Origin of the sequence: Brucepastera parasyntrophica, from assembly GCF_022376835.1 — a bacterium.
In the GTDB taxonomy this organism is placed as follows: Bacteria; Spirochaetota; Spirochaetia; order Treponematales; family Treponemataceae; genus Brucepastera; species Brucepastera parasyntrophica.
The window spans coordinates 2,397,988-2,455,658 of record NZ_CP084606.1 but is presented as its reverse complement, the minus strand read 5'-3'; the positions used below and the strand labels follow the sequence as shown (position 1 = coordinate 2,455,658).

The following is a 57,671-nucleotide window of genomic DNA, read 5'->3' as shown; positions in this document are numbered from 1 at the left end:
GACAGGGCCTATTTCAGCGCAATCTTCACGGAAAAGCTGGACAGGTTTGTAGGAAACCCTATTATTTCACGCAATACGGGAGAACCCGCGATAATTCTTGCCCAGGCGGTATATTATCCTGACGGAAGGATCAGAGCCATTCTCGGTTTTGAAATGTCGCTCGAACAGATATCAAAATCCATTGATGAAATCAATGTAGGAGACCAGACCTACGGCTGGGTAATAGACAGTTCCGGGCTGGTAATTGCAGCACAGGACCCGGATATACGCATGAAACTCAATATTAATACGGCTGACGAGGATTTCGGATATACGGGATTGTCCGAACTCTCTAAAACAGCCCTGACAGAACTCATGTCTGAAGGTTCGTTTATACGTCCGGACGGAAAAAAATATTCGCTTTTTACAACGGAAGTTTCGGAAGTATATAACTGGCACCTCAGTATTGCAGTTTCTGATGCCGAAGTAAATAAACCCGTCAATGATCTTAACAAGATGCTGTTTTTTATAATGGCAGGCGCTCTGGTAGTCTTCCTGATAATCGCGATGGTAATCGGAAACTGGATTGCCGAACCCATAAAAAAGGTCGGCGCCCATTTCCGCGAACTGGCGGAAGGCGAAGCCGATCTCACAAAACGGCTTGATATAAAACGCAATGATGAAATCGGAAAACTTGTGACTGACTTTAACGAGTTCCTCGCGAAACTGGCCGGCATAATAGCTGAAATGAAGGGAGCCCAGGACCAGATTATGGCAAGTTCCCAGCAGCTGACTACAGAGGCCCAGGGCGCGACCGGTGAAATTACGCGGATTTCGGATCTTGTTGATATAATCCAGGAACGGCTGCAGCGCCAGAACGCTGATATTGAAAATTCATCAGCCGCGGTAAAACAGACCTCAAATGGCATAACAAGGCTTGATGAACTCATAACCGACCAGTCCGCAAGCGTCACGGAGGCTTCCGCATCTATTGAAGAAATGGTAGGAAACATCGGTTCCGTTTCAGCGTCAACCGACCGTATCGCGACCGAATTCAAACTTCTTCTTGCCTCATCGGACCAGGGCCTTGCCGTGCAGAACGCGGCCGGCGTATCCATTGCCCAGATCGCGGAGCAATCGGAAAGCCTGCTCGAGGCCAATGAAATCATAGGATCAATAGCCTCGCAGACAAATCTCCTTGCAATGAACGCGGCGATAGAAGCGGCCCACGCGGGCGACGCAGGAAAAGGATTTTCCGTTGTCGCGGATGAAATCCGGCGGCTTGCTGAAACATCGGCGGAACAGACCAGGACCATCGGTACGAAACTGCAGTCAATCCGTGAAACAATTGAAACGATAGTCAAAGCTTCCACTGAATCGGAAAAGGCCTTTGAAGACCTTTCAGGAAAAATCGGAACAACCGATATGCTGGTTACCGAAGTAAAGGCCGCGATGATTGAACAGCGCGAAGGTTCGGAACAGATCCTCGAAGCAATAAAAAGCATGAATGATATTACGTCAAAGGTCCGCGCCAGTTCGGGAGAAATGAGTTCAGGAAACGAGGTAATTGTGTCGGCAATGGAAAAACTGTCGGACGCGGCCAGGGGAATCTTCGAAAGTTCAAAAGACATCGGAACCGCCATTACCAGCGTTGAAGGTATGGCCCAGGAAATTACGACAATTACTTCCCAGAATGAACAGCTTGTTGAACGGATGGAAGGAACAATAGGCAGATTCAAGGTATAAGATATGCAAGGAGGAGGCAGAATGGATATGTATAGGCGGAACGGTTTACGGAGGTATATTTTTCTTCCCGGTTGTTTCCTGATATTTTTCTGCGTGCTTTCAACAGCGGCATACGCGGGAGGCAAAACCGACTCCCGCAACTTTATTGCCGATGTGGAAGCCGAAGCTGGCGGGACCCTTTCAGAAGATGAAAAAAATATAGCCCGCTTTGTCCTTAATTTTTACAGCTCAACATACGGCTACGGCAGCGAGGAAAAGGATGCCGTGAACCGCATGACTGCCGACGAATATGCGAACACAGTATCCCAGGCCGCGAAAGTCGCAAAAAACCCTGTCGCGAAGGGCCTTCTCTCCGCGGGCAAAACAGGCGAAAAGGTCCTTAAGGCGCTGATTGTGACTGTTGAGGACGCGGCAAAGTCAACCGGCGAATGGATTAACAGGCAGTCGGATGAATACGACCGGAGACGGGAATAGGATATTCCGGTTCAAATTCAAAAGGTTTCCTTTGTCCCTTCCGGTATTCAGGTATCAGGAAATTTTATACTCTAATGATAGAGTACTATAACATTATAGTATAACTGTCATTAGAGTATTGTGATACGATGGAGCATCGTATAAGCATACTGAAATTAAACGCCGTTCCTGACTGGAATAACGACACTCCGGTTTTTATTTAAAAAGACAGCTTTCTTCCCACCGTGAATCCTTTAACAATTATGTAAAAGCGGCCTGCAAAATCCGCATTATTATTGATTATAATTTACCAATCCTCCCCGCGCGGAATAATACCATTATTTACATTATTTCTTCACAAGAGAATAATTATAGACGAAATATCATTATCTTTTGTCCTTTCATTCCAATAAGGAATTTCCTGAACCGGTATCATCAGAAAGTAAAACTATTTTCAAAAAAAACGATATATTTCCATAAAGTATTGACAATATAATATTCCGGGTATATTATCTGTAACATGTTACACTTTAAAAGAAGGCGGTAAGCAATCACGTATGAACCAGCGGGATATCGGAGCGCTATTAAAACTGATTACGGATAAAATGAGAGCCGGCGGCGACGCCGAGTTAAAGGAAAAGGATCTGACCTTTTCCCAGTCGACCGTATTGAATTATCTGTATGACCGCAGCGAAGAAGTGACACAAAAGGAAATCGAAGTTTTTCTGGGGGTATCCCATCCGGCGGTCGCCGGGATTGTGAGCCGTTTGGAGACGAAAGACTTTGTATATTCCTATCCTGACCCAAATGACAAAAGGAACAAAATGGTAGGCTTGACGGCAAAGGCAAAAAAAATAACCGGCGAAATACAAAAGGGCATACGTTTTGGAGAAAGCGCTTTGACTTACTGCCTGTCCGCCGAAGAAACGGAAGAGCTGCGCAGAATGCTGGTTACGGTTTACGAAAACTTTGATAAATATACCGGATGAATTCCGGGATAAATTAAGCACAAATATGTAACGTGTTACAGATTGGAGGTCACTATGATCAGAACTCTGGCAAAGAGTATCAGGGAGCACAAAAAGACGACCTTGCTTACAGTTGTCTTGTCGGTATGTGAAGCGTTTTTTGATATTATCATTCCCCTGTGTATGTCCAACCTGATTGATTTCGGGATTGAAGACGGTTCAATGGCGGCGGTATTCAGATATGGAACAGCGCTCGTTATTTTTGCGGCATTCCAGCTGCTGTCCGGGATGTTTGCCGCGCGGTTCGGTGCAAAGGCCTCGGCGGGCTTTTCGGCCAATCTCCGCGAGGACATCTATAACAATGTGCAGACCTTCTCGTTTTCAAATATGGACAAGTTTTCTACTTCATCAATCATAACCCGATTGACCACAGACATCACCAATATCCAGAACGCCTATCAGATGATTATCCGTATAGCCGTACGGGCGCCCCTGCTGATAATCTTTTGCCTGGTTGTCTCATTTCAAATCAGCCGCGAGATCTCACTGGTATTTCTCGTAATGGTTCCCATTCTGGCTTTGGGTCTGTACCTTATTCTCCGCTATGCCAAACCTGTCATTGACAGAGCGTTAAGAGCATATGACAAATTGAACAATATCGTGCAGGAAAACCTGCACGGGGTCCGCGTCGTGAAATCATTCAACAGGCAGGACCATGAAATCGGAAAATTCAGCAGGACATCGGAAGCCATCTATCAGGATTATGCCAAAGCGGAACGGATGATAGCCTTTAACTCTCCGCTGATGCAGTTTTGCATGTATGCGTGTATGATCCTGATTTCCTGGTTCGGCGCTAAAGCAATTGTCGCAAGCGGGAACAATGCGGCTCTGGGTTTGACTGCCGGAGGGCTGACCGCGCTGTTTTCATATGCGACCCAGATACTATACAGCCTGATGGCGCTGTCAATGATTTTTGCCATGGTGACCATCGCGGCGTCCTCTGCGGAACGCATTGGCGAAATTCTGAATGAAGAAACAGACATCAAAAATCCCGATCATCCGGTCACGCGCGTCGAAAACGGGGATATAAGCTATGAGAATGTTGATTTCGTTTACGCGGCCAAAGCCGGAAAAAAGGTGATTGACAGCGCGTCCATCAGCATAAAGTCCGGGGAGACGGTCGGTATCATTGGCGCGACCGGTTCTTCAAAAACATCTTTTGTCCAGCTCATTCCGCGCCTGTACGATGTCAGCGGCGGTTCCGTCAGAGTGGGCGGCGTTGACGTGAGACAGTATGACCTCGACACCCTGCGCAGTGAAGTGGCAATGGTTTTACAGAAAAACACGCTCTTTTCAGGAACCATCAAGGAAAACCTGCGCTGGGGAAATGAGACCGCCACGGATGAAGAACTTGAGGAAGCCTGCCGGCTGGCCTGCGCTGACGAATTCATCAGCGCCATGCCGGAGGGCTATGATACCCATATTGAACAGGGCGGAACCAATGTATCCGGCGGACAGAAGCAGCGGCTTTGCATCGCGCGGGCTCTTCTGAAAAAGCCGAAAATACTGATTCTGGACGATTCGACAAGCGCCGTGGACACAAAAACCGACAAGCGGATTCAGGCGGCTTTCAGGCAATACATTCCCGAAACAACAAAAATCATTATTGCGCAGCGCGTCGCGTCCGTGCAGGAGGCCGACAAAATCATCGTTCTTGATGACGGAAAGATAGAGGCGGTCGGCACATCGGACGAACTCATGAGAACAAGCGAAATATACCGACAGGTTTTTGAATCGCAGAAAAAAGGAAGTACGGCAAATGAATAATACCCAGTTTAGTTTTAAAACCGTGAAGAGACTTCTTTCCTATCTGAACAGATATAAAGCTGCCCTGATCACCGTGGGCGTCTGTATTATATTAAGTTCGCTGGCAAGCGTAGCTTCATCCCTGTTTCTTCAAACCCTGATCGATGATTATATTCTTCCGCTGCTGGGCGCAAGCAATCCCGTTTTTACGGGTCTGATTAAGGCGCTCGCTGTCATAGGCGTTATTTACCTGATCGGTACGCTGGCTACCCTGATTTACAACAGGGTCATGGTGACCATCGCGCAGGGGACGCTCCGGCAAATCCGTGATGAGATGTTTGAGAAAATGCAGGGACTGCCGGTCAGATATTTTGACACCCACACGCACGGTGATATTATGAGCCGCTACACAAATGACACCGATACCCTGCGGCAAATGATTGCCCAATCTCTGGCCCAGCTGGTCACTTCCATTTGTACCATAATAGCCGTATTCTGCGCCATGCTGTATCAGAGCATTTATCTGACGCTCGTCGTATTGGCCGCGGTGGCCGGGCAGTTATTCATTACAAGAATACTGACAGGCAAGAGCGGGTTCTTTTTCGTAAAGCAGCAGGATACTCTGGGCGATCTTGACGGATATGTTGAAGAAATGATCCACGGGCAGAAGATCATTAAAGTGTTCTGCCATGAGGAGCAGACAAAAAAGGAGTTCCGCCGGAGGAACAGGGAATGGGAACACGCGTCTTCCAGCGCGAACGGATACGCGAACGCGCTCATGCCGGTTTCCAATTCAATCGGATATTTGCAGTATGTGATAGTCGCAGTTATCGGAGCCTGGATGGCAATCAATCAGGCGGGCAACCTCACCATTTCAGGAATGAATACAATCACACTCGGGACAATAGCGTCGTTCCTGACCCTTTCCCGCAACTTTACCAATCCGATCTCGCAGGTAGCGAACCAGTTTAATTCCATTATTACGGCCCTTGCCGGAGCTGCCCGCATATTCAGTCTGATGGATGAAAAACCGGAAACCGACGAAGGTTACGTTACGCTGGTAAATACAATAGAAACTGAAAGCGGGGAAATGAGGGAAATTTCCGAACATACGGGAACATGGGCATGGAAGCACCCCCACCGCGACGGAACAACCACATTATCAAAACTGTCCGGTGAAGTGGTTTTTGAACACGTTGATTTCAGTTACTCGCCGGAAAAACAGATACTGTATGACATAAGCCTGGCCGCAAAGCAGGGACAAAAGATTGCGCTTGTCGGCGCTACCGGAGCGGGAAAAACAACCATAACGAATCTGATTAACCGATTTTACGACATCGGCGGCGGTAAGATCCGTTATGACAGTATCAATATTGAAAAAATAAAAAAGCCTGATTTACGGCGTTCTCTGGGTATTGTGTTACAGGACGTCAATCTGTTTACCGGAACCGTTATGGAAAACCTTCACTACGGAAACCCCAGCGCGACGGATGAAGAATGCATCGAAGCGGCAAAACTGGCGAACGCGCACAACTTTATCATGATGCTGCCCGGAGGATATGACACGCTCCTTGAGGGCGACGGAAGCGGCCTTTCCCAGGGACAGCGCCAGCTGATTTCCATAGCAAGGGCCGTTGTAGCGGACCCTCCCGTCATGATTCTGGACGAGGCGACCTCTTCCATTGATACCCGCACGGAAGCTCTTGTGCAGCAGGGCATGGACCGGTTAATGGAAGGCAGGACCGTATTCGTAATCGCGCACCGCCTTTCCACCGTTATGAACTCCGACATAATCATGGTTATGGACAAGGGCAGGATTATCGAGCGCGGTTCCCATGATGAACTTATCGAAAAAAAAGGAACCTATTACCAGCTTTATACAGGAACCTTTGAACTGGAGTAAGAATATTGCAGAGTATTGTATTTTGATTTTATGGGAGTTGGGGTTCATCATCAAAAGGAGTCACGAAACGGGACTGCTGAAAAGGCGGCGCTCATATTTCTATAGTCCATCCATATTTCACATACAGGCCGTTCCGTGTTCAGAGGGGGAGGCTGTTTGAGTCATACGAAAGGATACGTGCAATTTTATTGATTTGATTTCTTTTAAAGGGGGAGCATTTGGCAGGGAGAAAAAGTCTGCTGTACCGGTCCGGCAGACTGCACCGCAGACGCGGCTCCCCCTCGCTCCAGCCTCCTCGTGGTGAATGGCATAAGCCGTTCACCACTGCGGGGTCTTCCGCTACCCCCTCGTCCGGGGTTCGGGGGACTTCCAAGATACTCTATACTCTAATGATATAGTATAATAATAGAGTATGCATATCTTTTTATCGTATCGTGATACGATAAAGCATCGTATAATTATGAACTACCTGCCCTTGTAATATACACTTTATCTTGCGGCTCAATATATAAGCCTTTCAGCACATTATCGCAGGTTTCTAGTCTTTAAAACAAAACAGCTGTATCGGAAGATTTCTTCTCAGATACAGCTGTTCACTAAAGTATATTATCTTTTGTTAGTTCTCAGTCATATACAATCTTTCGTGTATATCGCTGGAATATAGCAGGGTTATCAAAAACCGATATGGTTAATGTCTGCCAATTCCCGGCCTCATCATAATCAGAAAAGAAAAATTTCTGCATTCCCTGTCGTTTTGTATCATCTGTACGGTCGTAATTATACGTTGACATTTCAGTGACATTATCATGCTCATCATGGGAAGTCATTTCGTATGCAAAAGTTTTTCTTTCTTTCCCGTTTACGATATTTTTTCTTAGAATAGATGTCAACTTATTATTATCATACGTTAAATCAAAGGATATTATCCCCGTAACTTTATATTTTGTTATAACATGTAGCACACGTCCCCGGCCAGACTTACTTCAAAAACTTCATCAGCATAGGTTTTTACAAGATAATTCCTGACCAGTTGATATCCATGTTTGGTTTTTGTTTCCGTCCATGTTTCAACAGGTATCTCATTCTGAAGTACCGTCTGGACAAAGGCTTTTGCTGTTTTATCATATTCATAACTATAATCATAGGAATACTCAGGCAGCACCGTGCCATCCCAGTTAAGATACTCTTTCCTAGTCACACGTCCCTGCTCATCATAATAATACCGCTCCCCTGATTCATCAGCAGCTACTGGGTATCACTTATTTCGCGCAACAGACCATTCTCATACCGTGCTGTATAGATTACCAAGTTTCTTGTATCTGAATGACTTTCATACAATACTTCCATCTCCCGAACAGTATCAGCGCCCTTTAAATTCCTGTAATCGCCCGGTATAAAACTCCTACGCGCTTTATATTCATCCCAGTCCTTAAACCGGAATACCGTTATATCTTTTTCCGCACAGCCTAAAAGGCTAATCAGAAAGAAAACAAAAAACACCTTATAATATTGCATTCACTTATATATTGAAATTTCATAACTTACTTTGGCTTTTCCTAGAACGCTCCATATTAGTTCTTTATGAGTGTATAGGGGAAAAATATAGCAGAAATGACAATATCATCATACTTTGTTCCTCCATACCAATCAAGTATTTCAAGTTTTACTTTATTTTTTTCATTAGGGATAAAAGCCCTCGGAAGCGACACAACCTGAAAGTTTGGTGTATCTTCCAATATATGAATGTATTCTGTATCACCATATGATATTTTTATAGTTTTTGCACGGCAGTTTTGTTCATACAGATATGATTTGTCGGGAACAATAAATCCATTTGCGATAATTAGATTCTTTACTGGTAACAATAAATCCTTTTTATGCCAATCCCTTGGAGAACAATAGAAATCCATTATTTTTTCTTTTGCACTTGAAGAGATAGCCCAAGGGACATTATACAGTTCAAAAAAGTCTGGTAAATAATTTATTTCCGTATTACTTATAATTTCCTTAATGGAATCACTTGCACACAATACCTTCACACCACGCAAAGATGGAGAAGTTTGTATATCATTTCTTGAAGTGCTTGCATAAGGTATTTGAAGCGATTCATAAAAGAGCCCTTTTTTGTTTCCATCTGATAATAAAGTTAAAAAGTCTATATCGTCGCAACTACAGTAAAAAGCAAATTTTTTTTTTCAACAGTCTCCAATATCTTAAAATACCCATCTTCTATTATTTGTGAGATTTGTTTTTTAACTTTGATATCAGCTTCAGTGAATGTATCCCAATAAAACTCTGTATATTTGTCATGAATAATAATACTACTGCGATCATCAGCATAATGATATTCCTTTCCAACAAACTCATTTGCAGACAGCGTGAGTGTTAAAAATAATACTAATACCAATACTATGGTATTTTTTTCTACATTGTTCATTCTCCACCTCCGCTTTCCCAAGATTTGTTCACATAAACATGACCAGGTATTATATCACCTTTTTTGGCACCCCATCTAGCAAGTGTATCAAAAAATAATACATTATCTTCACCTTTTTTTGGTATTATACATGCTTTACTATATGGAGTATTATAATCTGCATTAGTGGTAGGATTAGTATTTGAATGAACCAATGTTCTTCCTGGAGTTGCTTCGTTCTCAGTATACCCATAAGCGTTAACAGAATTACCAGTTATAGTTCTGGTATTTGTAATAACTCCAGCATCTCCTGCTGCGACGTTTGTGGTTGTTATATATTTCATCTGAAAATCAGTTGCAGCAATCGTATCAGGAAAACTGTCAGGAGCAGGTGTCCCATCGGGAGCTGTCAAAGGATAATTAGCTACTGTCTGAACTTCATTTATTACAACAGCTTCACCTGTTCTGTTATTAATTAAAATAACAGTATCCAATGCTACATTCTGTGGAGAATTTCTGTCTTGAGAAACATCATAACTTGCTCTTTCTCTGATAACAATCATTCTTGCATCAATCGGTTCCAAGTCAGTGAGGTCTTCATCATTCAACGTCTCCTCTAACAGGAAAACTGTTTCCTAGAGTATGGCCTTTTGCCGTTTTTCCTTCACACACAGCTTTTTTCTGGTATTTTACTCTATCTGTCAGACCAGTTCGAACGTATGTCCTTCCCTGTCCTGGTTTTTCTTCAGTTTTCAATTTGTTGACACTATGGGTTTTACTCTCGTCTCTTTTATTGATGTCATCCAATAAATTCAATGACAGGTTCATGTAAAAATACTGTTATTTAAGTCTGGTTTTCTCATTATATTCTCTTCGTCCTCTATTTGCTTTCTCTACAAACGGAAAAACATATGCTAGCATAAAGAACATGAGTCCGATACCAGAAAGGGAACCAGATACCATAACAAGTATAAAAAGTATAAAATTTGTATACCAGGCAACAGCTGTTACTTCTGAATAGTTCTCCCCTTTAAAACATAGTATTTATTGTCTTCTATAATAACCTGATATTGCATCGCCCTTTAGTTTCTTAGCTTGTGCATCAAATAAAAATGCTGTTATAAACATGACAATAAAAGCTACTAAAAATATTCTGGCAAATATTTTTTTCATATTTATTCACCTCCATTATTTCGGAGAATATCAAAACGTATCCCAAGCGCTAAGCCTGCTCCAAATTTAAAAGAAAAACTTGGGCCGAGGTTGCCGCCAGCTGCCGCACCCAGAAGATACGCATCACCTCCAAGACGTATTGTTATAAAGCAAGCTCAAAAAATTTGTGAATGTATCCGTTATTTCTATAGCTAATTCTCTCTCCATTCCAATAAAGGGAACACGAACAATTATCATTTCCTTCATTTTGTCAAAGGCGAATGCTTCTCCCCCGCCATCCGAGCCAAAGAGGATCATATCTTCTAAATAGTCTTCAACCTGATATTCACAATTATAATCCTGAAGATATTCTCCTCTCCAGAGAATTGCATAGTTTTTTTGATTAAACATTCCTTCACTCCCATTAATTTTCCACAGAAAGTCTTTATAACCATCAGGGAGTACTATTTTTAGGGTCTTTTCGATACTATAGATATCATCATCTGATAATCCAACACCATTAATTGATAATCCATCTAAATACTTATCAAAGCTTATATATCATCTCTTCTCCATATTTTTTCATAAGTTGATTCCACCAAGCTGTACATGAAGATTCAGTCCAGATACAGCTTCTTTCTGGCTTTGAATAAGTTTGCATTACGTTTTATTTTGTTATCATTAGCTTAGTTCAGGAAAAAAAATTCTAATATAACAATTAATAACAATACTATCCCTGTTATTAAACAAAAGATGAAGAATTTTTTATTCAGTATCCCTAATCCTAATTTAGTAATTTGTTGTTTAAAAAATAACCCTCCCACACCAAGTATAATCAAAGACAATCCTCCAATTCCAGGTATTATATTACGTAACACTTTTCTTACTCCTCATTATTAACCGGTATATTTTCCATGCCAGGAAATTCAAGGCTAAAAACATCATGTGCAGCATTCAAAATATTAACTGTAGCCTCAATAGTATTTGCAGCAGCTTCCATTCCTGCAGGAAAGGAAATTACACCAAGGACTGTTGATGTAACATTATTAATATGAGTTCCTTTTTCTTCATTAGGACCTGGGCCATTTACAGTACGATCATGTCCATTTGATGCATCTACTGCAGCACCAATGGACCCGCCTATATTTGTTGGTGTATCCGGCATTTTGATATCTTCCTGAGAAAAAATATCAGCAATTTCGATGCCTGTCTCTGAAAGTCCCATTGCAAGGTTGAAATAACCATCAACTATTAAGCCACCAGCAACAATATACCCACCCGCAGCAATTGGCGTTGCTAATCCTCCAGATCCACCTTCAAGAACGCTCACGGCTGCACCCAAAGCGATCCCCCAGAAATCTCCAAGAATCCTTTTGTAGCTTTTACTAAACCCCGAAAAGCACCTATAATACTTAACCCGTCGGGATCCACAAACCTCAGCGGATTATTCCTGCAGTACTCATACCAGTTCGTCCCGTCTCTCGCAGGGTCTTCCGTTATGAACTTCCCTAAGCTGCGGTCATACCACCTCGCGTTAAAGTAATATAACCCGGTCGCTTCGTCAAGTTCCTTCCCCGTGTAGCTCGCAGTAAAAGCCATGCTCCCGCCGGTACTCAAGACTCCGTCAAACGCGCCATAATTCGCCTCCCACACTATCACGCCGGACGCGTCCGTTATAACCTCACTCGTGCCCAGGTGGTCAGTGTGGTGATAGTATACCGCAGTTATATTCCCGCTTATCCGCTCCTCGGCCCATACCGTACTTCCCGCTCTCACATACCGGCTCGACTCTTCTCCCTTCTCCTTCCACACCAGGTTTCCTCCCTGGTCATACTGCGTATACTCACTCTCTCCGTTCCTTTCACTCTTTACCTTCAGCCCGCGCAGGTCATACTCATACGACGCCGCTTCACTGAGATTAGCGCTCCCCTCTTTCGTGTACAGCACCCTCACCAGACGGTTCGACAGGTCATACTCATACTTCCACAGTTCTCCTTCTTCCCCGTCATACTCATACCGCCGGGAACTTTCGTTCCATACGCCGTTCGTTCCGCGCTCTATGAGGTTTCCGTTCGCGTCATAGTTGTATTCCCACTCTCCTCTTGTCCGGATCAGGTTGGTGTGCCGGTAATATTCCGTTTCCGTGACCCTGTTTCCTCCCCGGTTTACACTCTCCCGTATCCGGTTTCCCGTCTCGTCATACGTCCACCCGCTCTGCTGGCCCTCTATCGTATACCATACTTCCACCAGGTCCCGCACATTCCCGGCCACCGTGTGGGCGTCTTCCGCCTCATAGCTCCCATCCCGTTCGTCCCATGTACTGTGCACCTTTATAAATCTTGTTTCCACCTTGTCCGCAAAGACATTCGATTTTTTTAAGAAGGGGGAGCGTTTGGTTGGGGAAAAACTATGTGCGGAATGGGCCAAGCATACTGCATTGCAGACGCGGCTCCCCCTCGCTCCGAATCTTGAGTAATGCTTTCGCATTACTCAAGGATTCTACGCTACCCCCTCGTCCGGGGTTCAGGTATTACAGTCAGGCTATACTCCAACAATATACTATAACGATAAAGTATACTTATACGATATAGCGTCGTATAAACTTAAACTACATGCCTTTGTAGTACACTCTTTATCTTGCGTTTCGAAAGGTACAATGCTTTTCATCGCTTTCTCATAAATTCCAGCCTTTAAAACAAAAAAAGCTGTATCGGAAGATTTCTTCTCAGATACAGCTTTTTCTACCAGTTTACTCTGCCTTTTAGTTTGTTTCTTTTACTTCGTCGTCTTGTTTTTCTTCTTGCTTTTTGTATGTTAGCTCATCGGGTTTATCTATAAAACTTGATATTCTAATTCGTGTATTAACCACAATACTTGAAATGAAATTTACTAATTGCGTTCCTGCCAATATGTATATTACATCCCGGTAATAGATATTACCCTCAAACCAAATTTTAAATAAGCAAATAACTAAAGACCCAAAAAACGCTGGAACGTATGGAAGTACTTGTAAATAAAATCTTACTTTTTTCAGTGCTTTTTCATCTTTGACATGTTTAACTAATGAAAATGTTCTAACATAAGAAAAAAATATTTCTATAATTATTACAATTCCAATATAAACACCTATAAAATTTATTAAAAATGAAAAGATTCCTTCTCCCCATATAAAAAATAGAAAAATACAGGCAGCCGATGAAAAAGCAAACACAGGTATTTTCTTTGACAATAAACAAGCATACATATTTGAGCTTTTCATTTAATTGCCTTCCTTTCTCTTGTAGTCATTAAGACCTTTTCCTACATCAAACATAGGATCTATAACTACCGATTTAAAAATTGGTATAAAAGCACTTTGTGTTTCTTTTTTGCGAAAGCATTTGATAATAAATTTATTCCATCTGCAAGCATTATACTAGCATAGGTATAACCTGCTAACATTGAATATCCAACAGAAGGATCTAAAGTGCCTTGCATTTTTATTGCAGCAGCTTCTTGAGCAATACCCCAGGCAGTAATTCCTACATATGTAGCTAATCCACCAAGTATCTCTCCACCGCCCAACAATCCTTGCAAGAGAAAATTTGGCTCCTTTTCTGGTGTAGTTATTTCTTGTGAATCAATCGTATTATCAACCGGCAGAGATTCAGAAATTTCATTCTTTTTCCCTACGACATCACCAATTTGAAGCTTTGTCGGGTCACCTTCATATCCGGACTTTTCCTGCCAATCAGCACCGTACAAATCCCATAGTGTGTCCCCTTCTACCGCTGTAAATGTCCCATCGCCGTTATCAGTCCACATCCCGGTAGGATCTGTATACCTCAGCGGATTATTCCTGCAGTACTCATACCAGTTCGTCCCGTCCCGGGCAGGGTCTTCCGTTATGAACTTCCCTAAACTACTGTCATACCACCTCGCGTTAAAGTAATACAACCCGGTCGCTTCGTCAAGTTCCTTCCCAGTGTAGCTCGCCACAAACATCATGCTCCCGCCGGTACTCAAGACCCCGCCAAACGCCTCATAATTCGCCTCCCGCATTATCACGCCGGACGCGTCCGTTATAACCTCGCTCGTGCCAGCATGGTCAGTGTGGTGATAGTATATCAGTGTTACTTTGTAGTTAGTCGCCTGTTCGTCTTTGCATCCGGCTATCTAACTCCACATCTTCTTAATAATATTTTCAATGCCAATTGCTATTCACTCTCCATATTTTGCATAAAAAGCTTTTGCAAATTTCCGAAAGCGTTCAGAGGCAGGGTCTGAATATGATTTCTCATCTTTTACTTTTGATTCAACATAGTCAATTGCTTCTTTTTTCCTACCCAGCAATTGTAACGCCACTGGTAGCCTGTATGCTGCCTGCTCTGGTATTACATACCGGGCGGTCGGTAAAAGATTAACCAGCTTTTGCATGCTCTTGTTTTTTCTAAAGAAAGGGAAACCCAACTTTATTAATGCCGTTTCAAGTTCTTTGACACCGCGTTCAATCTCATTATCTGAATCAAAATAGACCACATAATATTTTCCATAATCCCCTACATAACCGACATTTCCGGCTATTGTGGCAGTTATAAGCCCCTCTTCCTTTTCATTTAGTAAATCGTATACCGTTTCGTCCACATCCATGAACCGGAGTCTGACTACCATATTGATTTCCAGACCTCCGTGTTTAGTAGCCAGATTCAATCCAACTAAAGCAAATACTCTTTCTTCCTCTTGCTTTTTATAAATACCAGCCTTTACTTTTTCAAAACCATGACCGTCTAACATACTACCAATTGCTGCAAGGGTCTTTTTTTATCCAGATTTGCCATATTAATATATCGTTTATTTTTCTTTTAAAGGGGAGATATACATTTCTACTTTTTTCTTAAAAGAATTAATATCTATTTTTTTTAGATCCAATATTTCTATTATTGTATTATAGTTACTTCGCGTAAAGTTTATTCGCCAATCTCCCTCATTTGTGGCTAGAATGAATACTGGATGTCGTCGTATAGAAACATCAGAAATCTGTAACTCAAATAATGGCAGCTTTCTCACTTTATAAAAATATATCACATCTACAGTCTTATTAGTTACATTTAGTATTATATCTGCAGTCTGTATATCTAATATTACTATGGTTATGCAAAAAATAACCATAGTAAAAAAAAATAAATCAGGTCACTTTTTGCTAAAAAAGAAATTATTACTAATATAATAACAAAAATTGCCATTACTGCCATAATAAATATCGATTTTGATACTGAAACTTTGTTCATATATTACCTCTATTACCTCATTACATAAACAGATTGAAATACAATAATTCTTGTTTTTTCAACAAGTTATAGAATAACCTTTTTTATAAAACTTGTTATTTTATTCCTCTAGCGATTGATTTTCCAACGACCATATTCCAGTAATACCAAATCGCCCGTGCGCTTCAGCACCGCCAACACCAGCTCCTATGGAAAAAGCTCCACCAACTATATCTAAGTCAGTATTGAATATCACATCGCCGCCAACAGATAGCCCAACATCAAGAGAAACACCTCCTTCAATAAATGGCCCTTGAGCATCTTCAACACTTTTATATGCTCCAAAAGTAAAAACAGCAGATCCAGATAACCAGCCACCTCCGCCAGCGGAAGTTTCAGCATAGACACCTCTATCTTCAATATTTGCTAAAACAGCCATTTGACCCAAAAAAGCGTTGAAGGATGCGCAAATAAAGGTAATGAGGCAAAAAACAATAAATCGTTTTTTGGATTAATATAAATACCTACACCAGCAGCCCCTGAAACCATACCAACGGTACCACTTAATGCGCCGCCCAGTGTATAGATTCTGCTTGCTCCATCATTCACAAATAAACCCTTCACTCTAGTAAAAAAACCAGCTTTTTGTGGTTCTACAAGAACTTGTTGCTGTCGTCCTGCAAATGCTGACGCATCACCAAAAGTATCATTATCAATACCGAAATGATCTGCTATTTCGCCCAATAATCCGCTTGGGTCCACAAACCGCAGCGGATTATTCCTGCAGTACTCATACCAGTTCGTCCCGTCTCTGGCAGGGTCTTCAGTTATGAACTTCCCCCGTGTAGCTTGCACTGAATACCATGCTTCCGCCGCTGTTCAGCACCTCCCTGAAACCTCTTAACTGTACTACCACATTCTTTCAGGGTTCGGAGCCGTCCATCTTCCTGATACCAATACCTAAACTAGCAATTATTCACTTGAAGCATAAAATATTCCGGAATACTGGCTTTCATACCGGCTGCTCAAAAGTTTTTTTCGAACAGAATTTCCAGAACCTTCACTCTTCAATATTTTTAACGCATCACTATCAATAAGTGTAAATAAATAATATGTTCGTTTCTCTCCCTGAATAGCCTCCGGGACAGGTCGCCTGAGTTTATCCTCTATCATGTTTATAATTACCGCATAGTTTTGACCATATGGTCCGACCCAATAAGTTTCATCCTTAAATTCTTCCATATAAAGTTTACAGTCTGTTAATTCCAACTCTGAAAATTCATATTTTCCAAGCTCACTACTTTCACTGAACATCGGATCATATCCAGATACTTGTTCGCCTATCACATTGACCACCATTTCATCATCAGGAACAATTTGACTGACTTCAAGAATGCCTATACCTGTACCGGTTACATAATCATGCAAGCTATACTCTCCCGGTTTTATTGCAGAATATGATAATACCGGCTGAGTATTATTTCGGTATAAAAAGTTCCCCACACGAATACCGAAAAAACCAAGAATACCGATAGGGAGACTGATAAAAAAATAAAACAGCCAGTACAGTTTTCTTGAAACCTTCAATATTATTCCTCCTCCATAAATATTTTCTGATAATCTATTGGTTTGACCTTTGAAATTTCACTGGGCCGCCATTTGTCATCATCATAGGGCTCAACTTTTCCTCTGGTTGAGGCTGCCGGAGTGTAGTATTCTACAGTCCTTTCTATGGACTTTACATATTTTTCATCATATACACGGTTTTCATCAAGTTCTGATTTTAACAGATTCTTTTGTTCGTCAAGAAATTCTTTATATGATTGACCTTTTTTGTTGATCTTACTTCCATCATATTTATTGTCATCTAACTGTTCTAACTCATTATTAATCCGTGTAATTTCTGTTTCAGCACCATTAACAAAAGCCTTTCGCGAGTAATCATCAACTAAACTTGACTCTACCTCATTTCTTGGGGAAATGGAGTATAAGAAGCCCAGCATACTTGGAATACCGGGTATTATACTCATAACATTCATTATATTATCCCATGCCGTTATTTCTTCACCCTTTATTGAAAAGTTACTTTTCTGGTATAGAGAACGGGGTGCTTCATAAGTTTCTCCCAGGGGTTTTGTGTAAGAAAACAAAGCAACAGCAGGCCCATTCGCAAATTTCCATACCTTTTTGGCTGTATTAATTAAAGCGGTGAAAGCCGATAAACCATCCAGATCCACAAACCTCAGCGGGTTATTCCTGCAGTACTCATACCAGTTCGTTCCGTCTCTGGCAGGGTCTTCAGTTATGAACTTCCCGAGACTACTGTCATACCATTAATTCTTAAAACGTTTATTATAATCGCTCCTCTCATCATTTACTTTTTTTGCAAAAGGGAACCCATATGCCAAGATAAAAAATATTATTCCGCTTCCACTTAATAACCACAAGACAAGTGTTGAAATCGTCAATATAAGATTTGAATACCATATTATCCCTGTTGTTTCAACATAAACTAGATCATAAGTTAATAAATAATAGATTCCATCCTCCTTATAGCCTTCAATAGCTACGCCATTTATTTCTTTTGTTTGTATTCGCAAGCCAATTGTCAGAATAATAGTAACAAAAATATTATTCCATAAACCTTTGCAAAAAACCGTTTCATTGTTGAGACTCCGCTTCATTTGGTATTACTTGTAGGAAAAGTCCAAAGCCAACACCTTTTGCAGCTTTTATAGTGTTTTTTAATCCGAAGCTTGCCCCTGCACCTATTCCACCAATATATACATTTCCACCGATCTTTATTGTATTGCTAAAAATCCTTAAATTTATAGATCCAGAAAAATCAATTAACGATACGACAGCTTCAATACCTAAAGAATTTTCTTTCATACCGATAAAAGCATCCGCGGCTGCACCTTTTATCTCGCCTTCTAATTCCACCTTAAAATTCTTTTTTACTGACTCGAATATTGGCTTTGTGGTTCCAGAAATCTTTGCTCCACCTGCCTCTGCATTCACATTCAATTCACCTTGATCAAGACGTAAATCAGCTTCTGCTTTTAAATATAACCCTTTCCCACCATTCCCCTCGCTAGCAGATTCATCGACAAGAACATGTTCTCCAGAATTAAGTGCATCATTAGCTTGGGTTCCAATGATTGCCTCTCTTGCCTTATTATTTCCTGCCATAAAAGCCTCGAACATTTCACCCAAATTTTTAAAATATGGGACGGCTTTTGTTTCAGGTTCTTCATCATTCAACCCTGTCGGATCCACAAACCTTAACGGGTTCTCCCCAGGACTCAATTGCAAAAATAAAAGCCCTCGCTCCCTCCGGAACTCATTGTAAAACAACTGTGTCTTTCCGTGTGTTAGCGTGTTTTTCCATGCAGCATTTTTTTCCCCTGGGGTTTTCCGGGTCTTTATGAGTCTGAGTGGGACACCTCTTTTTTGTACTACTGCAAACGCTTCTGTCATCTCTTTTGTTCTGTACCTTTTTTCCGGGTTTTTCAGGGATTTACCGGGGGTTATCGGGATTCGCTTTCATCCTTCCTCATCTGCCAACGGCTGTAAAAAAGTATATCATGCTTTATCATCACAAACAAGAAATCTCAACGGATTTTTTTCTGTACATCTGCGGAAGTGAGCCGCTTGATCTGCCGGTTCCCTATCAGCGATTTCAACTGCGTTATGGCCGTTTTATTCAGTAACACAAGCCGCTCTCCCTGACTCATTTCCTGCCGGATCAGCAAGGCGTTGATACTTTCCAGATTACTCAACACCACTAACTGTTCAAGACTTGCATCATCACGGATGTTTCCCTTTGCCTTGGGATGTTCCTTTCTCCATTGCCCGGCTGTTTTCCCGAATAATGACACATTCAGTAAATCCGCCTCGGAGGCATAGGTCATGCTGGCCTGGGCTTTTGTTACCGTCGGGGGAATGATGTGTTCCTTAATCGCATCTGTGTGGATGTGGTAATTTATCTTTGCCAGTGTCCGCTGGAGATTCCATTCTACTGAAATCTGTTTTTCCTCTTCTGCTTTCAATCGCTGAAATTCTGTAATTAAATACAGTTTGAACTGCGGACTCAGCCAGGTTCCGAACTCAAACGCTATATCACTGTGGGCGAAGGTTCCGCCTTCGTACCGGCCGGGTTTTGCTGTTATTCCTATGGCGTTTGTGGCTGCTATCCATTGTTTCGTCGACAAGACAAATCCATTGCTCCCGCTTTCATTTCTAATGTTACGGAATTCCGTTACATTAAAATCCGGGTTATGCAGTTGTTCCCATAATCCCATGAACTCGACGGTGTACCGACTGCTAAGCCAATGGGAAATAACAAGGCCGGTGGCTTCGGCATTTTTATACCTGGCCATATCAGTCAGGGAAATATAGTCTTCGTTTTTTGTTGAAAATACTGTTATCTCACTTCCCTGTACCGTCATTACCGCTTTTTGCTGTTTTTCTTTTGCCATACCCATTTTCCTTATAGATTTTAACCCCAGTGAATTCAATGAGGTTTCCTGTTTCCTCTAAATTCACAGTATCATAAATACTATGTGCCGCCAAGCAATGCCTGGAACCTCCTCAAATACTCCTCGTCCACGGCCTCAAACAGTTCATGCTCCCTCGGGTGGTACTTCCGGTATATCTTCGCCAGTCCGTCTATCTGCAGGTGGGTGTACCTCACCGTCGTCTCTATGCTCTTGTGTCCCAGCAATTCCTGCACATGCCGCACACTCGCCCCGTTCTCAAGTAAGTGCGTGGCCGTACTGTGCCGTATCGAGTGCGTCGAGATTTCCGCCCTGTCCATTTCAAACTTCCGTAACAGGAGACGGAACCTCTCGCTCACAGTCCCAGTGCGCAGGCTACCCCCGGTCTTCGGCCCCCGGCTTCCTCCGGGAAATACCCACCCGTCTTCCCCCTTCGGCCTCCTGCCCAGATACAGCTCCAGAAACGCCGCCGAAAGACGCGACACCGGTACCAGCCGCTCACGCTCTCCCTTACCCCTCACAATAATTTCCCGCCGGTCAAGATTAATATCACTCAACTTCAGGCCCACAGCCTCCGCTACCCGCAGTCCCGACGAGTATATCAGCTCAAACAGTGTCCGGTCTCTCAAGCCCAGCTCCGCCGTGGTGTCAAGGCTTTCAAGGAACCTCGTTATTTCATCGCGTGTCAGCGGCCGCCGTATCATTCCGCTCCGCCGGGGTATATCCAGCTCAAGGCCCTGCGCAGGGTTCTCTTTAATAAGTCCCGAGCGGTACATCACGGAAAAAAGACGGCAGGCATTATAGAACCGGTCATGAATGGTATTGACGCTCAACAGCTCCCCGCTCCGCTTTGACACAAGCGTACACAGGTGTTCATGGTACCGTATCAGTTCAGCCTTCCCCGCCTCCCTCATGTCCCGGCCATCAAGAAACCGTAAGAACATGTCCTGGTCGGCTCGTATCATCCGCCTCGTGTGTTCCTTCAGCCTCAGCCCGATGAGTTCCTCTTCCATCAGCCTCATCACCAGAAATACCGCCGCCTCACTGGTCATCCGTGCATCCTCCTCGGGTGAAAGGTATCAAGACTTTCCCTCAGTTCATCCTTATCAACTCGTGTGTACACTTCAGTGGTCGCAAGCCGCTCATGACCCAGTATGGCCTGGATGTGCCTCATGTCACACCCGTTCCGTAATAGGTGCGTCCCCAGCGAATGGCGGAACCCGTGGCTCGTGATGACCGGCAGGTCAAGGCTCCGGCATACCGCTTCCACCTCCTCATTCACCACAGCCATCAGCCTCCCGTGCCACGCCCCGAACAGCGTGTGGCTGTTCGGCCGGTCATAGGAACCGAACACAAAAGCGCGGCCTTCTTCAAGGTACAGCCGCAATACATCACTGGCATAGGAAGTCAGAAACGCAACGCGCGCTTTTTGCCCTTTCCCCTCAGGCACATATATCAGCCGCTGGCGCACATCAACATTATCAGGTATGAGGCTTGCCGCCTCGGCTATCCGTAAGCCTGAAGCGTACAGCACTTCCGCTATCACATGCACTCGGTACCGCCTCACCCGCCGCTTTTCGTCTCCGGCCTCATCAAAGGCGGTAAGCTTTTCAAGCAATACTCCCATCTGCGCTTCAGTGAGTACATTCCGGCTCAAGGGTTCGCCCACGCGCGGGTTTTTCACTTCGTCAAACGGATTTGTTTTCCGCATCTCTTTGAGTACCATCCACCGGAACACACTGCGTGCCGCCTTCAGCCGGTTGCATACCGTCCCTGAACTCACCGGGTTGCCGTCTTTTTTTGTCCGGGAACTTTCGGCATACCGGAACGACAGCGCGTCCTGTATCGTCGCTTCTTCAAGGATGATGTCCTCTCTCTCAAACCATTTGAGAACGAGACGTACATTTTTTTCAAGCGTCCCATAGCCCTGTCCCGTTACTCTCAGGGAGGCAAAAGCCATAAAGGATTCATACACTCGCGCATACGGTTCACTCAATATAAAACTCATTTTTTTCTCCCCCCTTTCTCCCTCAGGAATTCCCTGCTCAGTTTGGTAATTCATTCATGTACAAGGAGTTAAACCTTCTAAACTGCGCATACTCAGTTTTGCGCAGTTGGTGCAGTTTTCTTTTTTTTCATCAGTTCCCGCATCTCATCAGGCGTCGGTATCATCGACAGGTCTGCCCCTTTCAGGCTTTCATCACTGGCCAGACGGTAAAACCCCTTGCTCCGCTCCCGCCCGCCCCGGCTTACGATCAGGTATTCATACTCAACCAGCTGTCTGATCCCCATCCGCACCGCCGTCTGGCTCAACCCCGTGTACTCCCGTATCTGTCGCTGGGTCATTACCACCTGCGTCACTTCAAGCTCCTGCTTCTCCGCCGCCTTTTGCGCATATTCCCGTATTTCTTCATACAACAGCTGCGCTCCCGCCGGCAGTTCCCGTATCGTGTCCGCAAGTATCGCGGACACCATTATCCGGTATGCTATCCGGTAGTCTTCAAGGTCACATCTGATGTATCTCACCTCTCCGTCATGCACTTCTTTTTTCTGGTACTGCCTCAGGAAACACACGCAGGCTATCAGGTCAAGGAACCGGTCATGGTCCCGCCTCATCCGCATCAGACTTGTCGGGAAGTCAAGCAGCGGCGCGAACTCATTCACGATGTGCTTCTTTTCAAGGAGACGCTGGGCCGCGCGGTGCTGACGTATAATCCGGTTCCGCTTCTCGTTGCCGCTACGAAGCCGCTCAAGTGAATACTTTTCCCGCTGGCTCCTCTGTATCCGCTCCGTCTGTTCACGGCTTTCATCTGTGTGTATCACAAAACACCGAGACGCGTTCTCAGGGTTCACCGCGTGGTTTGTCCCGCTCATCACGCTTGAGACTATCACCGGCGTCCTCACTACCCGGCTCGCCATTTTCCCCGTCTCTTCATCCTTCACCGTTACCAGCCGGGAGAGTTCCTTCCCGCTTAACATCTCCCGTATCTGGTATTCTATCACTTCCCCGTGAACGGCCTCCCCAAGCACCAGAAACTTGTGGGTCAGGTTGTCAATGTAGTTCAACGCCTGGTCTGAAAGACTCGTCACCGCAACCACTTCTTCAGGAGGCATCAGACGCTTCACCGTATCAACCAGAAAACTTTTCCCGCTCGCCGACTGGCTCAAGATCATCACACTGATCGGGTCATCAAGCTTCCGGCTGGACGCGCAGATGTACATGAGCTGTTTATTGAGTTCCTCGCCAACATATCCCAATTCCGTCAGGTCGTCCGCTATCCGGTCAAACAGGTTCGCGTCTTCAAGGAGTTCAAGCGCAAGCCGCCGATCCGCTTCACTGACCGCGCTCTGTTCCGCTTCTGGTTTCCTCACCAGAGCCGCGTCCCTCTCCGCTTCCAGTTTTTCAAGGATCAGTATCAAGTCCTGTTCCACACGCGCCGGCACCGCGCCCCAGGTACGGTACACCCCTTGCGCAAAGTTCACCCGGCCTCGAGCGGCGTACAAATCTATCGAATCATAATAACTGACTCCGCCGGTACCCGCGTGGCGGCTGTTCGCAGCCCGGATGTTTACCCTGAGGCTCGTTACAAAAAGAGGTTTTACCCCGCCAATGCGGTAACTGATATCCCCGCTTCTGAACACATGAAACAGTCCGTCCCGGCTGAACGATACTTCCCGCGCCTCAATCCCTTCCGGAGCAACCGCTCCGGCCGGTACTTCTTCAGGTGTGACAGTCGCGGCCTGAGTCTCTTCAGAAATGGCCGCCGGTTCCACAGGCGGCAAGGTGTCCATGACCGGAGTGTTTTCTCTCTCCGCTTCTTCACTGATCTGGTCTATCAGGTCGCCTTTCAGACTGAACTCTTCCAGTAGTTTTTTCTTTGCCATACGCTTACAGCCGCTCTAGCAGTTCCGCCGCCAACGCCTCATACTGCGCCGCGCCCCGCATCGCCCCCCGGAACGCGGCCCGGTCACTGCGGTCGGCATATATGATTGACCTTCCTGAAACTTGTACTTCCTCTATCCGGATGTTCTGGTTCACTATCGTTTGAAACACTAACTCCCCGTATTCTTCCTTCACCTTCCCTATCACTTCAGAGGCAAGGCCGCTCCGCCCGTCGTGTATCACAAAGGCCATCCCGAGGACTCGCAACTTTTCATTCAGCCGCTTCTGCACCTTCTCGATGCTTTCCATCGTCTGCACGAGGCCCTTCAGCGAAAAGTATTTACTCGACAGTGGGATGAATACCCCGTCACTCGCGCACAGCGCATTGAGGGTCAGGATGTTCATACTGGGCGCCGTATCTATGAAACAGTAGTCGTACTGGCCCCTCACCACCGCAAGCCGTTCCTTCAGTATCAGGTGGCCGCCGGTCTCGCCGTCCAGGTATTTCATCACGCCCGAAAGTCCGCCGCGCGTTCCCAGGTAGCACACTCCTTCTCCGTCCCAGACTGGAAGGGCTGCTCCAAACAGAATATCTTCTTCCCCGGCAAGGACGGCGTCAACCGTGAGATGCTTCCGCAGTATTCCCATCGTGCTTGAGGTGTTTCCCTGTTCGTCCAGGTCTACCACCAGCACACGCTTCCCCTTTGCCGCAAAAGAAGCCGCAAGGTTCTGACAGCTCGTACTTTTCCCGTTCCCGCCTTTCTTCTGGCATATCGTGATTATTTTCATGCATCGCCTCCAGCGGCGCGGCTTCCGGTGTCCCGGTTCCGCCGCCTCTCCCGGTCATAGCTTTTCTTTGCCTCGTGCATGAATCGGTTCACCTGGTTGTACGCGCTTCTGAACGCGTGCAGGTTTACCACAGCGCTCCGGTTGAGAAAATTGTTCTGGTGTTGAATTATGTCCGCACAGGACACCGTGAAGGTACACCCAAGACTTTCTGACAGCGTGATGCACTGCACCTCTTCTATTCTGCCGCCCTGGGTGATTAAATACGCCGCTTCGTACAGGTCGCTTACTTCCGCATACTCCATCGCTTCTCCTTGTGTAAGGAGCCGATCGTTATACGCTCTGGGCTTTCTGCCCGCTTTATGGTATAGTTTTCTACACGCATGACGAGGACTCCTCGTTTTGTTGTTCAGCCGCCGTCCTCCTTCTTGTCGTCAAACTTCTAGGAGGACGGCGGTTTTTATGCCCTTTGACAAACCCTGTCAAGAGCTTATACTGCATATATTAGAACGTATCTTGTACTATGTCAATATCTCATTATATACTTTTCTTGTGAAATCTGACGAACTTTCTACCTTTGCTCAAAACCTTTCCCGCATCAGAAAGCAAAGAGGTCTTTCCCAGGCTGACCTTGCCGACCTTGCCGGTCTGACCCGAAGAACCATTAATCATTATGAAAATCATGTCTCCCAGCCGCCCATTGAAAAAGTTGAAGCTATCGCTCAGGCCTTAGGGGTAAAAACGTCCGACCTGCTAGATAAAAATTCAAAACAGGCCCGCGTTCAGCCAGCCGTTGATTTATCTGATATTGATCCCAGAAGTGTAAAAAAGCTCAAAGACATTCTGTCCCTTCCGCCAAATGACCGTAATGTACTGTACCGTATGCTCAATGAATTATTGCGTAAAAATCAGCTCGAAAAGAAAAACAAGCAGTCTGAATAACTCCGCAGGTTCTTTTTACAACCATCATTACATGATACCTAAATGCGTCCTTCAAACGACTCCTTTTATCTCCGCCCCTATACTGTTCTCATGACGGAAAAAAACTTTCATACCTCTTCCGCTGAAATTGGTTCCCGTATCGCCTTTTTCAGAAAACAGAAAGGCCTCACCCAGGCCGAATTGGCTGACAGGGTTGGCATATCCCGACTGCTCCTCTCTGATTATGAACGGGGCAAAGTCAGAATTTATGCGGATGTCCTTTTTGCCTTGCTTGCCGCTCTCGGCGTGCCGGTGAATAAGTTTCTTTCTTCTCCGGAACCTTCCGCGCCGTCCTATACTCCCAGTATCAAACTGGTAAAACGGCTCCAGCGCATTGAAAAGCTGTCTCCTTCAAAGCAAAAGGCATTGTTGCAGATTATTGACGGGTTTCTCAAAGGAGAAGGCTTTTAATTCGTTTTTTCTTCCAGCCTCTTATATATTTCATCCAGTTCGCCGCTGACATTTTCAAGCAGGCTGTTTATCCCCTCAGTTAATTCATATTTCAGGTGTTCCGTTTCTTCGGGTACGGCACCTTCATTCATTGAGGTTATTATCCATGAGGTCAATACACAACTTGACCGTATTTTCAGTATCTGCTCTTTTAACTCACTGTCTTCCGGCATATCGCGCTCCCTTCGGGTACTATTTCAAAACCATGTCAATACCCTATTAACGGTTATTATTATGCGTTTATTAGACGATATATGTCAAGCCGGTTACTGTCTCTCCAGTCCCCGGAGCGCAGGGCGGGCGGAGCCGGACGAAGGTTGTCCCCCCTATTGAGCCCCCAGCTTAAAACCGCTACCGCAACAGGGAAAGAGGGGTAAGCCGGGGTCTGGGGGCGGCTAGGGGGGAAAACCGTAGTGTACCCTGCACTCCGGGGACGTTTGCCGGTTCCGCATACGTAGGACTATCCCATTCCATGCGGTTTCCGCTTTGCCCCTGCCGGGGGCGACTTTGAAGCTGAAGCTTCAAAGTTTAACTTTCAAAAAGCAGCCTTTTTCTTTCTTTACCTCATAACCATTTAACCCGTTTTTCTCATTATTTTGGCTACCGTATTTGTAAATGGCGCCTTTTTTCTCTTTACTCCATAACGAATTACCACCAAAAGGCGCACTTCCTTTATCTTGCATTCGACAAAAATCCTGTAATACAAAAAATTTCCTGTATTACAAATTAATCCTTACTCCTCAAGGAATTACGTCCGCTTGTATTACATCTCTTTATCTTGTATTCCTGACGTTTTCGTGTCAGACAAAATAAATCCTGTCGGACAAATAATTCCTTCCCGCGCAAAGAATTACATCATGTTGTCTGACAACCCTTTATCTTGTATTCTCACTTCTCGGTAAGACACTTTTCCCTTCTTCCCTTTAAGCCGTGAGGATGCATCCTCACGGCCGCCACCGGCAGGGCCAAACGCCAGGCCACCGTCTCCAGGATGATGTACAGCCAGACATATTATTCTAAAAGCACGGGAAAAAGTGCATATATCGTAGGATTTTCTTCATTTTTACATGTGTGCCACGCTCTAATTCCTTACACCATAAGGAATTAAGCACTAACCGTGTGCCACACGAAATGCCTCTGTGGCACAAAAAAGTCCTTATATTACAAGGAATTACGGCACTTTGTGGCACACCCTTTATCTTGCGCCTCAAAACATACGAATTTCAGTACGCTGGCCTTACTTCTACCCATTAAAACAAAAAAGCTGTATCCGGGAAAAACCCTCCCAGATACAGCTGTCTTTCGTTTCCAGTTTCAAATTACGTTATCGTCTCTTTAGTAACAAATCTATCTGTATATAAACTACAACAACTAGCAGGATAAAAAATATTATTACAAAGAAAATAAAATTCCCATCTGTATAATCTTTTTTCTTCAGGTATGGCCAAATCAGAAAATAGCCTAATATAAATAATATAGGAACACCTATCACTGTCATTCCTGCTATTCCAAATTTCTGTTCGACAGACTCTAGAAAAGGTTTCAAAGAAAAATAAATCTTTTCTGCCCATTTTGACTTTGAAAATGGTTCCGGTATGATGCTTGCCATTACTCCTGCTCCTCATCAGAAAATAAGTTTTGGAAAAATCCTGTTACTACACCAGCTATTTTTGATACAACAGGAGACCATTGTGTAAAGGCTTTCCCCGTATTTGTTTTTACAAACCAGCCTTTCCCCGGATTCAAAACTCTATGGAAACGCTTGGAACCTTCGTTGAAGGAGGGAGATACTGCGAAACTTATAACATCAACACCAACTGATACTGCACTCGATACGGTTCTATCAAACCCCTCTCCTTCGATTGCATCAGCAATAGCATTTAAAACGAGTCCGGTGATATCAGCACCGGTTGCGATTTTGCCCGCTAGTACTGCGGCCGGGAAGTTTTTTGCCTGGGCAAACCCGAAAGCAGTTATTATTGCTGTATCTCCAACAGCTTGCGTAATATCAGCTCCATCTCTCAGTAGATTAACAGCGGTACCTTTAGCAATCTCTCCAGCGAAATTCTGTGCGGCTGCATCACCTTGTGACGCAGCGTTGAACAGATTTGAAAGTTTTACAAAGGGGTCAAATTGACTTACAACAGTAAAGATATCATCAAACGAAAGTACCGGTACATCCGACAACCCGGTAGGATCTAGGTACCTTAACGGGTTCTCCCCAGGACTCAATTGCAAAAATAAAAGCCCTCGCTCCCTCCGGAACTCATTGTAAAACAACTGTGTCTTTCCGTGTGTTAGCGTGTTTTTCCATGCAGCATTTTTTTCCCCTGGGGTTTTCCGGGTCTTTATGAGTCTGAGTGGGACACCTCTTTTTTGTACTACTGCAAACGCTTCTGTCATCTCTTTTGTTCTGTACCTTTTTTCCGGGTTTTTCAGGGATTTACCGGGGGTTATCGGGATTCGCTTTCATCCTTCCTCATCTGCCAACGGCTGTAAAAAAGTATATCATGCTTTATCATCACAAACAAGAAATCTCAACGGATTTTTTTCTGTACATCTGCGGAAGTGAGCCGCTTGATCTGCCGGTTCCCTATCAGCGATTTCAACTGCGTTATGGCCGTTTTATTCAGTAACACAAGCCGCTCTCCCTGACTCATTTCCTGCCGGATCAGCAAGGCGTTGATACTTTCCAGATTACTCAACACCACTAACTGTTCAAGACTTGCATCATCACGGATGTTTCCCTTTGCCTTGGGATGTTCCTTTCTCCATTGCCCGGCTGTTTTCCCGAATAATGACACATTCAGTAAATCCGCCTCGGAGGCATAGGTCATGCTGGCCTGGGCTTTTGTTACCGTCGGGGAATGATGTGTTCCTTAATCGCATCTGTGTGGATGTGGTAATTTATCTTTGCCAGTGTCCGCTGGAGATTCCATTCTACTGAAATCTGTTTTTCCTCTTCTGCTTTCAATCGCTGAAATTCTGTAATTAAATACAGTTTGAACTGCGGACTCAGCCAGGTTCCGAACTCAAACGCTATATCACTGTGGGCGAAGGTTCCGCCTTCGTACCGGCCGGGTTTTGCTGTTATTCCTATGGCGTTTGTGGCTGCTATCCATTGTTTCGTCGACAAGACAAATCCATTGCTCCCGCTTTCATTTCTAATGTTACGGAATTCCGTTACATTAAAATCCGGGTTATGCAGTTGTTCCATAATCCCATGAACTCGACGGTGTACCGACTGCTAAGCCAATGGGAAATAACAAGGCCGGTGGCTTCGGCATTTTTATACCTGGCCATATCAGTCAGGGAAATATAGTCTTCGTTTTTTGTTGAAAATACTGTTATCTCACTTCCCTGTACCGTCATTACCGCTTTTTGCTGTTTTTCTTTTGCCATACCCATTTTCCTTATAGATTTTAACCCCAGTGAATTCAATGAGGTTTCCTGTTTCCTCTAAATTCACAGTATCATAAATACTATGTGCCGCCAAGCAATGCCTGGAACCTCCTCAAATACTCCTCGTCCACGGCCTCAAACAGTTCATGCTCCCTCGGGTGGTACTTCCGGTATATCTTCGCCAGTCCGTCTATCTGCAGGTGGGTGTACCTCACCGTCGTCTCTATGCTCTTGTGTCCCAGCAATTCCTGCACATGCCGCACACTCGCCCCGTTCTCAAGTAAGTGCGTGGCCGTACTGTGCCGTATCGAGTGCGTCGAGATTTCCGCCCTGTCCATTTCAAACTTCCGTAACAGGAGACGGAACCTCTCGCTCACAGTCCCAGTGCGCAGGCTACCCCCGGTCTTCGGCCCCGGCTTCCTCCGGGAAATACCCACCCGTCTTCCCCCTTCGGCCTCCTGCCCAGATACAGCTCCAGAAACGCCGCCGAAAGACGCGACACCGGTACCAGCCGCTCACGCTCTCCCTTACCCCTCACAATAATTTCCCGCCGGTCAAGATTAATATCACTCAACTTCAGGCCCACAGCCTCCGCTACCCGCAGTCCCGACGAGTATATCAGCTCAAACAGTGTCCGGTCTCTCAAGCCCAGCTCCGCCGTGGTGTCAAGGCTTTCAAGGAACCTCGTTATTTCATCGCGTGTCAGCGGCCGCCGTATCATTCCGCTCCGCCGGGGTATATCCAGCTCAAGGCCCTGCGCAGGGTTCTCTTTAATAAGTCCCGAGCGGTACATCACGGAAAAAAGACGGCAGGCATTATAGAACCGGTCATGAATGGTATTGACGCTCAACAGCTCCCCGCTCCGCTTTGACACAAGCGTACACAGGTGTTCATGGTACCGTATCAGTTCAGCCTTCCCCGCCTCCCTCATGTCCCGGCCATCAAGAAACCGTAAGAACATGTCCTGGTCGGCTCGTATCATCCGCCTCGTGTGTTCCTTCAGCCTCAGCCCGATGAGTTCCTCTTCCATCAGCCTCATCACCAGAAATACCGCCGCCTCACTGGTCATCCGTGCATCCTCCTCGGGTGAAAGGTATCAAGACTTTCCCTCAGTTCATCCTTATCAACTCGTGTGTACACTTCAGTGGTCGCAAGCCGCTCATGACCCAGTATGGCCTGGATGTGCCTCATGTCACACCCGTTCCGTAATAGGTGCGTCCCCAGCGAATGGCGGAACCCGTGGCTCGTGATGACCGGCAGGTCAAGGCTCCGGCATACCGCTTCCACCTCCTCATTCACCACAGCCATCAGCCTCCCGTGCCACGCCCCGAACAGCGTGTGGCTGTTCGGCCGGTCATAGGAACCGAACACAAAAGCGCGGCCTTCTTCAAGGTACAGCCGCAATACATCACTGGCATAGGAAGTCAGAAACGCAACGCGCGCTTTTTGCCCTTTCCCCTCAGGCACATATATCAGCCGCTGGCGCACATCAACATTATCAGGTATGAGGCTTGCCGCCTCGGCTATCCGTAAGCCTGAAGCGTACAGCACTTCCGCTATCACATGCACTCGGTACCGCCTCACCCGCCGCTTTTCGTCTCCGGCCTCATCAAAGGCGGTAAGCTTTTCAAGCAATACTCCCATCTGCGCTTCAGTGAGTACATTCCGGCTCAAGGGTTCGCCCACGCGCGGGTTTTTCACTTCGTCAAACGGATTTGTTTTCCGCATCTCTTTGAGTACCATCCACCGGAACACACTGCGTGCCGCCTTCAGCCGGTTGCATACCGTCCCTGAACTCACCGGGTTGCCGTCTTTTTTTGTCCGGGAACTTTCGGCATACCGGAACGACAGCGCGTCCTGTATCGTCGCTTCTTCAAGGATGATGTCCTCTCTCTCAAACCATTTGAGAACGAGACGTACATTTTTTTCAAGCGTCCCATAGCCCTGTCCCGTTACTCTCAGGGAGGCAAAAGCCATAAAGGATTCATACACTCGCGCATACGGTTCACTCAATATAAAACTCATTTTTTTTCTCCCCCTTTCTCCCTCAGGAATTCCCTGCTCAGTTTGGTAATTCATTCATGTACAAGGAGTTAAACCTTCTAAACTGCGCATACTCAGTTTTGCGCAGTTGGTGCAGTTTTCTTTTTTTCATCAGTTCCCGCATCTCATCAGGCGTCGGTATCATCGACAGGTCTGCCCCTTTCAGGCTTTCATCACTGGCCAGACGGTAAAACCCCTTGCTCCGCTCCCGCCCGCCCCGGCTTACGATCAGGTATTCATACTCAACCAGCTGTCTGATCCCCATCCGCACCGCCGTCTGGCTCAACCCCGTGTACTCCCGTATCTGTCGCTGGGTCATTACCACCTGCGTCACTTCAAGCTCCTGCTTCTCCGCCGCCTTTTGCGCATATTCCCGTATTTCTTCATACAACAGCTGCGCTCCCGCCGGCAGTTCCCGTATCGTGTCCGCAAGTATCGCGGACACCATTATCCGGTATGCTATCCGGTAGTCTTCAAGGTCACATCTGATGTATCTCACCTCTCCGTCATGCACTTCTTTTTTCTGGTACTGCCTCAGGAAACACACGCAGGCTATCAGGTCAAGGAACCGGTCATGGTCCCGCCTCATCCGCATCAGACTTGTCGGGAAGTCAAGCAGCGGCGCGAACTCATTCACGATGTGCTTCTTTTCAAGGAGACGCTGGGCCGCGCGGTGCTGACGTATAATCCGGTTCCGCTTCTCGTTGCCGCTACGAAGCCGCTCAAGTGAATACTTTTCCCGCTGGCTCCTCTGTATCCGCTCCGTCTGTTCACGGCTTTCATCTGTGTGTATCACAAAACACCGAGACGCGTTCTCAGGGTTCACCGCGTGGTTTGTCCCGCTCATCACGCTTGAGACTATCACCGGCGTCCTCACTACCCGGCTCGCCATTTTCCCCGTCTCTTCATCCTTCACCGTTACCAGCCGGGAGAGTTCCTTCCCGCTTAACATCTCCCGTATCTGGTATTCTATCACTTCCCCGTGAACGGCCTCCCCAAGCACCAGAAACTTGTGGGTCAGGTTGTCAATGTAGTTCAACGCCTGGTCTGAAAGACTCGTCACCGCAACCACTTCTTCAGGAGGCATCAGACGCTTCACCGTATCAACCAGAAAACTTTTCCCGCTCGCCGACTGGCTCAAGATCATCACACTGATCGGGTCATCAAGCTTCCGGCTGGACGCGCAGATGTACATGAGCTGTTTATTGAGTTCCTCGCCAACATATCCCAATTCCGTCAGGTCGTCCGCTATCCGGTCAAACAGGTTCGCGTCTTCAAGGAGTTCAAGCGCAAGCCGCCGATCCGCTTCACTGACCGCGCTCTGTTCCGCTTCTGGTTTCCTCACCAGAGCCGCGTCCCTCTCCGCTTCCAGTTTTTCAAGGATCAGTATCAAGTCCTGTTCCACACGCGCCGGCACCGCGCCCCAGGTACGGTACACCCCTTGCGCAAAGTTCACCCGGCCTCGAGCGGCGTACAAATCTATCGAATCATAATAACTGACTCCGCCGGTACCCGCGTGGCGGCTGTTCGCAGCCCGGATGTTTACCCTGAGGCTCGTTACAAAAAGAGGTTTTACCCCGCCAATGCGGTAACTGATATCCCCGCTTCTGAACACATGAAACAGTCCGTCCCGGCTGAACGATACTTCCCGCGCCTCAATCCCTTCCGGAGCAACCGCTCCGGCCGGTACTTCTTCAGGTGTGACAGTCGCGGCCTGAGTCTCTTCAGAAATGGCCGCCGGTTCCACAGGCGGCAAGGTGTCCATGACCGGAGTGTTTTCTCTCTCCGCTTCTTCACTGATCTGGTCTATCAGGTCGCCTTTCAGACTGAACTCTTCCAGTAGTTTTTTCTTTGCCATACGCTTACAGCCGCTCTAGCAGTTCCGCCGCCAACGCCTCATACTGCGCCGCGCCCCGCATCGCCCCCGGAACGCGGCCCGGTCACTGCGGTCGGCATATATGATTGACCTTCCTGAAACTTGTACTTCCTCTATCCGGATGTTCTGGTTCACTATCGTTTGAAACACTAACTCCCCGTATTCTTCCTTCACCTTCCCTATCACTTCAGAGGCAAGGCCGCTCCGCCCGTCGTGTATCACAAAGGCCATCCCGAGGACTCGCAACTTTTCATTCAGCCGCTTCTGCACCTTCTCGATGCTTTCCATCGTCTGCACGAGGCCCTTCAGCGAAAAGTATTTACTCGACAGTGGGATGAATACCCCGTCACTCGCGCACAGCGCATTGAGGGTCAGGATGTTCATACTGGGCGCCGTATCTATGAAACAGTAGTCGTACTGGCCCCTCACCACCGCAAGCCGTTCCTTCAGTATCAGGTGGCCGCCGGTCTCGCCGTCCAGGTATTTCATCACGCCCGAAAGTCCGCCGCGCGTTCCCAGGTAGCACACTCCTTCTCCGTCCCAGACTGGAAGGGCTGCTCCAAACAGAATATCTTCTTCCCCGGCAAGGACGGCGTCAACCGTGAGATGCTTCCGCAGTATTCCCATCGTGCTTGAGGTGTTTCCCTGTTCGTCCAGGTCTACCACCAGCACACGCTTCCCCTTTGCCGCAAAAGAAGCCGCAAGGTTCTGACAGCTCGTACTTTTCCCGTTCCCGCCTTTCTTCTGGCATATCGTGATTATTTTCATGCATCGCCTCCAGCGGCGCGGCTTCCGGTGTCCCGGTTCCGCCGCCTCTCCCGGTCATAGCTTTTCTTTGCCTCGTGCATGAATCGGTTCACCTGGTTGTACGCGCTTCTGAACGCGTGCAGGTTTACCACAGCGCTCCGGTTGAGAAAATTGTTCTGGTGTTGAATTATGTCCGCACAGGACACCGTGAAGGTACACCCAAGACTTTCTGACAGCGTGATGCACTGCACCTCTTCTATTCTGCCGCCCTGGGTGATTAAATACGCCGCTTCGTACAGGTCGCTTACTTCCGCATACTCCATCGCTTCTCCTTGTGTAAGGAGCCGATCGTTATACGCTCTGGGCTTTCTGCCCGCTTTATGGTATAGTTTTCTACACGCATGACGAGGACTCCTCGTTTTGTTGTTCAGCCGCCGTCCTCCTTCTTGTCGTCAAACTTCTAGGAGGACGGCGGTTTTTATGCCCTTTGACAAACCCTGTCAAGAGCTTATACTGCATATATTAGAACGTATCTTGTACTATGTCAATATCTCATTATATACTTTTCTTGTGAAATCTGACGAACTTTCTACCTTTGCTCAAAACCTTTCCCGCATCAGAAAGCAAAGAGGTCTTTCCCAGGCTGACCTTGCCGACCTTGCCGGTCTGACCCGAAGAACCATTAATCATTATGAAAATCATGTCTCCCAGCCGCCCATTGAAAAAGTTGAAGCTATCGCTCAGGCCTTAGGGGTAAAAACGTCCGACCTGCTAGATAAAAATTCAAAACAGGCCCGCGTTCAGCCAGCCGTTGATTTATCTGATATTGATCCCAGAAGTGTAAAAAAGCTCAAAGACATTCTGTCCCTTCCGCCAAATGACCGTAATGTACTGTACCGTATGCTCAATGAATTATTGCGTAAAAATCAGCTCGAAAAGAAAAACAAGCAGTCTGAATAACTCCGCAGGTTCTTTTTACAACCATCATTACATGATACCTAAATGCGTCCTTCAAACGACTCCTTTTATCTCCGCCCCTATACTGTTCTCATGACGGAAAAAAACTTTCATACCTCTTCCGCTGAAATTGGTTCCCGTATCGCCTTTTTCAGAAAACAGAAAGGCCTCACCCAGGCCGAATTGGCTGACAGGGTTGGCATATCCCGACTGCTCCTCTCTGATTATGAACGGGGCAAAGTCAGAATTTATGCGGATGTCCTTTTTGCCTTGCTTGCCGCTCTCGGCGTGCCGGTGAATAAGTTTCTTTCTTCTCCGGAACCTTCCGCGCCGTCCTATACTCCCAGTATCAAACTGGTAAAACGGCTCCAGCGCATTGAAAAGCTGTCTCCTTCAAAGCAAAAGGCATTGTTGCAGATTATTGACGGGTTTCTCAAAGGAGAAGGCTTTTAATTCGTTTTTTCTTCCAGCCTCTTATATATTTCATCCAGTTCGCCGCTGACATTTTCAAGCAGGCTGTTTATCCCCTCAGTTAATTCATATTTCAGGTGTTCCGTTTCTTCGGGTACGGCACCTTCATTCATTGAGGTTATTATCCATGAGGTCAATACACAACTTGACCGTATTTTCAGTATCTGCTCTTTTAACTCACTGTCTTCCGGCATATCGCGCTCCCTTCGGGTACTATTTCAAAACCATGTCAATACCCTATTAACGGTTATTATTATGCGTTTATTAGACGATATATGTCAAGCCGGTTACTGTCTCTCCAGTCCCCGGAGCGCAGGGCGGGCGGAGCCGGACGAAGGTTGTCCCCCCTATTGAGCCCCCAGCTTAAAACCGCTACCGCAACAGGGAAAGAGGGGTAAGCCGGGGTCTGGGGGCGGCTAGGGGGGAAAACCGTAGTGTACCCTGCACTCCGGGGACGTTTGCCGGTTCCGCATACGTAGGACTATCCCATTCCATGCGGTTTCCGCTTTGCCCCTGCCGGGGGCGACTTTGAAGCTGAAGCTTCAAAGTTTAACTTTCAAAAAGCAGCCTTTTTCTTTCTTTACCTCATAACCATTTAACCCGTTTTTCTCATTATTTTGGCTACCGTATTTGTAAATGGCGCCTTTTTTCTCTTTACTCCATAACGAATTACCACCAAAAGGCGCACTTCCTTTATCTTGCATTCGACAAAAATCCTGTAATACAAAAAATTTCCTGTATTACAAATTAATCCTTACTCCTCAAGGAATTACGTCCGCTTGTATTACATCTCTTTATCTTGTATTCCTGACGTTTTCGTGTCAGACAAAATAAATCCTGTCGGACAAATAATTCCTTCCCGCGCAAAGAATTACATCATGTTGTCTGACAACCCTTTATCTTGTATTCTCACTTCTCGGTAAGACACTTTTCCCTTCTTCCCTTTAAGCCGTGAGGATGCATCCTCACGGCCGCCACCGGCAGGGCCAAACGCCAGGCCACCGTCTCCAGGATGATGTACAGCCAGACATATTATTCTAAAAGCACGGGAAAAAGTGCATATATCGTAGGATTTTCTTCATTTTTACATGTGTGCCACGCTCTAATTCCTTACACCATAAGGAATTAAGCACTAACCGTGTGCCACACGAAATGCCTCTGTGGCACAAAAAAGTCCTTATATTACAAGGAATTACGGCACTTTGTGGCACACCCTTTATCTTGCGCCTCAAAACATACGAATTTCAGTACGCTGGCCTTACTTCTACCCATTAAAACAAAAAAGCTGTATCCGGGAAAAACCCTCCCAGATACAGCTGTCTTTCGTTTCCAGTTTCAAATTACGTTATCGTCTCTTTAGTAACAAATCTATCTGTATATAAACTACAACAACTAGCAGGATAAAAAATATTATTACAAAGAAAATAAAATTCCCATCTGTATAATCTTTTTTCTTCAGGTATGGCCAAATCAGAAAATAGCCTAATATAAATAATATAGGAACACCTATCACTGTCATTCCTGCTATTCCAAATTTCTGTTCGACAGACTCTAGAAAAGGTTTCAAAGAAAAATAAATCTTTTCTGCCCATTTTGACTTTGAAAATGGTTCCGGTATGATGCTTGCCATTACTCCTGCTCCTCATCAGAAAATAAGTTTTGGAAAAATCCTGTTACTACACCAGCTATTTTTGATACAACAGGAGACCATTGTGTAAAGGCTTTCCCCGTATTTGTTTTTACAAACCAGCCTTTCCCCGGATTCAAAACTCTATGGAAACGCTTGGAACCTTCGTTGAAGGAGGGAGATACTGCGAAACTTATAACATCAACACCAACTGATACTGCACTCGATACGGTTCTATCAAACCCCTCTCCTTCGATTGCATCAGCAATAGCATTTAAAACGAGTCCGGTGATATCAGCACCGGTTGCGATTTTGCCCGCTAGTACTGCGGCCGGGAAGTTTTTTGCCTGGGCAAACCCGAAAGCAGTTATTATTGCTGTATCTCCAACAGCTTGCGTAATATCAGCTCCATCTCTCAGTAGATTAACAGCGGTACCTTTAGCAATCTCTCCAGCGAAATTCTGTGCGGCTGCATCACCTTGTGACGCAGCGTTGAACAGATTTGAAAGTTTTACAAAGGGGTCAAATTGACTTACAACAGTAAAGATATCATCAAACGAAAGTACCGGTACATCCGACAACCCGGTAGGATCTAGGTACCGCAGCGGATTATTCCTGCAGTACTCATACCAGTTCGTCCCATCTCTCGCAGGGTCTTCCGTTATGAACTTCCCTAAGCTGCTGTCATACCACCTCGCGTTAAAGTAATATAACCCGGTCGCTTCGTCAAGTTCCTTCCCCGTATAGCTCGCGCTGAACACCATGGTACCCCCGGTACTCAGTACGTCCCCAAACGCTCCATAATTCGACTCCCACACTATCACGCCGGACGCGCCCGTTATCACCTCGCTCGTTCCCGCATGGTCAGTATGGTGGTAGTATACCGCAGTTATATTCCCGCTTATCCGCTCCTCGGCCCATACCGTACTTCCCGCTCTCACATACCGGCTCGACTCTTCTCCCTTCTCCTTCCACACCAGGTTTCCTCCCTGGTCATACTGCGTATACTCACTCTCTCCGTTCCTTTCACTCTTTACCTTCAGCCCGCGCAGGTCATACTCATACGACGCCGCTTCACTGAGATTAGCGCTCCCCTCTTTCGTGTACAGCACCCTCACCAGACGGTTCGACAGGTCATACTCATACTTCCACAGTTCTCCTTCTTCCCCGTCATACTCATACCGCCGGGAACTTTCGTTCCATTCCCCATTCGTTCCGCGCTCAATGAGGTTCCCGTTCGCGTCATAGTTGTATTCCCACTCACCTCTTGTCCGGATCAGGTTGGTGTGCCGGTAATATTCCGTCTCGGTGACCCTGTTCCCTCCCCGGTTTACACTCTCCCGTATCCGGTTTCCCGTCTCGTCATACGTCCACCCGCTCTGCTGGCCCTCTATCGTGTACCATACTTCCACCAGGTCCCGCACATTCCCTTCCGCCGTGTGCTGGTCTTCCGCTCCATACGATCCATCCCGTTCGTCCCATGTACTGTGCACCTTTATATATCGGGTTTCCACCTTGTCCGCGAAGACATAGGTCACGCTGTTCGCGTCCCGCATCTCGCGGTACCCGCTCTCCTTTTTCCAGCTCCCTATACTCCCCGTATCGCTCGTGTAGATTTCTACCGTGTTTCCCTGTGTCCGCTCAGTGTTTCCCGCAAGACGAACCTTGCTTACCGGGCTCCGTTTCCCCAGGTCATACCCTATACTTGTCGCGTAGTAGTCAAACGCCGCCCGCTCGCTGCCGCTGCCGTATTCAAGGGCTTTCCGTCCGCCCACATCAGAGGTGCGGAATCCCGCCCGGGCATCGGTGGCCTCGCGGGTGCTTACTTCTACTCCCCCGCCTTCAGTCGCCCCGGTCAGCCGCAGCAGCCCGTCGTAATCATAGCGGTTCCGGTATCCGTCCCGCCCCAGTTCTGTTATATTTCCCCGGCTGTCATATGTCAGGGTCCGGGAGCTTTTATCCGCCAGGCCCCAGTCATAGCCGGTAAGATAGCCCTTATCACTGTCCCATTCACGGGTAAGGGCCGTCCCGTTTGCCGCGAGGAGGCTTATCAGCTGTCCCGCCCGGTTATACTGTCCGTCCGAGGCGTAGCCCGGCATGCCGGTGAGGTCACCCAGTCCGTTATACTGATAGTCAATCCGTTTCCCGTCAGGATACACCAGCGCCTCAGGCCGGAACGCCTCGTCATATTCATGGCCGGTCGCGAAGGTCTTTCCGTCAAGTGTGGTGCTGTATGCCGTTACCAGGCCGTAGGCGTTCGCGCGGTAGGCGCCGCCTTCCATGTTCACCGCCGTGTACACACTGCCGTCCCGTCCTCCGGTCATGAAGCCGCCCTCATCATAAGCCCAGCTCCGGCTTTCACTTTTTTCTCCGTTCCGTTTTATTTCAGAGACAAGGAGTCCCGTGTCCGTCCAGGTAAGCGCGGTTTCCGTTCCCAGAGGGTCAATAGACTTCACCAGCTGAGAATTCCCGTCATACTCATAGCGCCACAGCTGGCCGCTGTTCGTCCGCTCGTACCGCAGTTCGCCGTACGCGTCATAATACTGTATCCGCTCCTGGTCACCCCAGTAACTGTTTGTCTGTATTGCCGCGGAGACCTCGCCCCACGCCGTGTAATACAGTTCCTGCGTTTTATTCAGTTCTTCGCTTATTCTGGTTACATTGCCGCCCGGGTTATAGGTATAACTCACCGCATACCCCAGACTGTCCCGCGTCCGCGTGACCCGTCCCAGCCCGTCATAGTCCTGCCTGAGTACCTGTCCGTCAGGGTAGTCGCTCCTTGTTACCCGGTTAAGTCCGTCATAGGTATGTCTTGTTTTGAGGCCCGCGCTTACCGCGGGGTCAAAGCCCACGGGTTCCCCGCCCGCTACTTCCATGACAACATTTCCGGTTTCATCATACACCCAGCCCGCGACCCGGGTTGTCCCGTCAGAACCCTTTATCTGTTCCGTGAGCTTCCGGTTCCGGCTGTCATAACTCCAGCTTGTCACCATGCCGTCCGCCCCGGTCTGCGACAGGGCGTTTCCCCGCAGGTCATAGGTTATTGTAATAACCGAACGCCCGCTCTTACCCGGCACCGCGGGGAGCTCGCCTTTCACCAGGCGGCCGAAGTCGTCATATATATACCGGGCCGTAAAGTCTTCCTCACGGTCTCCGGCGGCCCGCGGGTCTTTCATTTCAATGACCCGGTCATCGCGGTCATACCGGTAGCGTGTCTCAGCGCCGGCTTCGTCAATTTCAACGGCAGGCTTGCCCCGCGAGGTGTACACGGCGCGGCGGTACGCGGGGGTTCCGCCCGCGTTAAGGCGGGCAACCTGTTCGGCGTCAGCCGTCTGTACGGGGTTCCCCGACCCGTCGTACCACGCCCAGCTTTCCCGTTCCCCGCTCCGCTCCCGTATGGCCCGGCCAAGCCCGTCATACGTTATTTCACGGGTCCGCCACGCTCCTTCATATCCCGTCATTTCCCGTATCGCCAGGCCGTCATTATTGTAGGTGATCCTCGTCTCCGGGGTCACGGTTTCCGTTGTTATTCCGGGGTAATTCATGTCCGGGTCCTCAGGCGCGTGGTACACTTCAAGAGCAGGATAGGCAATCCTCGATTCCTTTCCAAAGGGGCTGTACCAGATGCGGGTCACTTCACCCAGAGGGTTTTTCTCGGCAACCTTCCGCCCCAGTCCGTCATGCCAGATTTCGGTGACCAGTTTGAGCGCCGCGGTGTCCGCGGTAACGTGTTCGGCGTCCCCGTTCCAGTTCAGCTTTTCCTGGGTCTGGATACCCCGTTCGTTTGTGACTGTCCTGATACCCCGCGCGTCGTCATACGTATAACTCACCGCCGTTCCGTCAGGGGCCGTTACGGCAAGAGGCCTGTTGATAAAATCATAGCTGTACGCTGTAGTGTTTCCGTTCGCGTCAGTGAGACTGGTGACCCTCCCGTATTTGTCGTAGCCGAGGCTGGTGACCGCGGTACTGGAAGGCGTAAGGCTCCGCTCATATTTACTCAGCCGTATAAGGTTGAGCCGGCTGTCATACTCATAGAATTCTGAAGTCGCCCCAAGGGAGGTGCTGTACGAACTCCCGCTTACCGTGTCCTTGTATACGGTAACGGTCCGCGCCGTGTCATTGTAGAGTACCCGGTCCCGGGGCGCGTTAACGCGCGAAACGCTCCACACACCGGAGGCAGCAGGGTTTTCATCTCCCGGCTTTATAATTGAAGTGACCCGCCCCAGTTTGTCATAGCCTGTTTCCGTGAGATGTCCTTCAGGGCTCCGCACAATTCGGGGCCAGGCAGTACCGCTGTCATAGGCCGTGCCGCTTACAATGTCCCTGACACTCCCGTCGCCCTGTTCGACCGCGTAGTCGGTCCTGGTTTCTGTGTACAGGCGCCGGCTCTTTTCACCGATGAAATCATACATATAACCGGTCCGCTGTCCCGCCGCGCTCACGGTTTCCCGGATGCGGCCTTTCGTCTGGCTTCCCGCGCCGCTGTCATAATAACTGGTGGTGCCGGCGGCCCACTGTCCCTCATGGTAGAGGCCTGCCCATATCTGCCGGCCATAGGAGTCATAGGCATAGCCCTCATACCGCACGCTCTGTTCACCGCTGAAGTACGCGGCGGGAAGACTTGCTGTTATGACCCGCCCAAGGAGCAGACTCCGCGTCCCTTCGTGGGCCTGGCTGGGCGTTACAGGTATCCCCGCGGGCAGGCCCGACGGCCGGCTTGAGCCTGTGTTGTGATACCAGCACTCAGTTACCACACTGCTGCTGCCCTGCGGTGTCCTGCGAGTGGTTTCTTCTCGGGTAATATTTCCCCAGCTGTCATAATTGTAGAGGGTTGTTTTTACGGTGCCTGCCCCTCGGCTGACCGTTTCACCCGTGACGCGCCGTTTGCCGGTGTTCCAGGTATTTGTTACCGTTTCATAGGTTGATGCGTTTGAACTTACCGTCGTTCTTGTCTCTGTCAGAAGGCTGTAGTATTCACGCTCCCGGCTGCTCTCATGGGTTACAAATCCGCTCTGGGCTGCCGCTATGAACTCGTCTTCTTTTGATACATACCGGTTATATGTTTTGTTATAGATACTGTATTTCTGGGTAATAGTGGTCAGCCCGTTCGAAATTTTTGCTTCCTTCACCAGGTGCTGGTGCCCGTAGGAAGTCAGCGTATAGGAGTATGTTGTTTTTTCCTGCATCCCGGTGTTTTTTATAGTAACGGCATCCGTCATAATCTTATAGTTGAACTCCAGGGATACCTTCATTGCCGTCGGTATCCACAATATATAGTCATCAGGCTCAACATCGACACTGCCTATATTCTTTTCATCATAATCAATTACCGCCACTTGCAGTCCGCTTTTATATACCGATTCTATCAGCAGGACCCATTCCATGGTAATTCGGCCGCTGAGTGTTATAGTATTGATACCAAGCGCTGATTTTATCTGCGCCACACCGGGGATAAAATCAAGCAGCAGCGCAAAGAAATTTACCTTGACTGAACCGCCGCCCGAGAAGATAAAATGTTCCTTGGTCAGATAGGTTATTTCCCTTCCCCCAACATCAGTCACTTTTTCAAGGGCGGGCAGCGTCTGGAAGGCTATCCCCGTTATTTTTTTATCACGGTACTCATATGAAACAGTACGTGTTTTTCCTTCAGCGGCCGTAGTGGTAATGTCTGTTATAAAAGGCCGGATAAATATATCCGAGAATGTACTGTTACTATTATATTCAAAGGTCGTTATATTACCCATCGGGTCAGTTATTTTTGATATGGTCAGTCCATCATACTCTATTGTTATTTCATTTGATTCCGACGGATCATAGATGGATACAACACGTCCCAGTCCGTCAAAGACAAATTTTGTTCCATCTTTGAGAACAAGTTCACTCGACAGTGTCATCCAGTCAGGGATAAAACTTAACGCCAGCCGTATTACTCCGGTTACAGAGGCGATGCCATCCAGCAGATTTTCCCGGGCGATTTGTTCGGCAGTCTTTTCCACGGCCTTTTCCGTTGCTGTCCCAAGGGCATTTTCCAATATTTTATTGAAAACGCCTTTCATCTCTCCGCTTGCTTTTCCCACCAGCGCGCTTAAGGCCGCATCTGTTATATCAGCACGGATCTGGGTCACTCTGAAGGTAAAGTCATCCCCGAAATGGTTTTCAAATTCCATCACGCGGTGTGCACTGTCGCCGGTTTTTTCTTTCAGGTCCATCTGGTTGATCGAGTAATATCCACCCTCAGGCAGGCGTACCAGTACATTCGAATCCGTTGTTACTACATATGGCAGATTAAGCCGCCACCCGATACCCATCGCGAGTCCATAGTCCCCGTTCTTCTTAAAATAACTGCCCAGTTTGTCCATGATAAAGCTCGCGGCAAGATCAACGCCCATTCCGATTGCTTCTTTCAATAACTGGGCCGGGATATCGGCGCTGATATTCAATCCTATTGACATATTCGCGTTAAGGCTCGGACTGTCTATGCGTGCGGTCTGTGAGTCATAAATCCGTTTTATAGGATAGGTAAAACCGTTCTTCCCCTTCAGCACAAACTCGGTCACCTCGGTCATCATGGTTCCGCCCTGCGGTGAGACCGTTATTTCTCCCGTCGTCGTTTCGCTGTTATCAGGACGGTGCCCCGCGTCACGAAGATCCTCCGGGGATAAATCTTCAAGCAGGGTCGGCTGTATTGAAAAACTCGAAAAATGGTTCGTGAACAATATAATGGTATTCTGTTCCGTGTCTATAGCTGCCTTTTCCTCCCTAAACCACCGGCCCCAGACCTCATCATAGTAATATACCCCCAGATTTGTTTCCGGAAACCCGTTTGGCGCAAGTGATTCGTCGTACTCAAACACAATAACTATATCTTCTTCAAACTCCGTGTGACGGACTTCAACCAGATTTCCTTCTCCATCATCCCACAGCGTCGAAAACGAATAAATCGGCCCCATGATCGGGTTCACGCTGCGGTTTTCCAGTTCTGCACTTTCCAGCTCTGTTACAAGCACTGCCCGCGCACCCTCGGGCAGGGATGCGCCCGGCACTATCATAAGTATATTTTCATATTCCACCAATGTGGCCTGATCGCTTTTTATGCTAATAGGCTGAAACGCAAGTCCGATAAGCGCCGGATCTGACTCGACCCAGGGGCCAAGGTTTCCGGCCCGGTCTTCAGCCTGCACCCGGAAAGTCACCAGGCTGCCCTGTGTTAAGCCGCTGCGGGTAAATGATGTGGCAATGGTACTGAAAGAGGTTGTCGTCTCTTCGATCGTGAACTCGATATGGTATTTCACGACATCAGTGTCTTCTGTTGTCCACAAGCCCTCCATCGAAGTCTTCCCCGGGATTATCCGGTAATCCTGGACAGCTTTTGGCGGCGTCGTGTCTATGTTCAGGGTGACGCCCGCGCTCGTAGTGTTCCCCGCATAGTCCACCGCGCGTATCACCGCCTCATACTCACCGTCATCAAGTTCTTCAAACCGGAACACGCTCGTCACCGTCTCCCAGCGGACTCCGTCTGTCGTCAGCTCATATTTCGCGATCCCCGACAGACTATCCTCGGTCCCAAAGCTTAGCTCAGGTCGGTTGTCATTGCTCCAGCCCGTTATATTCGCGCTCACCTCAAACGCAAAAGGTGCTTCGGTGTCTATTTGCAGTATTGTTTCTTCTTCCCTCGTGTTTCCCGCATAGTCAACTGCCCGGATCACCAATTCATATATTCCATCAGCAAGACTCTCAAACCGGTAACCGTTCTCTATTGCTCCCCAGGCTTCTCCGTTTACCTCAAGCTCATACCGCTCCAGTCCGGACATCGCATCCTGCGCCTCAAAGTACAGCACGGGCCGCCGGCTATTGGTCCATTCGCCGGTATCGCCCGTTATTTCAAATGCCAGAGGCGCCTCAGTGTCTATCTTCAGTTCTACCAGTTCGGACCTTACATGTCCCGCACGGTCCACCGCGCGCACAAGAAGCGGATGCACACCGTCACTGAGTCCGTTGAGTTCAAGCGGCGAAGCCCCCAGTGTCCATTCACTGCCGTCAAGACTGTATTCATAATATGCGACCCCGCTCACCGCATCAGTCGCTTCATACCGTACCACCGGGTTTGCGGACCGGCTCCATTCAGCAGCGCCCCACTCTATCTCAAACGCCTCGGGTCCTTCAGTGTCCACCGTCAGGTATACAGTTTCACCCGTCCCGATATTTCCTGCACGGTCCGCGGTCTCTACCACCCACTCATAGGTCCCGTCTGCAAGGTATACCGTCACCTCATACGGATTCTCATTGGCCGCTAGCCATCTCCCGTCAGGTAAATGCCACCACAGCGCTTCCTCTATCCCGGCTTCCAGTATCACCGGTATGTCATTCCTCGTAATATATGCTTCTTCCGGATACACCACCCTTACTACTTCGGGCGCGCTGCGGTCACTTTCTATGGTAAGTACCCGCTTCGCCTCCTGTCCGCATCCGTCCCGCACCACTATCTCATACCGGTTCTCTCCTTCCTGTAATTCTACATTCCGGCTGAACCTCCCCCATTCTGTTTCTACAGCGGTGCCGTTTATCCGTACCTCCAGGTCAAATCCATTGCCAACCCGGCCCCGTATTTCATACCCGCTCTCCCGGCTTCGTATGTCGCCGGCAGGATTGTCAAGCGCTATCCCAGGCAGGCCGGTTATCCGGTATACTTCCTTTCCCCAGCTCGCAACAGACAGACCTTCTTCATCCCGGATTTCTATCCCTATCCGCTGATAACCTTTTTCAAGCGGCACATTTATCGAATACCGTCCTTCATAGTTTATCTGGTATTCAACGCCCTGGACGCACACCGTATGGCGCCGGTTATTCACCACTCCCGAGATAATTATGTTTTCGCCCAATGTTGCGGTAAACCCTTCTCCCTGGTCAAAACTGCCCGCTTCACTCGCGCCCGTCTCAACTCCATACCGTCCACTGTACCGGAGTTTTCCGTGCCGCCCTTCAACAGCCAGTTCCCCGCCGCCGGAGACTCTATGCAGATTCTTCACCGGAAGCCACACCAGCCGGCCGTCCTGTTCAGGATGCAGTCCGTTCATTGTCACCTGAATGCCCGGGTTTCCCAGCCAGCCGATCACATTCTCAGCTCCTTTCCCTGTCTGCCACAGCTCTATTCCAAGCTTCCCGTCCCCTGTCCGGGACCCGAATACCTGGATCTCATATATCGCACCTGCGGCGCTCGCGACTTTCACCCTTTCGCATATCACACCACCAAGATCCGCTTCCCAACAGCCCTTTCCGCTTCCGCTCCACAGAACCGCTTCCCATTCACTGTCACTCCGTCCGCCGGCTTGCGTTAATATCTGTACCTCGGGAGCTGTTTCTCCTTCCCCATAGACCCGAAGCTTCTCGCCCTGCCATTCACTGCCAAACAGAAACTCGCGGCCCAGGACCGTAGCGCCGTCTCCCTCTTCAAGGATTCCGTCATTTCCTTCCCAGCCTATATCAATAATACCCCTGTCTTTCTTTTCCCGCAGTACCGCGCTCAGGACCGCTCCGTTTCCCGCAATCTCCACAAACTGCAGGCCTGCTCGAATCTCTTCTTTTGCTATTTCACTCCGGTACACCGCGCTCCCGTTTGTTTCTCCGCGCTTCACTGACTCTCGGTTTTTTCCGTTCCAGCTCACCGTTTTATATGGTTCACTGTTTTCAATCCCGCTTACTTCAAGAATATAATCACAGCCGCAATCTTCGCTGCCGAGATCTACTACACTGTAATAGCTGCCAGTATTATTATCCCTGCTTAGCAGCAGTTCTTCCCGCCGCAATTCATGCCTGCCGTTTCCCCACAGTTCCACTTCTCCGATATACCGTGCCTGTTCCCAGCCGCCCGGAAACGTGAGCCGGACCCGCTCCGTTTCCACCGCACTCGAAAGCGATGTCCGATGCCATCCACTGTTCCCGCTCCGCATCGTTTCCATCGAGACCCACGCGCTTCCGTCCCAAGCTTCAAACCGGACCGATTGCCACCCCTGGATAAACCAGGCTTTCACCGTGTCTATCCGGTATATACTGCCGAGCTCCAGAATAATTTCAGCCTCTTTTGAGGGGTTCCCACGGTAATCGGGAAATATCTTTTCCCCGGCCTCTATGCCTTCAGGATATCCCCACAAGCTCACATACCAGGGGCTGTCAAGAATACCGTCCCACAAGCGGGAGGCGCTCAGATTAATGCTTTCTTCTATATTTATCTCATACCCGGCCGGATGGATTTTCCCATACGCCGGAGGCACCTGCACTTCACTGATTACTACTTCGCGGATCGCTCCTTCCCACGCGTCGCTCCCCGTAAGCCGCAGCAGGACACACCGGCTTGCACTTTCTTCACTCGGAAACACCAGGCGCACTTCTCCGTCAACAGGGCCCGGTATCTCACATCCCGGTACCGCAGCCAACTGTCCGTCCGATTCAATATATACACGCACAACACTCCCGCCCGGGATATTTCCGTCAAGCGTTATACTCCCAAGCCGTTTTTCTTCGCTCCAGTATACTTCAAGCCACCCTTCTTCCGCACCCGCTGCAAGGCTCCACCAGCTCTCCGCTTCTCCGTCAAACGCATACCACCCCGGATGCGCTGCATCACTGTTAAGGGATTCCCGGTATGACCCGCCGGCCGCTGCGCTCCATGGGTTACTTTCCGCTCCGTATACTCCCGCGATAATCAACATACTTACTATTGCCGCTGTATATATCCGTTTCATTTTTTCTTACCGCCTATTCACTTATAATAGTCCGGATTTCTTCCGCACTCAGAACAGTCCGGTCATACCGGTAGTAATCAACTCCGTTCTCTGAAAGATCAAGCGCTCTGAATACATAATCACCGGGTCGTTCTTCCTTGATGCCATATTCAGTGTTTTCGCATATCTCGCTTTGCTCAAGGCTAACATTGCCGCCCAGTATATGCAGTCCGCTGACATTATTATTCAGACTGAAACGGATTCCGTTCAGTAACCCGCTTCCATGTATGGTAAAAGCGCGCTCCGCGCCGCTTACACTGAATCCGTCTCCTGCGGCCCTTCCGAATACTTCTATTCCAAGCCAGGCATAACTCTCCGATTTGCTCATCAGTCGGCTTATTCCTCCGCCCTCATTTGCTATTGTGAGTGTTCCGCCAGGCTCAGCAATAATTCCGCTTTCATATTTACCGTTTTTAATCAGGCCCCCTGCGCTCACTTCGCTATTGCTTAATGTCAGCGTGATTCCGGACGGGATACGCACAATTCCCTGTAGCTCAAATGGACCGATCCAGTACTCATCTACATACAGCGTCCCGCTCCGCGTATTTTCCACTGCCACAGGCAGGGCCATCTCGCTCGCCTTCCCGTACCGGTCCGTTACGCGGAGACTTCCGTCCCACTCGCTCCGCTGCGCCTTTGCTTCTCCGTGTGTGTATACAGTCCCGTGGACACTTCCGCCAAAGACATCAGTTCCGTCACTGCCGCCGCTCCACGTCCGGATACCGCTCCCGTTCCCGGGATCCCAGGTAAATGCAAGCGGATAATCACCGGATCCGCTGCCTTCTTCATCACTGACACTAACCAGGTCACTTATATCTACCGGCTGTCCGGGCCGAACTACCAGCGCGCCGTCCCTGATCCGTATCTGCGGTCCGCGGTTATACCGGATCGCAACCGCCTCAGTCGTCCGGTTCCCCGCCCGGTCTTCAAGCGTTATATACACCACGTACACAAACCCTTCGGCAGCATCACCAAAAGAGAACCTGTCTTCGGCTTCTTCACTGTATGCCCCGTCTTCAGGGCTGTATGATCTCAGCCATCCGCCTTCCCCGCTTATTGTCCACCGGACTTCCTCGTTACTCAAAAAATAATATCCCTGATCAGGCCCGTTACTGATTCGCACTGTCTGCGCTGCACCGCCGGAAGTAGTAACTTCTCCGGCAATTGTCTCTGCCCATTCCTGTAACAGCAGCACCGGCGGCGTTTCATCAAATATGACTTCTCCGCCATCCTGTACTACCCAGCGGCCGCTCCCATTCTGCACACGCAAAACCGCACGGTACAGTCCTTCTGTTTCTTTCTCTATCTGTACGGAAATACCGGTTAACGTTATGCCCTTCCCACTATTCCTTTCTATATCAATTGCCGGCAACGTACTCCAGTCTATATCCTCTTTTTCTTTCCCGTCTTTCACAACAAGCGCCTGGTATCTCATTATCCCGCTGTCACTGTCGGCAAGTTCGATGCTCCATCCTGTTACCGTTTCCGACTCATTGGTCCACTGACTCTCTCGTTCTATTGTCATTACTTCGGGCTCGGTCATATCTATCTCTATCGCTTCCGTGCTTTCTATCCCGCTCCAGATTCCGACACCATTGGCCGCACGGAACCTGAGCCGAATACTCTTCCCATGCCACCATGCAGGCTCTTCATCACGTATATTCTCAAGCGTTTCCTCTATGCTGATTATCCGTACTCCACGCTTTTCCTGCCACCCAATAAGCTCGTGCTCGCCGGGTACCAGCACCGCGCTCCACTGGATCGCAGATATTCCAGTCGCGTTTTCATTTCCGTATCCGGCAATCCCGCTTATCCGGTCATACCAGTGGGTCGCTCCTGCTATCGAAGGTATCTGCTGCAGTATTTTTGCATATACAGGCGGGTTGATATCAACAGTAATGCTGCTTCGCCGTTCTTCACTGAGACTCCCCGCATATGAGACACTGCGTACCGCTATTGTCACTTCCGTGCCATTCGGCAGATTGAATCCCTTCTCGCCCCAGATAAATGACGCCGCGGGGATGGTCACTTCCCTGCTCGCCAGAAGCTCGTTTTTGCTGCTCACTGTCACCAGATAGCCGCGGATATAAGTCTGTTCGTCACTGACGGCACTGTCCCAGTCCGCATGAATACTCAGTATGTCAAATCCGACCGCGAAATTTTCTATGGCTCCTATTTCTTTTTCAAGGGTAAAGCCGCTGCTTACCGCACGGTTCGATACATTCCCCGCGCCATCACTTATCTCAGCTTCAAATATCCAGCTTTTTCCCGCGCACTCTTCCCCAAGATTTATCGCCGCAAAATATCCATACCCTGCTTCACGCAATACCACGGCTTCACCATGGGCTTTTTTCTGTCCCTGCGTGTCTACTTTATATGCCTGCACATATCCATCGCTCATCCAGCTTTCTTCTTCATTCGCCGCTATTTTCAGATATACAGTATTCCCTGTTATGCTTCCGTTCCGGATATAGCCTTCACACAGGTCACGGTAGTTTGCGTCACTGTATACTTCTATCCGGTGTATATACGGTGCGTTTTCATCGAGTATTATTCCGTCACTGTATCCTGTCGTACTCAGTCCGGCCTTGTTCACAGCTTTCACCGCAAATATAACTGTCCGGCCGTTCACTCCGGCATTGCCGAGATAAGCTTCCGCATACTCATCTATATTGCCGGAGGCATCTTTCTCAAGCTCGTTCCACTGAACAGGGCCACCCTCTCCGGCATAAAACCAGCCCCATTCATATCGCTCAAGTCCGCTTTCGCCATCTATCCGGCTCAGCCTCCAGTTTACTTCCAGAGACTGTTTTGTATGATTAATTACATCGCCCTGGTCCAGCACTACCGGCGCAGGAGGCGGACTGTTGTCTATCATAATCGCGCTGCTCCGGATCTCTGTATAACGTCCCGCTCCGTTTTCCGCGCGGACCGCCAGCCGGACAAGTTCTCCTGTTTCAGCTATGCCCTGTACATCAGCTGCGACACTTCCTTCTCCGCCTTCACCGGCCACCTGCCATTGCTCCGTTTCGCTGTCCTTGATTATTTCCCAGTACCGCAGTCCGCTCTCCGCGTCTATTTCTTCACTCCGCTTTTCAGCAAGCCATTCAACTCTCTGTATCCCGCTTTCTTCGTCTTCACTTTCATATCGTCCCCCTACATATTCCGCACTCGCAGCTTCCGCAACCGTCTGCCACCACAGGTCAGGAGACGTCCTGTCTATCAACGCCGGTATACTCACTCCCTTTCTCAGTTCCGCCTCTTCATCTGTATACGCCGTTACAGTCGCATACAGGTGCGTTCCATGCTGGGGTTCAAAGCCGTCAGGCAAAACCACAACCGCCTCAAGTCCCTCGCTTTCTCCTCTTATTATTCTGCGGGTACTCTGATCTTCCGCAGCTTCCCATACCTCATATACATACCATTCACCATCTGTACGCGCACTATCTTCCCAGCTCAAACCTATCGGACTTTCTCCATCAGCATATTGAGGTATGTACACAAGTATGCCGGTGCCGCTCATATCTATAGTTATTTCCGCTCTATTACTTACCGTCTCATGACCGGCCGCATTTACCGCCCGCCCTTCCAGGTAAAATACTCCTTCTCCCCAGGATATCTCGTCCATGCCCCACTGTATCAGAACATCTTTTCCGCCCGCTTCAATTACATTCAGCGGCCTCCGTACTCCGCCCACTTCCTGATACACATATATGCTCCGGGTCACGGGACTTTCTTCATCACTTCCTCCGATCCACTCGGCCATAAAATCTTCTTTCGGATAATATCCGCGCCGCCCCGCTTCCTTTGCAATGGTGCGGATATTCACCGCTTCAGGCGCGCTTTCATCTATTACAAATACTGCACTCTTCCGTATCTGTTCCCGGCCGCTCCGGCTCATTACGCCGGCTTGTATCTGATATGCAGCGCCTTCTTCCCATTCATTTCTTCGCGCCCTGAGACTTTCCCACCCGGTCCCTTCAAGAACTGCTTCGATCTTGTTTTCTTCGCTGATTTTTACCAGCTGCCAGACCTGCTCATATATCTCTCCCTGGACACTTTCATCAAACACTATTTCTGCTTCTACTGCTTCCCGGTCGCCAACATACTGTATGCCGCCGGCTTCCCCGCTGTATCCCCTCACATGCAAATTCCATTCCGGCAATTCCACGTCATATCTGACTTCACCCGCATATACCGCCGCGCTTTCCTTTTTTGCCGCGTTTTCTATCTTGAACCATAACAGTTCATTCGTTTTTCCTTCATTCCATATCACATTCACATACACCTGTTCCGTTCCGGTCCATGTATAACGTTTCCACTGTCCATTTTCCCCCTGACGTACATACCACGCAGTGACCGGACTCCCCGTATTTGCAATTCCTATAAAATTCACATATACGCCGCCGCTTATGTCCGCATAGTATGAGCCTTCACTGTCGCTGCTACCTTCTATCTCTACTCTGTCGAGCGCAGGCGCATCCTGATCAAAACTTCCGCGGAATGTCTGTGTATAGGTATTTCCTGCTATGTCCATAACCGCAACAGTAAGCTCATACATTCCCTTCATGTCCGTACTGCCGATCTCCGCCGTTATTGCGTCTGTGGAGCCCTTCTCATACCCCTCATACCGGACTTCATTCCGCGCGTCGGAGGCGCGTCCTCTGTCATAGGCATATACGCCCTCTTCAAGCGTAACAGGCCGTATCGTATACATGATCGTGCCGGTACCGCTCAGTTCATCCTGTACCTTAATTGTAAATGTCTCTTCCTGAGACCACTGTCCGCCGTTTACCGTCCAGGGTTCTCCGACATGTACCTGCGGCGCAGTATCATCATACCTGCCGGCCGGATACTGTTTTCCTATCGTGTCTTCCCCTGCTATCTCATCCCGGGCTATAAGACTGATCCTTATCTCATTTGCCCTGACATACTCAAGAATGTCCCCGGCCGTATTTCCGCTGTCCGCAGCAAGCATCTCGAGCCGCAGACGGTTCCAATCCGGGCCAAACAGATCGAGGCTTTCCAGTTCTCCGCTGCTCCATACATTTCCGCCTGCGCCTTCCACCCGTATCTCATACCGGACCTCATGCTCGTCAGGATCATCAGCCAGCTGCCAGCCTATCGGCGTACTGGCGGATATGTAATCGGGCCATTCTTCCGGGCCGGCACGGAACCGCGGCGCGCTGTTTTCTATCTCCCGCAACTCCCCCCGCGCTCCCGTTATTTCCCGGATAAGAACAGCCTCACCGTCTCCGCTTATACTTCCCTCATACAGCTCTGCCCATACCCGTATCTCTCCGAGGAAACCGGGTGTCCATCCCCCGACAGCATGCACCGAAGTGTCCCGCTCCCAATACACCGTCCCGTCACCGTCAATACTGCCTTTTTCAGGCAGGACCCCGTTTGCGCCTTCCATAAAATACGCCGCCGTATATTTCCCGCTCGCATACGTCAGCGCAGTCTCAGGTACCTGCCCCGCAGCAGGCACGGTGATCCGGAACGTCGCGCCATCCGCTCCAAATATCGCTTCCTTCACCCACACTATCTCATCAGGCGTTTCCGCGTGCACAATCGTTATCGTCCGCTCGGCAATGTTTCCGTACCGGTCCAGAGACACAAGCGTTACCGTTCCTTCCCGGCCTTCGCCTGCCGTATATTCCCCGTTCCCGGGCGCAGGATACAGCTCCGTATACTTCGTTCCCGAAAAGCCATCCATTTCACAGGCTGTATATGTTTCATTCCATATAACCCCTGTCGCGGCTTCGCCTTCCTTCACATATATCCGCGCGGCTTCTTCCGCCGGCACCGCGTCGGCGTCTATACTGAACGCGTATCCGCTTCTGCCGCCAGCTATCTCATTCGCTCCGAATACTATCCACTCCTTCAATGGCCGTACTACTGAGGTGTCCTTCATCACCGTAAACATCTTCTCCGTTTTGTTCCCGCACATGTCAAAAACGACAGCCTTGATGCGGTATACGCCGTCCGCCACGTCTCCAATCACGCTCGGTGGAATGGCTGCCGCTGCCGCCGCTGTATCAGTACCGCGGCTCAATATATTACTCCCGCTCCAACTCTCTTCATCACTGCCATCTGCAAAAATACGCCACTCTATACGCTCCACACCGCTGCTCTTCTGCGATGTCCCGTCAACACGTATCGATATTCCGCTTACCGCGCCGCTGTAACTTTGTCCCGCCCGCCGGACCACATCCTTGTTGTCATCGCTCACTTCAAGCTCTACCGCGTTCTGCGCAAAGCCCTCAGGATCATACACAAGGTGTATCCCTTCAACTGCCGCCGTATTTCCGGCGTGGTCAGTTACGGCAAAATTGTAATACTTCACCCCTTCCGAGGGCGTAAATCCGTCTTCCCTGAAACTCATTCGCCCGGTAAATGACTGTAGAGGCGCGGCCGTTTCACTTTCCGTATATTCCGCCTGGTATATCCCGCTTGCCCGCCCGCTTTCAGCTCTGTCACTATCCAGGTCCGCATATGAAATCTGTATCCGCGAGGGATCATTGATGTAATAGGTCCGTCCGCTCTCCGCGTTTACCCCGTCTATAAGCACCTCAAGCTCGGGCGCTATCTCATCCTTCTTATAGATTATCTTCTCTTCTGTCTCTTGACCCGCTTCATCCGTTACTTTGATTTCTATCTCATGCTCCCCGTCAGGCGCGCCGGACAGCCGCATATAGTCTTTCCCGTTCCAGTCCTTACTCCCGGTACTTATCTCCGATAACTCATGCCAGTCTTCACTACCATCAAGCCTGTACCAAACCGACACATCTCCCACATTTACGCTTTCGCCATCGATCTTATTCACCGGAAACCCGTTCGCCGCGTCATCCTCGCCCCGTATATACAGCCCGGTAATCCATCCGCTCCCGCTGTCTTTCGTTTCCGTCTGGCTCCGCACCGCGGGACCGTTCACCAGTACCAGTTGCTTTACCATCACCGGCGCGGCCCCGTTCCCGGCGTAGTCCCGCGCGTGTATTGTCCACTCATATAAACCGGACGGTACGCCAACCGCTTTTTCAACCGCTATGTCAAAACTGATGTTATTCAGTTCATCATATGCAGCATCAGTCATGGTGCCAAAAATAACTGTCCGCGGCTCGCTTTTTGTCCCGTCACCATACCAGATCTCTTGCATGTATTTCGATTTAAGCGGGTCTGTACCACTGTCGGCAAGCGTATAATCCGCGACAGTCGTTTTAAAAGAGGCTGCCTTTGCCGGTTCTAGGATAAGTATATTATTATCTGCATTGGTACTGCTGAATTCGTGTATTTGCTGATCGGAAGTTTTTACCGTTATCATAGGTTTTCGTATATCAACTATATTAACTGTCGCAGAACTTTCATTTCCAAGCAAGTCTTTTACAGTCAATGTATATGTACCATATGTTTCTATAGAAAATGCATACCCATTTGAATACTCGGATTGAAAGGTTATAGGATTTGGGTGTCCTACAGTCCATTCTCCATTAACATAACGGTCATTGACAGTTACCTCCATTAGGTCGTGTCTATATCCGACACCGTCTTCATATATATAAAATGATAATTCACACAACGGTCCAAACCATGGCCTTCCATTGTTCCCCATGAATGTACCTCGTATTTCAGGAGGTTCATTATCGCGAACAATATATCGGATCAGCGAATATTCATTAAATGGACGATCTTCATATTGTCCGTATTCCCGGTAATCGGAAGTGTCAAACATATATACTTCTACCCTCATTTTCTTTTCGTCTCCGGGCAACGTATAGGAAACAGTTGAAGTTCCCAAGCTATAGGCATCCTCCGCACGGTATGTCCGCGACATCATCAGGGCGTTTGTTTCATCATTGTAAACGCTGATATGGATATTTGTTCTTATTAGCTGTGACGACGAAGTTGCTCTTGGCACGGCGGACAACAGTGTTTGAATCGTTAATGTAGGCGAACCTTTAACATACACGGGACCCCCTGTTGTGTATAAATTCGAAGCTTTCACATAAAGACGCAATTTACCGCCGGAGGAAGCAAGTTCGTTATAGCATATTACCCTGCCATATGATTCCGTATCTTCACTGAAGTCGGGAGGAGAGGGTTTGTCACTGCTTCCGAAGGCATGTACCGTATAAGAAGACAAAATCATAAAAACAAACAAATATACTGCGTATTTCCTGAATAAACCGTACATACTTTTCTCCTCTTTATATAGGCAGCCCGGAAACCGGCCGATGTAAACCTTTTTAATACCTGTATTTTATGCGCAGGTACGCTGGCAGTTTGTGGCTTGACTGATGAACACTGCATTTCCCTGCGTACCCCGGGAATGTTTCTTTTAATACAAAGGACGGCAGATTGTATTTTTTCCGCTATTCCTGACACAGCGGACCGTTTTACTTCCGCCAAAATACATGCGGCCGTTAAATGTAAATGATTGGATAGAGACAATGAAATGCCCTGTTTTAAAACGGAAGAGGCCCGCCCGGATAAAAACAGCAGGCCTGATACAGAAGAAATACCGGCTGCAGACGCGCGGCCATGAATCAGCCGGGGACAGACGGGAATACTTGCACACTTTTCCGCGCGGTTCGGGTCCATTTTTTTCCTCAACTTGATATATCCGGTTACTATCTGTTCTTTTTTATCCAGGCAAAGCAGGCCTGTAACGGAAAAGGTTCCCTGGATGCGGGAACAAATGTTCACATTGAATTATACAGCATTGCCCCGGTTTTACAACATTTTTTTCATTACAGAAACGGCTTTATTTTCAATTATCTTCCATAAGTTTTACGGCTATATCCATTGGTTCAATAAACACGGGTATCGCCATAAAATCAGCGGAAACAGGAAGGCTATGGCTGCGTATCATATATATCCGCACCTACAACATACTATAATGATATACTATAATGTTATAGTATAACACCAGCCAGTAAAATTTTCCCGGCCACGGAATGATTCAATAGCGGTTTTTCCTGACAGAACCCGGTCTGCCTTTTCCGGAAAAGACGGATATTTTCCTTTCCTGCTCCCGAGCCTGAGGTATTCCAGCGGAGGTTTTTCAGAAACGGCGCGGCCCGCAAAAAAAACGGCCGCAAACTCCGGACAGATAAGGGATCCGCCGGAACAGGAAACATCGGCCCTTCCGCAAAACCCGATTGCGTTTCCGCCCATATATGTTTTATTATCATCACATATGCTGACAGCAGTTTTTACTCCGGCCTTCTGTGTATTCCTCGCCTTTGCGGTACCCATATCGGTAATCGATATCCGTTCATACCGCATTCCGGATATTCTTTCCCTGCCCTGCTTTATTCTGCTGCTGATAGTTTACTGTGTAACCGCTCCGTCTGATCTTCCCCTGGCCCTGCTTTCATCATCCGTCAGTGCAATTCTTTTTCTCCTGATACGGGTAACCACAAAGGGGCTCGGGTTCGGTGATGTAAAATACGCGGCTGTTGTCGGGCTATTCTGCGGATTCCCTTATATACTGGCGGCC

General features: G+C 48.1%; 53 protein-coding genes and 1 pseudogene (2 of these 54 only partly in view). 10 read left to right on the top strand and 44 right to left on the bottom strand.

Annotated features, from left to right (window positions below; all coding sequences use genetic code 11):
* The 5 genes from K7I13_RS11675 to K7I13_RS11655 form a co-directional block, all read left to right on the top strand.
* On the top strand, positions 1–1,725 hold the 3' portion of the coding sequence (locus K7I13_RS11675; RefSeq protein ID WP_255945870.1) for a methyl-accepting chemotaxis protein. It extends 369 nt beyond the left edge of the window; the window shows 1,725 of its 2,094 coding nt (coding positions 370–2,094); its start codon lies beyond the left edge, outside the window; the stop codon is at positions 1,723–1,725.
* Between the two features lie 21 nt (positions 1,726–1,746).
* Positions 1,747–2,199 carry a hypothetical protein gene (locus K7I13_RS11670; protein WP_255945868.1) on the top strand — a complete coding sequence of 151 codons (453 nt, stop codon included), beginning with the start codon at positions 1,747–1,749 and terminating at the stop codon, positions 2,197–2,199.
* 536 nt (positions 2,200–2,735) lie between these two features.
* On the top strand, positions 2,736–3,167 hold the full coding sequence (locus K7I13_RS11665; RefSeq protein WP_255945866.1) for a MarR family winged helix-turn-helix transcriptional regulator: 432 nt from the start codon (positions 2,736–2,738) through the stop codon (positions 3,165–3,167).
* Between the two features lie 54 nt (positions 3,168–3,221).
* Positions 3,222–4,973, top strand: a complete 1,752-nt coding sequence (locus K7I13_RS11660; protein WP_255945864.1) for an ABC transporter ATP-binding protein — start codon at positions 3,222–3,224, stop codon at positions 4,971–4,973.
* Positions 4,966–6,855 (top strand): ABC transporter ATP-binding protein, encoded by a 1,890-nt coding sequence (locus K7I13_RS11655; RefSeq protein ID WP_255945862.1) that lies wholly within the window; start codon positions 4,966–4,968, stop codon positions 6,853–6,855. Before K7I13_RS11660 ends, K7I13_RS11655 begins: the two co-directional genes overlap by 8 nt.
* 623 nt (positions 6,856–7,478) lie before the next feature.
* Here K7I13_RS11655 and K7I13_RS11650 read toward each other — a convergent pair.
* The 26 genes and pseudogenes from K7I13_RS11650 to K7I13_RS11530 form a co-directional block, all read right to left on the bottom strand.
* On the bottom strand, positions 7,479–7,682 hold the full coding sequence (locus K7I13_RS11650; RefSeq protein WP_255945860.1) for a hypothetical protein: 204 nt from the start codon (positions 7,680–7,682) through the stop codon (positions 7,479–7,481).
* A 119-nt stretch (positions 7,683–7,801) separates the two neighbouring features.
* Complete coding sequence (locus K7I13_RS11645) at positions 7,802–8,053, bottom strand: hypothetical protein (protein ID WP_255945858.1); 252 nt, start codon at positions 8,051–8,053, stop codon at positions 7,802–7,804.
* A gap of 373 nt (positions 8,054–8,426) precedes the next feature.
* A complete protein-coding gene (locus K7I13_RS11640) occupies positions 8,427–8,885 on the bottom strand; it encodes an NADase-type glycan-binding domain-containing protein (protein WP_255945856.1) in 459 nt (152 codons plus the stop codon).
* Between the two features lie 125 nt (positions 8,886–9,010).
* Positions 9,011–9,292 carry a hypothetical protein gene (locus K7I13_RS11635; RefSeq protein WP_255945854.1) on the bottom strand — a complete coding sequence of 94 codons (282 nt, stop codon included), beginning with the start codon at positions 9,290–9,292 and terminating at the stop codon, positions 9,011–9,013.
* A complete protein-coding gene (locus K7I13_RS11630) occupies positions 9,289–9,879 on the bottom strand; it encodes a hypothetical protein (protein WP_255945852.1) in 591 nt (196 codons plus the stop codon). Before K7I13_RS11630 ends, K7I13_RS11635 begins: the two co-directional genes overlap by 4 nt.
* Positions 9,872–10,099: a hypothetical protein gene (locus K7I13_RS11625; protein WP_255945850.1), complete on the bottom strand. Its 228-nt coding sequence runs from the start codon at positions 10,097–10,099 to the stop codon at positions 9,872–9,874. The genes K7I13_RS11630 and K7I13_RS11625 overlap by 8 nt, the downstream gene beginning before the upstream one ends.
* Before the next feature lie 216 nt (positions 10,100–10,315).
* Positions 10,316–10,444, bottom strand: coding sequence for a hypothetical protein (locus K7I13_RS11620; RefSeq protein ID WP_255945848.1), 129 nt, complete (start codon positions 10,442–10,444; stop codon positions 10,316–10,318).
* Between the two features lie 123 nt (positions 10,445–10,567).
* On the bottom strand, positions 10,568–10,891 hold the full coding sequence (locus tag K7I13_RS11615; RefSeq protein ID WP_439647489.1) for an SMI1/KNR4 family protein: 324 nt from the start codon (positions 10,889–10,891) through the stop codon (positions 10,568–10,570).
* A gap of 415 nt (positions 10,892–11,306) precedes the next feature.
* Entirely contained in the window at positions 11,307–11,765 is a 459-nt protein-coding gene (locus tag K7I13_RS11610) for a hypothetical protein (protein ID WP_255945846.1), read from the bottom strand.
* Complete coding sequence (locus K7I13_RS11605) at positions 11,750–12,772, bottom strand: RHS repeat domain-containing protein (RefSeq protein WP_255945844.1); 1,023 nt, start codon at positions 12,770–12,772, stop codon at positions 11,750–11,752. The genes K7I13_RS11610 and K7I13_RS11605 overlap by 16 nt, the downstream gene beginning before the upstream one ends.
* A 412-nt stretch (positions 12,773–13,184) precedes the next feature.
* A complete protein-coding gene (locus K7I13_RS11600) occupies positions 13,185–13,682 on the bottom strand; it encodes a hypothetical protein (protein ID WP_255945842.1) in 498 nt (165 codons plus the stop codon).
* A gap of 65 nt (positions 13,683–13,747) precedes the next feature.
* Positions 13,748–14,488, bottom strand: coding sequence for an RHS repeat-associated core domain-containing protein (locus K7I13_RS11595; protein ID WP_500789621.1), 741 nt, complete (start codon positions 14,486–14,488; stop codon positions 13,748–13,750).
* A gap of 135 nt (positions 14,489–14,623) precedes the next feature.
* Positions 14,624–15,196, bottom strand: a complete 573-nt coding sequence (locus K7I13_RS11590) for a hypothetical protein (protein WP_255945840.1) — start codon at positions 15,194–15,196, stop codon at positions 14,624–14,626.
* 594 nt (positions 15,197–15,790) lie between these two features.
* On the bottom strand, positions 15,791–16,108 hold the full coding sequence (locus K7I13_RS11585; RefSeq protein WP_255945838.1) for a hypothetical protein: 318 nt from the start codon (positions 16,106–16,108) through the stop codon (positions 15,791–15,793).
* A complete protein-coding gene (locus K7I13_RS11580) occupies positions 16,096–16,413 on the bottom strand; it encodes a hypothetical protein (RefSeq protein WP_255945825.1) in 318 nt (105 codons plus the stop codon). The genes K7I13_RS11585 and K7I13_RS11580 overlap by 13 nt, the downstream gene beginning before the upstream one ends.
* A 48-nt stretch (positions 16,414–16,461) precedes the next feature.
* Positions 16,462–16,524, bottom strand: a pseudogene (locus K7I13_RS15930) (hypothetical protein); the annotation flags it as partial.
* Between the two features lie 117 nt (positions 16,525–16,641).
* Positions 16,642–17,256, bottom strand: coding sequence for a hypothetical protein (locus K7I13_RS11575; RefSeq protein WP_255945823.1), 615 nt, complete (start codon positions 17,254–17,256; stop codon positions 16,642–16,644).
* Positions 17,257–17,258: 2 nt separating this feature from the next.
* The gene (locus K7I13_RS11570; RefSeq protein ID WP_439647436.1) at positions 17,259–17,906 is read right to left on the bottom strand and encodes a hypothetical protein; all 648 of its coding nucleotides are present in this window, start codon (positions 17,904–17,906) and stop codon (positions 17,259–17,261) included.
* 96 nt (positions 17,907–18,002) lie between these two features.
* The gene (locus K7I13_RS11565; protein WP_255945821.1) at positions 18,003–18,353 is read right to left on the bottom strand and encodes a hypothetical protein; all 351 of its coding nucleotides are present in this window, start codon (positions 18,351–18,353) and stop codon (positions 18,003–18,005) included.
* Complete coding sequence (locus K7I13_RS11560) at positions 18,331–19,149, bottom strand: hypothetical protein (protein WP_255945819.1); 819 nt, start codon at positions 19,147–19,149, stop codon at positions 18,331–18,333. The genes K7I13_RS11565 and K7I13_RS11560 overlap by 23 nt, the downstream gene beginning before the upstream one ends.
* Before the next feature lie 134 nt (positions 19,150–19,283).
* Entirely contained in the window at positions 19,284–20,150 is an 867-nt protein-coding gene (locus K7I13_RS11555; RefSeq protein ID WP_255945817.1) for a KilA-N domain-containing protein, read from the bottom strand.
* Between the two features lie 80 nt (positions 20,151–20,230).
* The gene (locus K7I13_RS11550) at positions 20,231–21,220 is read right to left on the bottom strand and encodes a tyrosine-type recombinase/integrase (protein ID WP_255945815.1); all 990 of its coding nucleotides are present in this window, start codon (positions 21,218–21,220) and stop codon (positions 20,231–20,233) included.
* Positions 21,217–22,176, bottom strand: coding sequence for a tyrosine-type recombinase/integrase (locus tag K7I13_RS11545; protein ID WP_255945797.1), 960 nt, complete (start codon positions 22,174–22,176; stop codon positions 21,217–21,219). Before K7I13_RS11545 ends, K7I13_RS11550 begins: the two co-directional genes overlap by 4 nt.
* 92 nt (positions 22,177–22,268) lie before the next feature.
* A complete protein-coding gene (locus K7I13_RS11540; RefSeq protein WP_255945813.1) occupies positions 22,269–24,053 on the bottom strand; it encodes an MTBMA_p00010-related P-loop-containing protein in 1,785 nt (594 codons plus the stop codon).
* Positions 24,054–24,057: 4 nt separating this feature from the next.
* Positions 24,058–24,840, bottom strand: a complete 783-nt coding sequence (locus tag K7I13_RS11535) for a ParA family protein (protein WP_255945811.1) — start codon at positions 24,838–24,840, stop codon at positions 24,058–24,060.
* Positions 24,837–25,142: a hypothetical protein gene (locus K7I13_RS11530; RefSeq protein ID WP_255945791.1), complete on the bottom strand. Its 306-nt coding sequence runs from the start codon at positions 25,140–25,142 to the stop codon at positions 24,837–24,839. The genes K7I13_RS11535 and K7I13_RS11530 overlap by 4 nt, the downstream gene beginning before the upstream one ends.
* Positions 25,143–25,389: 247 nt before the next feature.
* Between K7I13_RS11530 and K7I13_RS11525 the strand changes: the two genes are divergently transcribed.
* Both K7I13_RS11525 and K7I13_RS11520 read left to right on the top strand, forming a co-directional pair.
* Complete coding sequence (locus K7I13_RS11525; RefSeq protein WP_255945789.1) at positions 25,390–25,779, top strand: helix-turn-helix domain-containing protein; 390 nt, start codon at positions 25,390–25,392, stop codon at positions 25,777–25,779.
* Positions 25,780–25,821: 42 nt separating this feature from the next.
* Positions 25,822–26,229, top strand: coding sequence for a helix-turn-helix domain-containing protein (locus K7I13_RS11520; protein WP_255945787.1), 408 nt, complete (start codon positions 25,822–25,824; stop codon positions 26,227–26,229).
* Here the strand turns inward: K7I13_RS11520 and K7I13_RS11515 are convergent.
* The 13 genes from K7I13_RS11515 to K7I13_RS11455 all read right to left on the bottom strand — a co-directional run bounded on the left by K7I13_RS11515 (position 26,226) and on the right by K7I13_RS11455 (position 34,659).
* Positions 26,226–26,441 (bottom strand): hypothetical protein, encoded by a 216-nt coding sequence (locus tag K7I13_RS11515; RefSeq protein ID WP_255945785.1) that lies wholly within the window; start codon positions 26,439–26,441, stop codon positions 26,226–26,228. The two genes, K7I13_RS11520 and K7I13_RS11515, sit on opposite strands and share 4 nt — an antisense overlap.
* A 348-nt stretch (positions 26,442–26,789) precedes the next feature.
* Entirely contained in the window at positions 26,790–26,951 is a 162-nt protein-coding gene (locus tag K7I13_RS11510) for a hypothetical protein (protein WP_255945783.1), read from the bottom strand.
* A gap of 641 nt (positions 26,952–27,592) precedes the next feature.
* A complete protein-coding gene (locus K7I13_RS11505; RefSeq protein WP_255945781.1) occupies positions 27,593–27,877 on the bottom strand; it encodes a hypothetical protein in 285 nt (94 codons plus the stop codon).
* Positions 27,877–28,671, bottom strand: coding sequence for a hypothetical protein (locus K7I13_RS11500; protein ID WP_255945809.1), 795 nt, complete (start codon positions 28,669–28,671; stop codon positions 27,877–27,879). The genes K7I13_RS11505 and K7I13_RS11500 overlap by 1 nt, the downstream gene beginning before the upstream one ends.
* Before the next feature lie 134 nt (positions 28,672–28,805).
* Positions 28,806–29,105, bottom strand: a complete 300-nt coding sequence (locus K7I13_RS11495) for a hypothetical protein (protein ID WP_255945807.1) — start codon at positions 29,103–29,105, stop codon at positions 28,806–28,808.
* Positions 29,106–29,122: 17 nt separating this feature from the next.
* Complete coding sequence (locus tag K7I13_RS11490) at positions 29,123–29,485, bottom strand: KilA-N domain-containing protein (RefSeq protein ID WP_255945805.1); 363 nt, start codon at positions 29,483–29,485, stop codon at positions 29,123–29,125.
* Positions 29,452–29,670, bottom strand: a complete 219-nt coding sequence (locus K7I13_RS11485) for a KilA-N domain-containing protein (protein WP_255945803.1) — start codon at positions 29,668–29,670, stop codon at positions 29,452–29,454. The genes K7I13_RS11490 and K7I13_RS11485 overlap by 34 nt, the downstream gene beginning before the upstream one ends.
* 80 nt (positions 29,671–29,750) lie before the next feature.
* The gene (locus K7I13_RS11480; protein ID WP_255945801.1) at positions 29,751–30,047 is read right to left on the bottom strand and encodes a tyrosine-type recombinase/integrase; all 297 of its coding nucleotides are present in this window, start codon (positions 30,045–30,047) and stop codon (positions 29,751–29,753) included.
* On the bottom strand, positions 30,044–30,739 hold the full coding sequence (locus K7I13_RS11475; RefSeq protein ID WP_255945799.1) for a tyrosine-type recombinase/integrase: 696 nt from the start codon (positions 30,737–30,739) through the stop codon (positions 30,044–30,046). The genes K7I13_RS11480 and K7I13_RS11475 overlap by 4 nt, the downstream gene beginning before the upstream one ends.
* Positions 30,736–31,695 carry a tyrosine-type recombinase/integrase gene (locus tag K7I13_RS11470; RefSeq protein WP_255945797.1) on the bottom strand — a complete coding sequence of 320 codons (960 nt, stop codon included), beginning with the start codon at positions 31,693–31,695 and terminating at the stop codon, positions 30,736–30,738. Before K7I13_RS11470 ends, K7I13_RS11475 begins: the two co-directional genes overlap by 4 nt.
* Positions 31,696–31,732: 37 nt before the next feature.
* On the bottom strand, positions 31,733–33,571 hold the full coding sequence (locus K7I13_RS11465) for an MTBMA_p00010-related P-loop-containing protein (RefSeq protein WP_255945795.1): 1,839 nt from the start codon (positions 33,569–33,571) through the stop codon (positions 31,733–31,735).
* A gap of 15 nt (positions 33,572–33,586) precedes the next feature.
* Positions 33,587–34,357 carry a ParA family protein gene (locus K7I13_RS11460; protein ID WP_255945793.1) on the bottom strand — a complete coding sequence of 257 codons (771 nt, stop codon included), beginning with the start codon at positions 34,355–34,357 and terminating at the stop codon, positions 33,587–33,589.
* On the bottom strand, positions 34,354–34,659 hold the full coding sequence (locus K7I13_RS11455; RefSeq protein WP_255945791.1) for a hypothetical protein: 306 nt from the start codon (positions 34,657–34,659) through the stop codon (positions 34,354–34,356). The genes K7I13_RS11460 and K7I13_RS11455 overlap by 4 nt, the downstream gene beginning before the upstream one ends.
* A 247-nt stretch (positions 34,660–34,906) precedes the next feature.
* Here K7I13_RS11455 and K7I13_RS11450 point away from each other — a divergent pair, with 247 nt between their 5' ends.
* Together K7I13_RS11450 and K7I13_RS11445 are read left to right on the top strand one after the other, a co-directional pair.
* The gene (locus K7I13_RS11450; protein WP_255945789.1) at positions 34,907–35,296 is read left to right on the top strand and encodes a helix-turn-helix domain-containing protein; all 390 of its coding nucleotides are present in this window, start codon (positions 34,907–34,909) and stop codon (positions 35,294–35,296) included.
* Positions 35,297–35,338: 42 nt separating this feature from the next.
* Positions 35,339–35,746 carry a helix-turn-helix domain-containing protein gene (locus tag K7I13_RS11445; RefSeq protein ID WP_255945787.1) on the top strand — a complete coding sequence of 136 codons (408 nt, stop codon included), beginning with the start codon at positions 35,339–35,341 and terminating at the stop codon, positions 35,744–35,746.
* Here the strand turns inward: K7I13_RS11445 and K7I13_RS11440 are convergent.
* The 5 genes from K7I13_RS11440 to K7I13_RS11420 all read right to left on the bottom strand — a co-directional run bounded on the left by K7I13_RS11440 (position 35,743) and on the right by K7I13_RS11420 (position 56,363).
* The gene (locus tag K7I13_RS11440) at positions 35,743–35,958 is read right to left on the bottom strand and encodes a hypothetical protein (protein WP_255945785.1); all 216 of its coding nucleotides are present in this window, start codon (positions 35,956–35,958) and stop codon (positions 35,743–35,745) included. The genes K7I13_RS11445 and K7I13_RS11440 overlap by 4 nt on opposite strands.
* A 348-nt stretch (positions 35,959–36,306) precedes the next feature.
* On the bottom strand, positions 36,307–36,468 hold the full coding sequence (locus K7I13_RS11435) for a hypothetical protein (protein ID WP_255945783.1): 162 nt from the start codon (positions 36,466–36,468) through the stop codon (positions 36,307–36,309).
* A 641-nt stretch (positions 36,469–37,109) separates the two neighbouring features.
* Positions 37,110–37,394 carry a hypothetical protein gene (locus K7I13_RS11430; RefSeq protein ID WP_255945781.1) on the bottom strand — a complete coding sequence of 95 codons (285 nt, stop codon included), beginning with the start codon at positions 37,392–37,394 and terminating at the stop codon, positions 37,110–37,112.
* Positions 37,394–48,130: an RHS repeat-associated core domain-containing protein gene (locus K7I13_RS11425; protein WP_255945779.1), complete on the bottom strand. Its 10,737-nt coding sequence runs from the start codon at positions 48,128–48,130 to the stop codon at positions 37,394–37,396. The genes K7I13_RS11430 and K7I13_RS11425 overlap by 1 nt, the downstream gene beginning before the upstream one ends.
* Positions 48,131–48,143: 13 nt before the next feature.
* Entirely contained in the window at positions 48,144–56,363 is an 8,220-nt protein-coding gene (locus K7I13_RS11420; protein ID WP_255945777.1) for an Ig-like domain repeat protein, read from the bottom strand.
* A gap of 1,005 nt (positions 56,364–57,368) precedes the next feature.
* Between K7I13_RS11420 and K7I13_RS11415 the strand changes: the two genes are divergently transcribed.
* Positions 57,369–57,671, top strand: partial view of a prepilin peptidase gene (locus tag K7I13_RS11415; protein ID WP_255945775.1) — the 5' portion only. 153 nt of this gene lie beyond the right edge of the window; the window shows 303 of its 456 coding nt (coding positions 1–303); the start codon lies at positions 57,369–57,371; the stop codon falls past the right edge of the window.

What these genes read in the sequence shown, in the direction of transcription:
- K7I13_RS11560 (WP_255945819.1), bottom strand. Translation starts at nt 19,149, where the DNA reads ATGACAGAAGCGTTTGCAGTAGTACAAAAAAGAGGTGTCCCACTCAGA.
- K7I13_RS11635 (WP_255945854.1), bottom strand. Translation starts at nt 9,292, where the DNA reads ATGAACAATGTAGAAAAAAATACCATAGTATTGGTATTAGTATTATTT.
- K7I13_RS11660 (WP_255945864.1), top strand. Translation starts at nt 3,222, where the DNA reads ATGATCAGAACTCTGGCAAAGAGTATCAGGGAGCACAAAAAGACGACC.
- K7I13_RS11545 (WP_255945797.1), bottom strand. Translation starts at nt 22,176, where the DNA reads ATGAGTTTTATATTGAGTGAACCGTATGCGCGAGTGTATGAATCCTTT.
- K7I13_RS11665 (WP_255945866.1), top strand. Translation starts at nt 2,736, where the DNA reads ATGAACCAGCGGGATATCGGAGCGCTATTAAAACTGATTACGGATAAA.
- K7I13_RS11485 (WP_255945803.1), bottom strand. Translation starts at nt 29,670, where the DNA reads ATGGCAAAAGAAAAACAGCAAAAAGCGGTAATGACGGTACAGGGAAGT.
- K7I13_RS11590 (WP_255945840.1), bottom strand. Translation starts at nt 15,196, where the DNA reads ATGTTAGACGGTCATGGTTTTGAAAAAGTAAAGGCTGGTATTTATAAA.
- K7I13_RS11475 (WP_255945799.1), bottom strand. Translation starts at nt 30,739, where the DNA reads ATGACCAGTGAGGCGGCGGTATTTCTGGTGATGAGGCTGATGGAAGAG.
- K7I13_RS11535 (WP_255945811.1), bottom strand. Translation starts at nt 24,840, where the DNA reads ATGAAAATAATCACGATATGCCAGAAGAAAGGCGGGAACGGGAAAAGT.
- K7I13_RS11500 (WP_255945809.1), bottom strand. Translation starts at nt 28,671, where the DNA reads ATGACAGAAGCGTTTGCAGTAGTACAAAAAAGAGGTGTCCCACTCAGA.
- K7I13_RS11530 (WP_255945791.1), bottom strand. Translation starts at nt 25,142, where the DNA reads ATGGAGTATGCGGAAGTAAGCGACCTGTACGAAGCGGCGTATTTAATC.
- K7I13_RS11505 (WP_255945781.1), bottom strand. Translation starts at nt 27,877, where the DNA reads ATGGCAAGCATCATACCGGAACCATTTTCAAAGTCAAAATGGGCAGAA.
- K7I13_RS11585 (WP_255945838.1), bottom strand. Translation starts at nt 16,108, where the DNA reads ATGGCTGTTTTAGCAAATATTGAAGATAGAGGTGTCTATGCTGAAACT.
- K7I13_RS11555 (WP_255945817.1), bottom strand. Translation starts at nt 20,150, where the DNA reads ATGGCAAAAGAAAAACAGCAAAAAGCGGTAATGACGGTACAGGGAAGT.
- K7I13_RS11435 (WP_255945783.1), bottom strand. Translation starts at nt 36,468, where the DNA reads ATGCAAGATAAAGGAAGTGCGCCTTTTGGTGGTAATTCGTTATGGAGT.
- K7I13_RS11515 (WP_255945785.1), bottom strand. Translation starts at nt 26,441, where the DNA reads ATGCCGGAAGACAGTGAGTTAAAAGAGCAGATACTGAAAATACGGTCA.
- K7I13_RS11620 (WP_255945848.1), bottom strand. Translation starts at nt 10,444, where the DNA reads ATGAAAAAAATATTTGCCAGAATATTTTTAGTAGCTTTTATTGTCATG.
- K7I13_RS11600 (WP_255945842.1), bottom strand. Translation starts at nt 13,682, where the DNA reads ATGAAAAGCTCAAATATGTATGCTTGTTTATTGTCAAAGAAAATACCT.
- K7I13_RS11510 (WP_255945783.1), bottom strand. Translation starts at nt 26,951, where the DNA reads ATGCAAGATAAAGGAAGTGCGCCTTTTGGTGGTAATTCGTTATGGAGT.
- K7I13_RS11625 (WP_255945850.1), bottom strand. Translation starts at nt 10,099, where the DNA reads ATGAACCTGTCATTGAATTTATTGGATGACATCAATAAAAGAGACGAG.
- K7I13_RS11440 (WP_255945785.1), bottom strand. Translation starts at nt 35,958, where the DNA reads ATGCCGGAAGACAGTGAGTTAAAAGAGCAGATACTGAAAATACGGTCA.
- K7I13_RS11425 (WP_255945779.1), bottom strand. Translation starts at nt 48,130, where the DNA reads ATGAAACGGATATATACAGCGGCAATAGTAAGTATGTTGATTATCGCG.
- K7I13_RS11470 (WP_255945797.1), bottom strand. Translation starts at nt 31,695, where the DNA reads ATGAGTTTTATATTGAGTGAACCGTATGCGCGAGTGTATGAATCCTTT.
- K7I13_RS11455 (WP_255945791.1), bottom strand. Translation starts at nt 34,659, where the DNA reads ATGGAGTATGCGGAAGTAAGCGACCTGTACGAAGCGGCGTATTTAATC.
- K7I13_RS11550 (WP_255945815.1), bottom strand. Translation starts at nt 21,220, where the DNA reads ATGACCAGTGAGGCGGCGGTATTTCTGGTGATGAGGCTGATGGAAGAG.
- K7I13_RS11430 (WP_255945781.1), bottom strand. Translation starts at nt 37,394, where the DNA reads ATGGCAAGCATCATACCGGAACCATTTTCAAAGTCAAAATGGGCAGAA.
- K7I13_RS11540 (WP_255945813.1), bottom strand. Translation starts at nt 24,053, where the DNA reads ATGGCAAAGAAAAAACTACTGGAAGAGTTCAGTCTGAAAGGCGACCTG.
- K7I13_RS11490 (WP_255945805.1), bottom strand. Translation starts at nt 29,485, where the DNA reads ATGGAACAACTGCATAACCCGGATTTTAATGTAACGGAATTCCGTAAC.
- K7I13_RS11655 (WP_255945862.1), top strand. Translation starts at nt 4,966, where the DNA reads ATGAATAATACCCAGTTTAGTTTTAAAACCGTGAAGAGACTTCTTTCC.
- K7I13_RS11420 (WP_255945777.1), bottom strand. Translation starts at nt 56,363, where the DNA reads ATGTACGGTTTATTCAGGAAATACGCAGTATATTTGTTTGTTTTTATG.
- K7I13_RS11650 (WP_255945860.1), bottom strand. Translation starts at nt 7,682, where the DNA reads ATGACTTCCCATGATGAGCATGATAATGTCACTGAAATGTCAACGTAT.
- K7I13_RS11670 (WP_255945868.1), top strand. Translation starts at nt 1,747, where the DNA reads ATGGATATGTATAGGCGGAACGGTTTACGGAGGTATATTTTTCTTCCC.
- K7I13_RS11520 (WP_255945787.1), top strand. Translation starts at nt 25,822, where the DNA reads ATGCGTCCTTCAAACGACTCCTTTTATCTCCGCCCCTATACTGTTCTC.
- K7I13_RS11460 (WP_255945793.1), bottom strand. Translation starts at nt 34,357, where the DNA reads ATGAAAATAATCACGATATGCCAGAAGAAAGGCGGGAACGGGAAAAGT.
- K7I13_RS11465 (WP_255945795.1), bottom strand. Translation starts at nt 33,571, where the DNA reads ATGGCAAAGAAAAAACTACTGGAAGAGTTCAGTCTGAAAGGCGACCTG.
- K7I13_RS11495 (WP_255945807.1), bottom strand. Translation starts at nt 29,105, where the DNA reads ATGACCTATGCCTCCGAGGCGGATTTACTGAATGTGTCATTATTCGGG.
- K7I13_RS11565 (WP_255945821.1), bottom strand. Translation starts at nt 18,353, where the DNA reads ATGAAGCGGAGTCTCAACAATGAAACGGTTTTTTGCAAAGGTTTATGG.
- K7I13_RS11445 (WP_255945787.1), top strand. Translation starts at nt 35,339, where the DNA reads ATGCGTCCTTCAAACGACTCCTTTTATCTCCGCCCCTATACTGTTCTC.